This is a genomic window from Streptomyces yangpuensis, assembly GCF_024666385.1.
GTDB classification, from domain to species: Bacteria; Actinomycetota; Actinomycetes; order Streptomycetales; family Streptomycetaceae; genus Streptomyces; species Streptomyces yangpuensis.
This window is the reverse complement of record NZ_CP102514.1, coordinates 6,961,927-7,015,819: the sequence shown is the minus strand read 5'-3', so window position 1 is coordinate 7,015,819 and position 53,893 is coordinate 6,961,927. Positions and strand designations below refer to the sequence as shown.

The 53,893-nt window shown below is 73.7% G+C and carries 61 protein-coding genes (2 of these 61 running past the window's edge); 28 read left to right on the top strand and 33 right to left on the bottom strand.

From position 1 onward, the window contains the following. The 5 genes from NRK68_RS31840 to NRK68_RS31820 form a co-directional block, all read right to left on the bottom strand. On the bottom strand, positions 1-443 hold the 5' portion of the coding sequence (locus NRK68_RS31840; RefSeq protein ID WP_183064635.1) for a serine/threonine-protein kinase. Its footprint begins 1,294 nt before the window's first position; 443 of the gene's 1,737 nt are visible here — the first part of the coding sequence; it begins with the start codon at positions 441-443; the stop codon falls past the left edge of the window. 25 nt (positions 444-468) lie between these two features. After that, positions 469-2,094, bottom strand: a complete 1,626-nt coding sequence (locus NRK68_RS31835; RefSeq protein WP_257857477.1) for a peptide-N4-asparagine amidase — start codon at positions 2,092-2,094, stop codon at positions 469-471. Between the two features lie 111 nt (positions 2,095-2,205). Next, a complete protein-coding gene (gene rraA / locus NRK68_RS31830) occupies positions 2,206-2,685 on the bottom strand; it encodes a ribonuclease E activity regulator RraA (protein WP_183064633.1) in 480 nt (159 codons plus the stop codon). 223 nt (positions 2,686-2,908) lie between these two features. Beyond that, positions 2,909-3,805 carry a DMT family transporter gene (locus NRK68_RS31825; RefSeq protein ID WP_257857476.1) on the bottom strand — a complete coding sequence of 299 codons (897 nt, stop codon included), beginning with the start codon at positions 3,803-3,805 and terminating at the stop codon, positions 2,909-2,911. Continuing rightward, entirely contained in the window at positions 3,802-4,713 is a 912-nt protein-coding gene (locus NRK68_RS31820) for a phosphatase PAP2 family protein (RefSeq protein WP_257857475.1), read from the bottom strand. The genes NRK68_RS31825 and NRK68_RS31820 overlap by 4 nt, the downstream gene beginning before the upstream one ends. A gap of 151 nt (positions 4,714-4,864) precedes the next feature. Between NRK68_RS31820 and NRK68_RS31815 the strand changes: the two genes are divergently transcribed. Continuing rightward, entirely contained in the window at positions 4,865-5,545 is a 681-nt protein-coding gene (locus NRK68_RS31815) for a TetR/AcrR family transcriptional regulator (protein ID WP_257857474.1), read from the top strand. A gap of 151 nt (positions 5,546-5,696) precedes the next feature. Here NRK68_RS31815 and NRK68_RS31810 read toward each other — a convergent pair whose 3' ends face one another. Both NRK68_RS31810 and NRK68_RS31805 read right to left on the bottom strand, forming a co-directional pair. After that, a complete protein-coding gene (locus NRK68_RS31810) occupies positions 5,697-6,248 on the bottom strand; it encodes a TerD family protein (RefSeq protein WP_183064629.1) in 552 nt (183 codons plus the stop codon). A 124-nt stretch (positions 6,249-6,372) separates the two neighbouring features. Continuing rightward, positions 6,373-7,485 carry a hypothetical protein gene (locus tag NRK68_RS31805; protein WP_183064628.1) on the bottom strand — a complete coding sequence of 371 codons (1,113 nt, stop codon included), beginning with the start codon at positions 7,483-7,485 and terminating at the stop codon, positions 6,373-6,375. 217 nt (positions 7,486-7,702) lie between these two features. Between NRK68_RS31805 and NRK68_RS31800 the strand changes: the two genes are divergently transcribed. Next, positions 7,703-8,515, top strand: coding sequence for a glutamate ABC transporter substrate-binding protein (locus NRK68_RS31800; RefSeq protein WP_183064627.1), 813 nt, complete (start codon positions 7,703-7,705; stop codon positions 8,513-8,515). Between the two features lie 88 nt (positions 8,516-8,603). Here NRK68_RS31800 and NRK68_RS31795 read toward each other — a convergent pair whose 3' ends face one another. Further along, complete coding sequence (locus NRK68_RS31795) at positions 8,604-9,170, bottom strand: DJ-1/PfpI family protein (protein WP_046775862.1); 567 nt, start codon at positions 9,168-9,170, stop codon at positions 8,604-8,606. A 219-nt stretch (positions 9,171-9,389) separates the two neighbouring features. Between NRK68_RS31795 and NRK68_RS31790 the strand changes: the two genes are divergently transcribed. Next, entirely contained in the window at positions 9,390-10,214 is an 825-nt protein-coding gene (locus NRK68_RS31790) for an endonuclease I family protein (protein ID WP_257857473.1), read from the top strand. Between the two features lie 118 nt (positions 10,215-10,332). Then, the gene (locus NRK68_RS31785; protein WP_183064625.1) at positions 10,333-10,635 is read left to right on the top strand and encodes a DUF3040 domain-containing protein; all 303 of its coding nucleotides are present in this window, start codon (positions 10,333-10,335) and stop codon (positions 10,633-10,635) included. Between the two features lie 87 nt (positions 10,636-10,722). Here the strand turns inward: NRK68_RS31785 and NRK68_RS31780 are convergent, their stop codons facing one another. From NRK68_RS31780 to NRK68_RS31770, 3 genes are all read right to left on the bottom strand, one after another. Beyond that, a complete protein-coding gene (locus tag NRK68_RS31780) occupies positions 10,723-12,348 on the bottom strand; it encodes a beta-N-acetylhexosaminidase (RefSeq protein ID WP_373024204.1) in 1,626 nt (541 codons plus the stop codon). A gap of 61 nt (positions 12,349-12,409) precedes the next feature. Continuing rightward, positions 12,410-12,838 carry a GlcG/HbpS family heme-binding protein gene (locus NRK68_RS31775; RefSeq protein WP_183064624.1) on the bottom strand — a complete coding sequence of 143 codons (429 nt, stop codon included), beginning with the start codon at positions 12,836-12,838 and terminating at the stop codon, positions 12,410-12,412. A gap of 42 nt (positions 12,839-12,880) precedes the next feature. Further along, a complete protein-coding gene (locus NRK68_RS31770; protein WP_183064623.1) occupies positions 12,881-14,110 on the bottom strand; it encodes an MFS transporter in 1,230 nt (409 codons plus the stop codon). 195 nt (positions 14,111-14,305) lie between these two features. Here NRK68_RS31770 and NRK68_RS31765 point away from each other — a divergent pair, with 195 nt between their 5' ends. Then, the gene (locus NRK68_RS31765; RefSeq protein WP_183064622.1) at positions 14,306-14,761 is read left to right on the top strand and encodes a MarR family winged helix-turn-helix transcriptional regulator; all 456 of its coding nucleotides are present in this window, start codon (positions 14,306-14,308) and stop codon (positions 14,759-14,761) included. Positions 14,762-14,817: 56 nt separating this feature from the next. On the opposite strand, the gene NRK68_RS31760 is transcribed toward NRK68_RS31765, so the two are convergent. The 3 genes from NRK68_RS31760 to NRK68_RS31750 are packed head-to-tail and all read right to left on the bottom strand — an operon-like array spanning position 14,818 to position 16,471. Continuing rightward, positions 14,818-15,336 carry a hypothetical protein gene (locus NRK68_RS31760; RefSeq protein WP_257857472.1) on the bottom strand — a complete coding sequence of 173 codons (519 nt, stop codon included), beginning with the start codon at positions 15,334-15,336 and terminating at the stop codon, positions 14,818-14,820. Further along, complete coding sequence (locus NRK68_RS31755) at positions 15,333-16,010, bottom strand: RNA polymerase sigma factor (RefSeq protein WP_257857471.1); 678 nt, start codon at positions 16,008-16,010, stop codon at positions 15,333-15,335. The genes NRK68_RS31760 and NRK68_RS31755 overlap by 4 nt, the downstream gene beginning before the upstream one ends. Positions 16,011-16,018: 8 nt before the next feature. Next, positions 16,019-16,471: an LPXTG cell wall anchor domain-containing protein gene (locus tag NRK68_RS31750; RefSeq protein WP_257857470.1), complete on the bottom strand. Its 453-nt coding sequence runs from the start codon at positions 16,469-16,471 to the stop codon at positions 16,019-16,021. A gap of 310 nt (positions 16,472-16,781) precedes the next feature. On the opposite strand from NRK68_RS31750, the gene NRK68_RS31745 reads away from it, so the two are divergent. Then, positions 16,782-17,168: a hypothetical protein gene (locus NRK68_RS31745; protein WP_183064619.1), complete on the top strand. Its 387-nt coding sequence runs from the start codon at positions 16,782-16,784 to the stop codon at positions 17,166-17,168. 58 nt (positions 17,169-17,226) lie between these two features. Here NRK68_RS31745 and NRK68_RS31740 read toward each other — a convergent pair whose 3' ends face one another. After that, complete coding sequence (locus tag NRK68_RS31740; RefSeq protein WP_183064618.1) at positions 17,227-17,856, bottom strand: class I SAM-dependent methyltransferase; 630 nt, start codon at positions 17,854-17,856, stop codon at positions 17,227-17,229. Positions 17,857-17,901: 45 nt separating this feature from the next. After that, complete coding sequence (locus NRK68_RS31735; RefSeq protein WP_183064617.1) at positions 17,902-18,276, bottom strand: YbjQ family protein; 375 nt, start codon at positions 18,274-18,276, stop codon at positions 17,902-17,904. A 258-nt stretch (positions 18,277-18,534) separates the two neighbouring features. Between NRK68_RS31735 and NRK68_RS31730 the strand changes: the two genes are divergently transcribed. Beyond that, positions 18,535-18,999 carry an SH3 domain-containing protein gene (locus NRK68_RS31730; protein WP_183064616.1) on the top strand — a complete coding sequence of 155 codons (465 nt, stop codon included), beginning with the start codon at positions 18,535-18,537 and terminating at the stop codon, positions 18,997-18,999. On the opposite strand, the gene NRK68_RS31725 is transcribed toward NRK68_RS31730, so the two are convergent. The 5 genes from NRK68_RS31725 to NRK68_RS31705 all read right to left on the bottom strand — a co-directional run bounded on the left by NRK68_RS31725 (position 18,965) and on the right by NRK68_RS31705 (position 23,969). Next, entirely contained in the window at positions 18,965-19,387 is a 423-nt protein-coding gene (locus NRK68_RS31725) for an NYN domain-containing protein (RefSeq protein ID WP_183064615.1), read from the bottom strand. The genes NRK68_RS31730 and NRK68_RS31725 overlap by 35 nt on opposite strands. A 9-nt stretch (positions 19,388-19,396) precedes the next feature. Then, entirely contained in the window at positions 19,397-21,691 is a 2,295-nt protein-coding gene (locus NRK68_RS31720; protein ID WP_257857469.1) for a phosphatase domain-containing protein, read from the bottom strand. A gap of 57 nt (positions 21,692-21,748) precedes the next feature. Then, on the bottom strand, positions 21,749-22,435 hold the full coding sequence (locus NRK68_RS31715; RefSeq protein WP_183064614.1) for a Rossmann-fold NAD(P)-binding domain-containing protein: 687 nt from the start codon (positions 22,433-22,435) through the stop codon (positions 21,749-21,751). Between the two features lie 82 nt (positions 22,436-22,517). Further along, complete coding sequence (locus NRK68_RS31710; protein ID WP_046775851.1) at positions 22,518-22,952, bottom strand: VOC family protein; 435 nt, start codon at positions 22,950-22,952, stop codon at positions 22,518-22,520. Positions 22,953-23,000: 48 nt separating this feature from the next. Continuing rightward, entirely contained in the window at positions 23,001-23,969 is a 969-nt protein-coding gene (locus NRK68_RS31705) for a tellurite resistance/C4-dicarboxylate transporter family protein (RefSeq protein WP_257857468.1), read from the bottom strand. Between the two features lie 205 nt (positions 23,970-24,174). Here NRK68_RS31705 and NRK68_RS31700 point away from each other — a divergent pair, with 205 nt between their 5' ends. Both NRK68_RS31700 and NRK68_RS31695 read left to right on the top strand, forming a co-directional pair. Beyond that, positions 24,175-24,630, top strand: a complete 456-nt coding sequence (locus NRK68_RS31700; RefSeq protein ID WP_183064613.1) for a DoxX family protein — start codon at positions 24,175-24,177, stop codon at positions 24,628-24,630. 43 nt (positions 24,631-24,673) lie between these two features. Then, on the top strand, positions 24,674-25,249 hold the full coding sequence (locus NRK68_RS31695; RefSeq protein WP_183064612.1) for a YdeI/OmpD-associated family protein: 576 nt from the start codon (positions 24,674-24,676) through the stop codon (positions 25,247-25,249). Between the two features lie 112 nt (positions 25,250-25,361). Here NRK68_RS31695 and NRK68_RS31690 read toward each other — a convergent pair whose 3' ends face one another. Then, positions 25,362-25,766, bottom strand: coding sequence for a DUF5997 family protein (locus NRK68_RS31690; protein ID WP_183064611.1), 405 nt, complete (start codon positions 25,764-25,766; stop codon positions 25,362-25,364). Between the two features lie 58 nt (positions 25,767-25,824). On the opposite strand from NRK68_RS31690, the gene NRK68_RS31685 reads away from it, so the two are divergent. From NRK68_RS31685 to NRK68_RS31675, 3 genes are all read left to right on the top strand, one after another. Then, positions 25,825-26,649 carry a LysR family transcriptional regulator substrate-binding protein gene (locus NRK68_RS31685; RefSeq protein WP_257857467.1) on the top strand — a complete coding sequence of 275 codons (825 nt, stop codon included), beginning with the start codon at positions 25,825-25,827 and terminating at the stop codon, positions 26,647-26,649. Between the two features lie 168 nt (positions 26,650-26,817). Continuing rightward, positions 26,818-27,924, top strand: a complete 1,107-nt coding sequence (locus tag NRK68_RS31680) for a PP2C family protein-serine/threonine phosphatase (protein WP_183064609.1) — start codon at positions 26,818-26,820, stop codon at positions 27,922-27,924. Positions 27,925-27,972: 48 nt separating this feature from the next. Further along, complete coding sequence (locus tag NRK68_RS31675; RefSeq protein ID WP_183064608.1) at positions 27,973-28,344, top strand: VOC family protein; 372 nt, start codon at positions 27,973-27,975, stop codon at positions 28,342-28,344. An 84-nt stretch (positions 28,345-28,428) separates the two neighbouring features. Here NRK68_RS31675 and NRK68_RS31670 read toward each other — a convergent pair whose 3' ends face one another. Further along, positions 28,429-28,704 (bottom strand): hypothetical protein, encoded by a 276-nt coding sequence (locus tag NRK68_RS31670; RefSeq protein ID WP_183064607.1) that lies wholly within the window; start codon positions 28,702-28,704, stop codon positions 28,429-28,431. A 224-nt stretch (positions 28,705-28,928) separates the two neighbouring features. On the opposite strand from NRK68_RS31670, the gene NRK68_RS31665 reads away from it, so the two are divergent. Beyond that, complete coding sequence (locus NRK68_RS31665) at positions 28,929-30,413, top strand: glycoside hydrolase family 18 protein (RefSeq protein ID WP_183064584.1); 1,485 nt, start codon at positions 28,929-28,931, stop codon at positions 30,411-30,413. A gap of 27 nt (positions 30,414-30,440) precedes the next feature. Here the strand turns inward: NRK68_RS31665 and NRK68_RS31660 are convergent, their stop codons facing one another. Then, positions 30,441-31,109, bottom strand: coding sequence for a hypothetical protein (locus tag NRK68_RS31660; protein ID WP_257857464.1), 669 nt, complete (start codon positions 31,107-31,109; stop codon positions 30,441-30,443). 407 nt (positions 31,110-31,516) lie between these two features. On the opposite strand from NRK68_RS31660, the gene NRK68_RS36975 reads away from it, so the two are divergent. Next, entirely contained in the window at positions 31,517-31,810 is a 294-nt protein-coding gene (locus NRK68_RS36975; protein ID WP_183064582.1) for a hypothetical protein, read from the top strand. Between the two features lie 66 nt (positions 31,811-31,876). Here the strand turns inward: NRK68_RS36975 and NRK68_RS31650 are convergent, their stop codons facing one another. Beyond that, complete coding sequence (locus NRK68_RS31650; protein WP_030843411.1) at positions 31,877-32,116, bottom strand: chaplin; 240 nt, start codon at positions 32,114-32,116, stop codon at positions 31,877-31,879. Between the two features lie 795 nt (positions 32,117-32,911). Between NRK68_RS31650 and NRK68_RS31645 the strand changes: the two genes are divergently transcribed. From NRK68_RS31645 to NRK68_RS31630, 4 genes are read left to right on the top strand one after another with little or no spacing between them, the layout of a single operon-like run. Next, the gene (locus NRK68_RS31645) at positions 32,912-34,342 is read left to right on the top strand and encodes a hypothetical protein (protein WP_183064581.1); all 1,431 of its coding nucleotides are present in this window, start codon (positions 32,912-32,914) and stop codon (positions 34,340-34,342) included. Continuing rightward, positions 34,339-35,778 carry a radical SAM/SPASM domain-containing protein gene (locus NRK68_RS31640; RefSeq protein WP_183064580.1) on the top strand — a complete coding sequence of 480 codons (1,440 nt, stop codon included), beginning with the start codon at positions 34,339-34,341 and terminating at the stop codon, positions 35,776-35,778. The genes NRK68_RS31645 and NRK68_RS31640 overlap by 4 nt, the downstream gene beginning before the upstream one ends. A gap of 11 nt (positions 35,779-35,789) precedes the next feature. Continuing rightward, the gene (locus NRK68_RS31635) at positions 35,790-37,796 is read left to right on the top strand and encodes a ferritin-like domain-containing protein (protein WP_257857463.1); all 2,007 of its coding nucleotides are present in this window, start codon (positions 35,790-35,792) and stop codon (positions 37,794-37,796) included. Further along, complete coding sequence (locus tag NRK68_RS31630) at positions 37,793-38,860, top strand: hypothetical protein (RefSeq protein WP_257857462.1); 1,068 nt, start codon at positions 37,793-37,795, stop codon at positions 38,858-38,860. The genes NRK68_RS31635 and NRK68_RS31630 overlap by 4 nt, the downstream gene beginning before the upstream one ends. 99 nt (positions 38,861-38,959) lie before the next feature. On the opposite strand, the gene NRK68_RS31625 is transcribed toward NRK68_RS31630, so the two are convergent. The 4 genes from NRK68_RS31625 to NRK68_RS31610 all read right to left on the bottom strand — a co-directional run bounded on the left by NRK68_RS31625 (position 38,960) and on the right by NRK68_RS31610 (position 43,545). Next, entirely contained in the window at positions 38,960-39,418 is a 459-nt protein-coding gene (locus NRK68_RS31625; RefSeq protein ID WP_183064577.1) for a DUF7144 family membrane protein, read from the bottom strand. Between the two features lie 123 nt (positions 39,419-39,541). Further along, the gene (locus NRK68_RS31620) at positions 39,542-39,739 is read right to left on the bottom strand and encodes a DUF8691 family protein (protein ID WP_030662027.1); all 198 of its coding nucleotides are present in this window, start codon (positions 39,737-39,739) and stop codon (positions 39,542-39,544) included. 113 nt (positions 39,740-39,852) lie between these two features. Next, positions 39,853-42,570 (bottom strand): winged helix-turn-helix domain-containing protein, encoded by a 2,718-nt coding sequence (locus NRK68_RS31615; protein ID WP_257857461.1) that lies wholly within the window; start codon positions 42,568-42,570, stop codon positions 39,853-39,855. 90 nt (positions 42,571-42,660) lie between these two features. Next, the gene (locus tag NRK68_RS31610) at positions 42,661-43,545 is read right to left on the bottom strand and encodes a YhjD/YihY/BrkB family envelope integrity protein (RefSeq protein WP_257857459.1); all 885 of its coding nucleotides are present in this window, start codon (positions 43,543-43,545) and stop codon (positions 42,661-42,663) included. A 158-nt stretch (positions 43,546-43,703) separates the two neighbouring features. On the opposite strand from NRK68_RS31610, the gene NRK68_RS31605 reads away from it, so the two are divergent. Then, positions 43,704-44,177 carry a hypothetical protein gene (locus NRK68_RS31605; RefSeq protein WP_257857458.1) on the top strand — a complete coding sequence of 158 codons (474 nt, stop codon included), beginning with the start codon at positions 43,704-43,706 and terminating at the stop codon, positions 44,175-44,177. 71 nt (positions 44,178-44,248) lie between these two features. Here the strand turns inward: NRK68_RS31605 and NRK68_RS31600 are convergent, their stop codons facing one another. Together NRK68_RS31600 and NRK68_RS31595 are read right to left on the bottom strand one after the other, a co-directional pair. Beyond that, positions 44,249-44,695, bottom strand: coding sequence for a hypothetical protein (locus NRK68_RS31600; protein ID WP_183064575.1), 447 nt, complete (start codon positions 44,693-44,695; stop codon positions 44,249-44,251). Positions 44,696-44,835: 140 nt separating this feature from the next. Beyond that, a complete protein-coding gene (locus tag NRK68_RS31595; RefSeq protein ID WP_183064574.1) occupies positions 44,836-45,261 on the bottom strand; it encodes a secondary thiamine-phosphate synthase enzyme YjbQ in 426 nt (141 codons plus the stop codon). A 128-nt stretch (positions 45,262-45,389) separates the two neighbouring features. Between NRK68_RS31595 and NRK68_RS31590 the strand changes: the two genes are divergently transcribed. Then, complete coding sequence (locus NRK68_RS31590; protein ID WP_257857456.1) at positions 45,390-46,316, top strand: NsdA family TPR-like regulatory protein; 927 nt, start codon at positions 45,390-45,392, stop codon at positions 46,314-46,316. A 55-nt stretch (positions 46,317-46,371) separates the two neighbouring features. On the opposite strand, the gene NRK68_RS31585 is transcribed toward NRK68_RS31590, so the two are convergent. Then, a complete protein-coding gene (locus tag NRK68_RS31585; RefSeq protein WP_183064572.1) occupies positions 46,372-47,274 on the bottom strand; it encodes a YwqG family protein in 903 nt (300 codons plus the stop codon). A gap of 209 nt (positions 47,275-47,483) precedes the next feature. On the opposite strand from NRK68_RS31585, the gene NRK68_RS31580 reads away from it, so the two are divergent. Next, positions 47,484-47,903, top strand: coding sequence for a DUF5133 domain-containing protein (locus NRK68_RS31580; protein ID WP_257857455.1), 420 nt, complete (start codon positions 47,484-47,486; stop codon positions 47,901-47,903). 26 nt (positions 47,904-47,929) lie between these two features. Here NRK68_RS31580 and NRK68_RS31575 read toward each other — a convergent pair whose 3' ends face one another. Beyond that, positions 47,930-48,169, bottom strand: a complete 240-nt coding sequence (locus NRK68_RS31575) for a DUF6213 family protein (protein ID WP_183064571.1) — start codon at positions 48,167-48,169, stop codon at positions 47,930-47,932. 155 nt (positions 48,170-48,324) lie between these two features. Here NRK68_RS31575 and NRK68_RS31570 point away from each other — a divergent pair, with 155 nt between their 5' ends. The 7 genes from NRK68_RS31570 to NRK68_RS31540 all read left to right on the top strand — a co-directional run. Further along, the gene (locus tag NRK68_RS31570; protein WP_046777109.1) at positions 48,325-48,648 is read left to right on the top strand and encodes a hypothetical protein; all 324 of its coding nucleotides are present in this window, start codon (positions 48,325-48,327) and stop codon (positions 48,646-48,648) included. A 17-nt stretch (positions 48,649-48,665) separates the two neighbouring features. Continuing rightward, the gene (locus tag NRK68_RS31565) at positions 48,666-48,914 is read left to right on the top strand and encodes a hypothetical protein (RefSeq protein WP_183064570.1); all 249 of its coding nucleotides are present in this window, start codon (positions 48,666-48,668) and stop codon (positions 48,912-48,914) included. Positions 48,915-49,013: 99 nt separating this feature from the next. Next, a complete protein-coding gene (locus NRK68_RS31560) occupies positions 49,014-50,108 on the top strand; it encodes a carboxylate-amine ligase (protein WP_183064569.1) in 1,095 nt (364 codons plus the stop codon). An 89-nt stretch (positions 50,109-50,197) separates the two neighbouring features. Next, on the top strand, positions 50,198-50,713 hold the full coding sequence (locus tag NRK68_RS31555) for a helix-turn-helix domain-containing protein (RefSeq protein WP_257857454.1): 516 nt from the start codon (positions 50,198-50,200) through the stop codon (positions 50,711-50,713). Positions 50,714-50,723: 10 nt separating this feature from the next. Beyond that, the gene (locus NRK68_RS31550; RefSeq protein ID WP_030027260.1) at positions 50,724-51,137 is read left to right on the top strand and encodes a VOC family protein; all 414 of its coding nucleotides are present in this window, start codon (positions 50,724-50,726) and stop codon (positions 51,135-51,137) included. Between the two features lie 92 nt (positions 51,138-51,229). Further along, entirely contained in the window at positions 51,230-53,614 is a 2,385-nt protein-coding gene (locus tag NRK68_RS31545) for an ATP-binding cassette domain-containing protein (protein WP_183064567.1), read from the top strand. 164 nt (positions 53,615-53,778) lie between these two features. Continuing rightward, positions 53,779-53,893, top strand: partial view of a carboxylesterase/lipase family protein gene (locus tag NRK68_RS31540; protein WP_257857452.1) — the start only. It continues 1,511 nt past the right edge of the window; the window shows 115 of its 1,626 coding nt (coding positions 1-115); the start codon lies at positions 53,779-53,781; the stop codon falls past the right edge of the window.

Below are 53,893 nucleotides of genomic sequence, written 5' to 3'. Positions count from 1 at the left end.
CGGTGCAGGACGCCCTCGGCGTGGGCGGCGCGCAGCGCGGACAGGACGTCGAGGCCGAGCCGCACCGCTTCCGCGGGCGGCATCGGGCCCGACTCCAGCCGGTCGTGCAGGGATCCGCCCTTGACCATCTCCATGACGATCCAGGGGTGGCCCTCCGCGCCGTCCGCCGGTTCGACGATGTGGTGGATGGTCACGACGTGGGGGTGGGCGAGGCGGGCGAGCGCGCGGGCCTCGCGGACGGCGCGCTCGCGCATCTGATCGGCCAGCCCGGGCTGGGCGGCGGCGGTCGCCGGGTCGGGCGGGCGCACTTCCTTGAGCGCGACCTCTCGGTGCAGGGCGATGTCGCGCGCCCGCCAAACGGTACCCATGCCGCCGCTGCCCAGGGGCGCAACCAGTTCGAAGCGCCCGTCGATCAGCTGTCTGCCGGCCTCACTCGTGTCCATGGCGGAATCGTAGGGGGCGCCGGTGTCAGCAGCGGCGGCGGTCCACCGTCACGGTGCCCTGGACGGTGTCCACGGTGCGGTCGTAGCACCCGCCGGGTGCCTGTGACCCGTACACCCGGTGGCGGGCGGAGGTGGTGGCGACCGCGTGGCGCTGGTCGCGCGGGACGTTCGCGGTGTAGGTGGCGTCGCCCGTGTACCGGTCGTCGAGCCGGGAGACGTCGACGGTCCGGCCGCCGCGCAGGGTGACGGTGTCCGCGCGGTCGCCCAGGGACAGTACGGTGCGCAGGCGGTCGCCGGCGCCGAGGGTGGTCTCGCCGTCCATCGTGTAGGTGCGGTCGGTCCGGACGGTCGTCGGGCCGTGCGTCACGCTCTCCCGGTCGGTCCAGGTCGCGTTCAGCGCGTCATGGCTCTCGCCCTCGGTCCATCGGTGGGCGGATGTGAGGTGCACGGAGCGGGTGACGGTGGTGGCCACCCGGCCGCGGGAGGTGTTCAGGTACCCGGCGACGGTCAGCCGGTGGTCGCCCCCGGTGTCCACCCGGTGCTGTTCGCCGGGTCCGGCGGGCGTCCAGCGGGAGTGACCCGCCGGGGCGTTCTCCTCGTGCCGGGTCAGGGCGCCCGTGACGACCTGCCGGGCCTCGTCCTGCCACAGCAGCAGGTTGGTGGGGGTGCTCCAGCCGCTCTGTCCGGCGGGCAGCCCGGCGACGGTCACCTCGATGCGGTGCGGGCGGCCGTCGTTGAGGAGGGCGGCGAAGGGTGTGAGGTCGTAGCGGACCGGCTGGACGTCGAAGGCCCGCGGGCCGGGCGTGACGTACCAGAGGAAGGGGTTGGACCAGCCACCGGTCCAGACGGTGGGGAAGGGCGCGGCGATGCCGGCGAGCCGGCCGTCGACCGAGATGCGGACCTCGCGGTGCGGGCCGCCGTCCGCCGTGCAGGAGTACGGGGCTCCGGCGGGGGTGGTCAGGTACCAGTACTCCTCGCAGCCGCCGCCGGAGCCGGTGGCGTACACCTCGGCCAGCAGCCGTTCGGTGTTGCGGGGGGTGGTGATCGTGGGGGCGGTGAGGGGCAGGACGCGGTCGGGGGTGTCGGGCACGGGAGTGCGGGGATCGGCGGCGTGGAAGGTGAGGGTCACCGTGACGTCGATGACGCCGGTGTAGGTGTCGTCGACGACGTTGCCGATGAGCATCTCGACGGGCTGCGGGCGGGCGAGGGTGTCGCGGTACCGGGTGACGTCCTTCTCGACGGACCAGGTGATGCCGTCGGGCGAGGGCTGGGGCGTGGAGGTGCGCAGGATCTCCACGCCGCCCAGGGAGAGGTGGCCGAGGCGGTCGTACTGGCGGCCCTTGACCTTGCCCTCGAGGCGGAGCACCACCACGGACCAGTCGGCCGCGCCGCAGCCGGTGGGGGGCGTGTACGTGCCGCGGTAGGGGGTGAAGTCGCGGAACTGCGCCTGCGCGAGCGTCACCTGGCAGGAGCGGGTCGCGGGCCGGGCGACGGGTGGCGCGGCGGTGAGGGGGTCGTGCCAGTCGGTGCCGAACTCGGCGGGCGGCGGCGGGTCGGCGCGGGGCAGGCCGTGCGCGGGTCCCGTGGCGGCCAGGGCGCCGGCGGCCAGCACGAGCGCGCCGAGCAGGCCCGTGATCCTGTGTCGTCTCATGGACCGGCAGTGAAACCCGGGGCGCCGGGCTGCGGCCAGGGCGGGTGGGCCGGACCTGGCCGGTTCCGGCCGGTTCCGGCCGTCGGCCGCGGCAGGACGCCGGGGCCGACGTCAGCCGCGCAGCACGACCACGCCGTCGTCGTCCGCGTGGACGGTGTCGCCGGCCCGGAAGGTGACCCCGCCGATGGTGACGGGCTCGTCCACGGCGCCGGCGCCGGTCTTGCCGCTCTTGCGGGGGACCGTGCCCAGGGCCTTCACCCCGAGGTCGAGGCCGCCGAGGGCGACACTGTCGCGCACCGAGCCGTTGATGATCAGGCCCGCCCAGCCGTTGCGTTCGGCCGCGCCGGCGATGAGGTCGCCGACCAGCGCGGTGCGCGGCGAACCGCCGCCGTCCACGACGAGGACCGCGCCCGCGCCCGGCGTGTGCAGGAGCTCGCGGAGCAGGGCGTTGTCCTCGTCGCAGCGGACGGTCCGCACGGGGCCGGCGAAGAGCCTGCGGCCGCCGAACTGCCGGAAGTCGGTGGTGCAGATGTCGAGGGCTTCGCCGTGCTCGTCGTACAGGTCGGCGGTGGGGACGGGGGTGATGCTCATCTCGGTACCGGTTCCTCGCTGTTCGTTTTTCTCGTACGTCGCGCCGTGCGGCCAGGGTAGTGGGCCCGGTTCCGGGGGGCGGCGGGGGCGGGGGCCGGCCCGGACAACGGCCGGATCCCGACGGGCCGGTGCCGCGCGGAAGCGGTGGCGGTGGCCGTGGCGGAAGCCGTGGCGGTGGCGGTGGCGGTGGAACGTTTCCGTACGGTGCCGCGTGCTCCCCGGCTCAGACGGGCACCCGGCCACTGGGCACGGCCAGTTCGGCGGCGGCCGGTACGCGGGCCGGCGCGGCGCCCGTCGGCGCGGCAGGCGCCCGGGTCAGCAGGACCACGCCGCGCGCCGCCACGAGCGCCCCGGCTCCCGCCAGCACCAGCCCCGCCGGCCCGCCCTGGAGGCGTTCGCCGAGCAGGACCGCGCCGATGGCGGCCGCGGCGAGGGGGTTGGCCAGGTTGACCACGGCGAGCGGGGCGCCGAGCCCGCCGCCCCGGTAGGCGCGCTGCGACAGGAGCATCCCGCCGACCGCGAACACCACGACGAGCAGGGCCACGGCGACGACCCGGACGCTGAGCAGGGATCCTCCGCGGCCGCCCGCGACGGCCACGGTCTGGGTCAGCGCGGAGGCCACCGCGGACGCCAGCCCGGAGGCCGTGGCGTGCCGCAGCCCCGAGCCCGGGTCCCGGACCGCGGTCAGGAAGAGGATCACCGCGGCGGTCGCCCCGGAGACGGCGAGCGCCTCGGTCAGCGTGAGGGTGTCGTCGGGAGCGGGCCCGGAGGCCGGGAGCAGCAGGAGGCCGAGCCCCGCGACGGTGGCGAGGGTGCCGCGCCACTCGGTGGCCGCCACGCGCCGCCCGGCCCGGCGCGCCCCCATCGGGACGGCGGCCACCAGGGTGAGCGCGCCGAGCGGCTGCACCAGGGTGAGGGGCCCGTAGCGCAGGGCCGCCGCGTGCAGCAGGGCCGCGGCCGCGTTCAGCCCGGCCGACCACCACCAGACGCCGGAACCCAGCAGCGCCCCGGCACTGCGCGCGACGCCGGCGCGGGCGAGCCGTTCCTGGGCGACGGCGCCGGCCGCGTAGGCCACGGCCGATGCGAGGCAGAGGCCGACGGCCAGGACGGTGTCGTTCACTTCCCGGCTCCCACGGCCGCGGCGGCGCTCTTCGGGCGCGGGAACGCGGGTACGGCCCCCTCCGCGTTCTCTCCGCCCTTCGCGCCGCCATCCGCGTCCGCGCCGAGGTCCCTGCCGGCGTCCGTCCCGTCCGGGTCGCTCGCAGCGCGCGGCCGCGGGACCAGCAGCAGGGCGATCCCGAGCAGGGCGGCGGCGACGATCGCGTCGAGCCAGTAGTGGTTGGCCGTGCCGACTATCACCAGGAGGGTCACCACCGGGTGCAGCAGCCACAGCAGCCGCCAGGGCGAACCCTTCCCGCCCTTGCCGCCCTTGCCGCCCTTGCTCCCGCGGGTCGCGACGATCATGCCGACGGCGAGCATCAGCGCCCAGCCGAAGTGCAGGGAGGGCATCGCGGCGAACTGGTTGGCCAGGGTGTCGGTGTCCGGCGCGGCCCGGTACACGGTGGGCCCGTAGACCTGTCCGGTGTCGACGAGCCGGGCGACGGGCAGCATCCGCGGGGGCGCGAGGGGATGGGCGAGGTGCAGGACGAGCGCGGCTCCGGTCAGCACCGCGAGCACCCGGCGGGTCCACAGGTAATGGGCGGGGCGGCGGATGTAGAGCCAGATCAGGAAAAGTGCGGTGGCCGGGAAGTGGACGCCCGCGTAGTAGGTGTTCGCGGTGGTCACGAGCACGTCCCCGTGCAGCAGCAGCCGCTGGACCGCGCCCTCGCCGGGCAGGTGCAGGGCGCGCTCGGCGTCCCAGATCCGGTCCGCGTTGCGGAAGGCCTCTGCGGTGCGGTCGGTCGAGAGCAGCCGGCCCGCCTTGTAGACGGCGAAGAAGCCCACGACGAGCAGCAGCTCGCGTATGAGGCGCCGGCGAGCGGCTCTCGGTCCGCCCGCCGGCCCGGCAGGCGTGGTGTGGGAGGTCATCCCCCGGTCTCTCTTCCTGTTGCGCGCACAGCGACACGCCAGTGTATCGATACATTGGCGTATCGATACGCTGGTGTACCGATACGGTAGCGTTCCCGTACACTTCGAAGCGGAACCCCGCACCGAGGCGCCCCGAGGAGAGCCGCAACCCATGACGTCGACGCCGACCCCCGCGCGCCGCTCCAAGATCACCCCGGAGCGGGAGCAGGAGTTCTACGACGCCGTCCTGGAGCAGCTCCGTGAGCACGGCTACGAGGCCCTGACCATGGAGGGCATCGCCGCTCGGGCCAGCTGCGGGAAGTCCACGCTCTACCGGCAGTGGCGGACCAAGCCCCAGCTGGTGGCCGCCGCGCTGCGCTCCGGCCGTCGGGGCACCCTGGCCGCCGTGGACACCGGGAGCCTGGCGGGCGACCTGCGCGAGGCGGCCCGGATCGCGGCCGGCACCTCCGGCCGGGACACCCGGCTGACGCAGGCCCTCGGACATGCCGTCCTGAGCGACGAGGCACTCCAGTCCGCCCTGCGCGAGGCACTGGTCGAACCCGAACTGGCCGCCTTCGACGCGATGGTCGGGCGGGCCGTGGCACGCGGCGAGATCGCCGCGGACCATCCCGCCGTGGAGTTCCTGCCGGCCCAGCTGATGGGCGTGCTCCGCATCCGGCCCGTACTGGAGGGGCGGTACGCGGACGCCGACTACCTGATCCGGTTCGTGGAGGCGGTCATGCTCCCGTCCCTGGGTCTCGCACCCGACCGTCCCGCCCGCCCGGCACCCGACCGTCCCGCCCGCCCGGCACCCGACCGTCCCGCCCGCCCGGCGGCGGGCCGGACCCCCTGAACCGGCGGCCCGTCGTCCCGGTGACCTGACGGCGGCCCGCCCGCGCTGCCTCGTGGGGACGGCGGCAGCGCGCCACCCGGACCGGGCGGCGGCCACTCACCCGAGTGACCGCCGCCCGCTCTGAGCGGCCCGCCGGCGAAGTCCGCCGCATTCAGCGGACCCCGCCCATGGCCCGGGTGAACTCCTCCGGGTCCGCGTCGAAGCCCTCCAGCCGCAGGTCGAACGACCAGGCGCCCGAGGCGTCCCTGGTGAACTCGGCGACGGTGGCGGCGCTGGCGCCGGACACGCCCGCGAAGTCGCCCTGGGCGAGGTCGGTGTACCCCTCCCGGATCCGGAACCCCGTGCCCGCGACATCGGCGAAGGTCTTCACGCCCTCCGCGCCCCGGCCCGTTCCCGCGCCGGAGTCCTGGATGACCACGCCGATCACCACACGGCCCTTGTCCGCCGCCATCCGGTGCAGTTCGACGGTCATCACCTCGTCGAAGCCGAAGCCCTGACCGGTGTGGCTGTCCCGGTTGAGGGTGATGGTCCCGTCCGGCGAGCGGCTGCCGAAGTGGACGAGCTGGACGGGAGCACCATGCGGATCGGCGGCCGCGTACACCGCGGCGACGATGTCGAGGTCGTTCGCGGGGGTGCCGGCCGGGCTGGGGTCCCACCGCAGCGCGACCTCCACCTTGGCCAGTCCCTTGCGTACACCGGTCACCGAACTCCCCCTTCGTCTGCGGGTATTGCCCGCCCATGATCCCATGGACGCCCCCTCCCGGCCCGAACGACCGTACGTTCCCGGCCAGTCGGGCCGATCCGGCCGCGTCGGCGCCTCGCGTCGGCTACCAGTCCCCGTCCTGTACGGGCCTGCCCGGCCTCGGGGCGTTCCCGAGCGGCTTGACCTGGCCGGGAGCGGGCTCCACCCACGGGTCGTGGTCGTCACCGAGCCACTCCCCCACCGGCTTGACCCCGCTCAGGGCGTCGGTCGGGGCCAGATCGGTGGCCGACTCGTCGTAGTAGTCGAACCAGGGCAGCCCCGCCTTGGTGTAGGCGGCCCGGTCCACCGGCGAGGGCGGAGCCTCCTCCCCGGTGATCTGGCGCCACGCGGGCGGCGGCACCAGGTGTACGAAGACCCGGGCGGCGGGCTCGTCGGCCCAGTCGGAGAGCGGGCGCTCGTCCCGGTAAACCTCCTGGTGCATGCTGCCGCCGACGCCGAGCCCCATCGCGGGAGCCGCGGGCGGGCCCGACCTGCTGCCCGGTCGGGCCGAGCGGGGCGCCCCCGCGGGCGCGGGCGGAGCCATCATCGGCGCCGGGACCGGGCCGCCGAAGGCCCCGCCCGTGGGGGCCTGCACGGGCGGGCCCCCGTAGAGCCCCGTGCCGCCGGCCGGCGCCGGGGGCGGCGTCAGGCGCGCCCGTTCGGCACGGTGCCACTGCGCCAGCGCCTCGCGGCCCAGCTCGAACGCCTGGAGTTGCACGCCGCCGGTGGTCTCCTCCCCCGTGACCTGTCCCTCGACCGTGGCACCGAGCCCCAGGGGCACGGCGACGAACTGGCGCACCGTCCCGTCCCCGGAATTGATCCCGTCCAGCCAGGGCTGCCGGGGCAGCACCACGTAGTTCTGCGGGCTGCGCGCCAGACGACCGCTCCAGCGCTCGCCGGAGACGGCGCACACCTTGCCGACGCCGACCTGGAGCGCGGCGGGCGTCCGGGTCCCGCCGAAGCTCAGCCACATCGCCTCTCGCAGGTACACCGGCAGCATCACGCCGCCCTTCGCCAGCCACTCCGGGGGAACCGTGTCCGGGTGGTCCTCGACCCTGCGCAGGGGGAATTCCCCCAGCCCGGGCGGCAGCGCATGCGTTCCGGATTCGGGCAGACGCAGGGTCCGTATGAATCGGATCTGCACCCCTTCTCCCAAAAGCAGCGCATTTCCGTCCACCCGTACCGAACCTGTTCCCACACCCGCCCCTTTCTGCTGGTCAGACCCGGTTTCCCCGAAGAATTTACGGTCGTGCCGGATCGTTATCCTCAAGTTTCGCTCAAATGTAGTGACGCTAAGGGCGCCCTCTTCCTAGCTTCCTCGTACACATGTCTCGACGTGTCGTACGTTCCCGCGGTTCCACACGCCCGGCGATCCCGGTGACGCGTCCCGCGTTCCCCCAGGAAAGAGTGCAAGCATGAAGGTTCCCCAGGCCGGCGCGGTCGCCGCAGTGATCGCCCTCGCCCTGACCGCCACCGGGTGCGGCGGTGGAGAAGAGGACCAGGGGACCCTTCCCATCGGTATCAAGTTCGACCAGCCGGGTATCGGTATGCGGGAGACCGGCGGCGTTTTCTCCGGTTTCGACGTGGATGTCGCCACCTACGTGGCCAAGGAGCTCGGCTACAAGCCGGAGCAGATCGAGTTCAAGCAGGTCCTCAGCAACGACCGCGAACTGCTGCTGCAGTACAACGAGGTCGAATTCGTCGTCGCGAGCTACTCGATCAACGAGAAGCGCAAGGAGAAGGTCGACTTCGCCGGCCCGTATTTCGTGGCCCACCAGGACCTGCTGACCCGCGCCGACGACACCTCCATCACCAAGGCCGAGGACCTCAACTCCAAGACGATGTGCTCGGTCTCGGGTTCCACGTCCGCCGAGAACCTCAAGAAGAACCTCGCCCCCAAGGCGGCCCTGCTCGAGCTCGGCGCGTACTCGGACTGCGTCGTCGCCCTTCAGGAGGGCCGCGTCGACGCCATGACCACGGACAACGCGATCCTGGCCGGGTACGCCGCCCGCAAGGGGAACGAGGGCAAGTTCAAGCTGACCGGCCAGAGCCTCAGCAACGAGAACTACGGCATCGGCGTCAAGAAGGGCGAGAAGGAACTCCAGCGCAAGATCAACGACGCGCTGAAGAAGATGGTCCAGGACGGGTCCTGGGAAGCGGCCGTGAAGAAGAACTTCGGCCCGAACTACAAGTACGACCCGGCGCCGGCGATCACCACCGGCAGCTGACGCGCCCGGGACGGGTGGCCGTGACCCCTCGGGAAGGGTCACGGCCACCCGCGCGTTCCCGCCCGGCGGAGGACCCGGGGCGCGCCGGTCAGACCACGGGGGCCTTGCCGCGCAGTACGGTCAGGAACTCCCGCATCCAGCGCGAGTGGTCGGGCCACGCCCTGGCCGAGACCAGGGTGCCGTCGACCACCGTCTCGGAGTCCTCGAACTCGGCGCCCGCGGCCTTCATGTCCAGCTCCAGCGCCGGGTACGCGGTCACCTTGCGCCCGGCCAGGCTCCCGGCCGCGGCGGTGATCAGCGGGCCGTGGCAGATCTGCGCGATCGGCTTGTCCGCTTCGGCGAAGGCGGCCAGGATCCGCCGCACCTCGGGGTCGTTGCGCAGGTACTCCGGCGCCCGGCCGCCCGGGACGACGAGGGCCGCGTAGTCCTCCGTGACCACGTCCGTGAAGGCCAGATCGGCCGGCCAGGTGTAGCCCGGCTTCTCGGTGTAGGTGTCGAATCCCTCCTCGAAGTCGTGGACCACGAACCGCAGCTTCTTCACCTGCGGCGCCGCGATGTGGACCTCGTACCCCTCCTCGCGCAGACGCTGGTACGGATACAGCACCTCCAGCGACTCGGCCGCGTCACCGGTCACGATGAGGATCTTCACTGCCATGGGCTGCTCCAGACAAGGCCGTTCACGGTCGGGGCGGCCCCCTCGGGGGGCCATCGCTACCCTGCCCGCGGCCATCGGGTCGCACACCCTGGCTTCCACGTCCCCGACACATGTTTTTTGCCTGATGGGCACATGACAATGTAATCCTCGTTCCGCCACCTGATCCCCCGCCAATTCCCCGGGCGGGGACGGTGCGTACGGAGAGGTACCCCCCACCCGATGAGAATCTCGCGCCTGACCCCCTGGGCGGCCGGACTCGCCGCCGTCTCCCTGTTCGCCGTGCCGGCGGCCGCGTCCGCCGCCCGGCAGGACACGGCGGCGCCCCGGCTCCCCGCGGCTGCCCCGGCCGCGGCCGCCTCGTACGACGCGTACTACGCGCCCGCCGAGGGCAAGACCGGGGCCGCGCTGAAGACGGCCCTGCACGACATCATCAAGTCGCAGTCCAAGGTGTCCTACGACGGCGTCTGGAACGCCCTGAAGGTGACCGACCAGGACCCCGCGAACCCGAACAACGTCATCCTCGTCTACTCCGGCCGCTCGCAGTCGAAGGCGACGAACGGCGGCGGGGCCAACGACTGGAACCGTGAGCACGTCTGGGCCAAGAGCCACGGCGACTTCGGTACCGCCACCGGCCCGGGCACCGACCTGCACCACCTGCGGCCCGAGGACGTCACCGTCAACAGCACCCGCGGCAACAAGGACTTCGACCTGGGCGGCAGCCCCGTTTCCGAGGCACCGGGCAGCCGGACCGACGCCGACTCCTTCGAGCCGCGGGACGCGGTCAAGGGCGACGTCGCGCGCATGCTGCTCTACATGGCCGTCCGCTACGACGGCGGCGACGGCTTCGCGGACCTGGAGATGAACGACAAGGTCAACAACGGCTCGGCCCCGCTGTTCGGCAGGATCAGCCTCCTGAAGCAGTGGAACCGGACGGACCCGCCGGACGCCTTCGAGCAGCGCCGCAACCAGGTCATATTCGACACGTACCAGCACAACCGCAACCCGTTCATCGACCACCCGGAGTGGGTCGACGCCATCTGGTGACGCCGGACGGCGGCCCTGGTCGGGCTCCGGGGGTTGACGCGCGTCAGGCCGGGTATTTCGCAGGCCACAGGCTGCGCGGTCCGCGCCCGGCGGCGGCAGCCCGCGGAGGTGTCCCGTGATGGACGGAGCCGGCCTTTCCGATCGCGAGCAGCGCGTCCTCTCCGCGATCGAGGCAGAGCTGAGGACCGACCGCGCCCTCGACCGCATGCTGCGGTCGGGGCGCCGGCGTCGGCGCGCCGCCTGGGCCTGGGTGTGGGGCGTGGTGACGGTGGGGCTGTTCACCGCGGCTTCGGCCACCGTCTCCGAGCCCCTGCTCTGGGGCTGCGCGGCCGCCTTGACGCTGACGGTGGCCACGGCGCTCCCGCAGGCCGTCCGGTGGGCCGCCGGCCTCGGACGGCCCGGGCGGCACCGGGAGGGCTGAGCGCAGGAGCGCGGAGGGCTGGGCGGGAGTCAGAGCTCAGAACCGGGAGTTCAGAACCGGCAGAACCGTGGGCTCAGAACCGTGGGCTCAGAGACGTCCGGCCAGGGCCTGGAAGTCGGCCCAGGACATCTGGGGCGTCCGCGCGTCCCAGACCTTCTGCGAGAGCGCGGCCAGCGGCATCCGAATGCCGGCCGCCACCTGGTCCTGGGTCTGTGCGCCGGACAGGTCGGCCCAGACGGCGAGGCGGCCGCCGAGGATCTGGCCGTCGTAGGAGGCGGGCACGGGGGTGGTGCCGCGCAGGACCAGCGGGGTCCACTGCTCGTAGATCCGCCGGCCGGTGGGGTAGGTGAACTGGTTCGGCTCGCCGAGCACGTAGTACAGGTACTCGTCGTTGAGGTTCACGAGCCTGCGGCCTTCGCGCAGGTACTCCAGCGGCGGACGGGCGCCTATCTCCTTGCCGGTCCAGTACTCGACCTGGATGTCCTTGGCCGCGTCGGTCACCCCGCCGGCGAAGAAGCCGTCGTTCCACGCCTTGAGCGCCTTCCCCGAAGGGCGGACCACGTCGGCTCGGTCGTTCAGCCAGCCCGTGGCCAGATCCTGCACGCGCGCGGAGGGTCCGTAGCGCTCCTGGGCCGCCCGGGCGAGCTGGGGGAAGGAGGCCTGCGGGTCGCGGACGACCAGTGCCTGGTACTCGTCGGCGCCGAGGTGCCAGGCCCCGCCGGGGAAGAGCGGCCGGTACTCGCGCAGCAGGTCGTCGATCAGCTTGGCCGAGGCCGGCTTGGATATGTCCACCGCGCCCTTGACGGCCCTGCCGTTCACGTCCCGCAGTTGCAGGTCGGGGTGGGCGCGCAGCACGGCGCCGAGGTGCCCGGGCGAGTCGATCTCCGGGACCACGGTGATGTGCAGCCGGGAGGCGAGCGCCGTGATGTCGCGTACCTGCGCCTTGGTGAGGTGCGGTGTGGAGACGATCTCGGGGTGGCTGTCGGACTGGATCCGGAAGGCCTGGTCGTCGGAGAAGTGCAGGCCGAGCTGGTTGAGCTTGAGGTCGGCCATCTCGCGCAGCCGGTTCTTGATCCAGTCGGGTGTGAAGTGCTTGCGCGCTATGTCGAGGTTGAGGCCGCGCTGGGGTTTGGCCGGGGCGTCGCGCACGGTGCCCTCGGGGGCCGAGCCGGAGGCGCGTACGGCCTGTTTGAGGGTGCGGGTGCCGTAGAAGACGCCGGCCTCGTCGGGGCCGTTGATGCGGACGCGGCCGTCCTTGATGGTGAGGGTGTACGACTCGGGCTTGCCCGTGCCCTCCACCGAGAGCTCCACGTCGCCCGCGCGGGGGGCCGCAGCCTCGCCGTACTGGAGGCCCAGTTCCCCGGCGAGCAGCCGGGCCTCGTCGGAGAGGGCGGCGGTGTCGTCCTTGGCGACGACCACCCGTGCCTGGGGGGCGGGCTTCCAGCCGGGGCCGCGGGCCGGTTCGTGTTCCCGTACGGCCGGGATGGTGCGCGGGGCGGTGGACAGGGCGTGGCTGGGGGACGGCGCCGGCGGGGTGGGGGCCGCCGCGGCCGGGGCGGTGGTGGGGCCGGAGGCGGCCGGGGTCGTGGGGGCGGGGGCGCGCACCTCGTCGGAGGCGGCCGTGCAGCCGGGTAGGGCAAGGGTGACCAGCGCGGCGACACCTGCCGTCGCGATGGTGTGGACCCTCCTGTGCCGCTTCGTTTTCCGCATCATGTGCCCGTGTCCCCCGTACCCAACGTGGCACGGGGGACACGGGCGCGCGACCCGGCGGGGCTCAGACCAGGGCGTCGAGGGCGGCGGTGGCAAACGCGTGGTCCTGCTCGGGGGCGCCGCCGCCGACGCCCACGGCGCCGATGAGGCGGCCGTCGCGGTGGACGGGGAGGCCGCCCGCGATGAACAGCAGGGGGCGGTCGAGGGCCGTGGGCAGGGTGTGGAAGGGCCCCTCGGGCCGGACCGCGTCGACCAGGTCGGCGGTGGGCGCGTTCAGCTGCAGGGCCGTGTAGGCCTTGCGGGTGCTGGTCTCGCCGGAGATGAGTACGGCCCGGTCGTCACGGCGGAAGGCCAGCAGGTGGCCGCCGGCGTCGAGGACGGTGACGCTGACGGTGGCTCCGGCCGCCTCGGCGGCGGACGTGGCGACGGCGACGAGCAGCTCGGCGTCCTCGGTGTTCAGGGGGACGACGGCGGTGCGGATGGCGGTGGACATACGGGTTTCTCCTGGCGTGGGGGGTGTACGGGGAGGAGGAGGTCAGTGGTGGGCGGGTGCGGCGGCGGTCGTCGCGCGGGCTCCGGCGGCGGCGACCACCCGGCCGGCGGGGGCGGCGCGTCCGGCCGTACGGCGTTCCAGCGCGCCGGAGACGAGGGCCAGCACCAGGGCCGAGGCGGCGAGCGCGGCGCCGACCCAGTTGGGGGCGGTCCAGCCGAGGCCGGCGGCGATCACGAGGCCGCCGAGCCAGGCGGCGAGGGCGTTGCCGAGGTTGAAGGCGCCGATGTTGACGGCGGAGGCCAGGGTGGGCGCCCCGGCGGCCTGGTCGAGGACGCGCTTCTGGAGCGGGGGCACGGTCGCGAAGCCGAGGGCGCCGATCAGGACGACGGTGACGGCGGCGCCGGCCTTGCTGTGGGCGGTGAGGGTGAAGACGGCGAGGGTGACCGCGAGGGCGGCCAGGGACACGTAGAGCATGGGCATCAGGGCGCGGTCGGCGTAGCGGCCGCCGATGAGGTTGCCGGCGACCATGCCGAGGCCGAAGAGGACGAGCAGCCAGGTGACGGAGGAGTCCGCGAATCCGGCGACGTCGGTCATCATCGGCGTGATGTAGGTGATCGCCGCGAAGACGCCGCCGAAGCCGAGGACGGTCATCGCCATCGCGAGCAGCACCTGGACGTTGCGGAAGGCGGCGAGTTCGCTGCGGATGCGCACGCCGCCCGCGGGCCGGGGCAGCTCGGGGACGAGGCGGGCGATGCCGAGGAGGCCGGCGACGCCGAGCGCGGCGACGATCAGGAAGGTGACGCGCCAGCCGAGGGTCTGTCCGACGAGGGTGCCGAGGGGGACGCCGACGACGTTGGCCACGGTCAGGCCGGTGAACATCATGGCGATGGCGCCGGCCTTCTTCTCCGGGGCGACGAGCTCTGCGGCGACGACCGCGCCGATGCCGAAGAAGGCGCCGTGGGCGAGCGAGGCGACGACGCGGCCGGCGAGCATGACGCCGAAGGCGGGGGCGAGCGCGGAGAGCACGTTGCCGGCGATGAAGAGGCCCATGAGCAGCATCAGCATGCGCTTGCGGGGGATGCGGGTGCCGAGCACGGTCATCAGGGGCGCGCCGAGAACGACGCCGAGGGCGTAGCCGGTGACCAGGAAGCCGGCGGTGGGGATCGAGACGCCGTAGTCGGCGGCGACCTCGGGCAGCAGGCCCATGATCACGAATTCGGTGGTGCCGATCCCGAAAGCCCCGACGGCGAGGGCGAGAAGTGCGAGAGGCATGGGGGGGTGCCCTTCAGGGAGGTGGTGGTACGGGGGCCGCGGCCCGAGCTCATCGATGCTGCCGCCGCTTACGTGCGTCCACATTAATTGCAGACGCGGGATATTTGCAAACGCTGGCTATTGCGGGCGTGGCATATCCTGGTGGTGGTCACACGCCGCGCGGCGCCATGCCGCGACGCTTCGACGGAGGAGCCCATGACGGCCACGGACAGCGCGCTCACCGCCCTCTCCCAGGGCTGGTGCGCCCTCTCGCTCCTGCACGGCCGGATCGAGGCCCACATCGAACGGGCCCTGCAGGCCGGGCACGGCCTCAGCGTGCGCGAGTACTCCCTGCTCGACGTTCTGAGCCGCCAGCACGACGGGCCGGGCGGGCACCTGCGGATGCACCAGGTCGCCGACTCGGTGGTGCTGAGCCAGAGCGCGACGACCCGGCTCGTCAGCCGGCTGGAGGACCGCGGCCTGCTCAACCGCTACATCTGCGACACCGACCGGCGCGGCATCTACACCGACGTGAGCGAGGCCGGCCTGGCCCTGCTGGGCGCCGCCCGCCCCACCAACGACGCCGCCCTGCGCGAGGCCCTCGACGAGGCCGCGGGCAATCCGGAACTGGCTCCCCTGGTCGTGGCCGTGGAGAACCTGCGCAGGCCCTGAGCCCCAGGGGCGGCGCCGTGCGGACCGGTCGGACCCGGTCCGCACGACGGCGTCCGCTACCGGCCGGTGGGCGGCGGGGACGACATGACCGCCGCGCCCGGGGTGACGGACGAACTGCGTGACGGCGTCACCGATCCCGGCCGCGAGGGAGAGGCCTGCGCCGACGGGCTCGCCGACCGGTTGGGCGTCGGAAACCCGGACGGGCTCGACGACGGATCCACGCTCGGGGTCGGGCCGGGCCGCCCCGGCGAGGGCGACGGCGGTGAGCCGGTGGCCGGGCCCGGGGCCGTGACCTGCGGCGGAGTGGCGGGCAGCTGGGGACCGGGCTCCGCGTCCGCGGCGAACAGCAGGTATCCGATCCCGGCGGCCGTGGCCGCCACCAGACCGGCGAGGGGCAGCGCGAACCGCCGCAGCCTCTCCACCGGCCGCCGTCCGGCCCGTGCTCCCGGCGGGCTCGCCGGGCGCAGCCGGCGCACGTCGATGCTGTCGGCCCGCGCGTCGAGCGCCCGGCGCAGCCTGCGCTCCACGGGGCGCTCGCCCGGGTGGTCACCGAGGCGTTCGCCGTCGGGCGTCATATCCGTCCCTCCAGATTCCGTTCCAGCGCGTCCAGGCCGCGGCTCGCGTTGGACTTCACCGCTCCCCTGCTGATCCCCAGGGTGGCCGCGATCTCCGCCTCGCTGAGGTCGGCCCAGTAGCGCAGTACGAGGACCTGCCGGCGGCGGGGTGTGAGCCGGGCGAGTGCGGCGAGCACCTCGCGGTGCGCCTCGTCCAGGACCACGTGGTCCTCGGCGGACGGCAGGTCGACCGCGGGGGGCGGGGTCCAGGCGCGCATGGTGCGCCTGCGGCGCAGGACGGAGCGCGCGGTGTTGACGACCGAGGTGCGCAGGTAGCCGAGGGCGTTGTCGACCTCGGTGATCCGCTCCCCGTGGCGCCGGTACAGGGCGGTGAAGGCGTCCTGGACCACGTCCTCGGCGGTGGCCAGGTCGTCGACGAGCAGCACCGCCAGCCGGACCATGCCCAGCCGGTGCGCGTGGTACAGCTCGGTGACGGTGGGCGGCTGCGGGTCGTCGCCGTCCGGGTGGCCGGGGGCGTGCGGGGTCCCGTACGAGGAGGCGTACGCCGGACCGTACGGCCGCGGCGACACCCGCGGGGCGGCGGAACGTTCGCGGCGCAGCAACGACCACAGGCCCCGCCACGCCCGGACGGGACCGGGCGTGAGGGGGCCGACAGGTGAAGCGAGGTGGAGCACGGGGTTCCTCAGCTGTTCGCGCGGCGCCGCACGGCGTAGAGGGCTCCGGCGCCGGCCAGGATCAGACCGGTGGCCCCCGCCCCCATCGCGACGGTCGTCGCCGAGGAGCCAGTATGCGCGAGCTCGGCCGCTTCGCCCGCGGCGGGTGCCGCGGCGGGCGACGAGGGCGACGCGCTGGGCGCGGTACCGCCGCCCGCGCTGCTCGGGGAGGCGCTGGGGGCGGCGCTGGGGGACGCGCTGTGCGTGTCCTTGCCGGTCGGCGGGGTGCTGACCGAAGCGGAGGGCCGGGGGCCGCCCTGGCTGGGGGAGACGCTCGCCGGGACGCTGACCGACGGGGAGGGGGCGGCCGGGCCGCCGCCCGCGGCGTGGGCCGGGCCGGCCAGGGCGACGGCCGCCCCGGCGGCGGCAGCGGCAGCGGCCGTGCGGCGGACGGCCAGGGGGACACGCTTCAGGTTCTTCACGGTGGTTCTCCACGGTCGGGTCGGGGCGCGGGACTGCGCCCCTTCACCCCCGCACGACGCGCGACCCCGCGGGAGGTTGCCGCGGTTCCCGAAGAATTTTCCGCCCGCCGGTGCGTTGTCCGCGGACAACCGGTGTTGTCCGCCTTCTCCGCACGGGCGGGCCTGCGGCTGCCGTTCGCCCCCGGTCCGGACAATGCCTCCCCCGGACAGAGTGGTGACCGCTTCAGGAGGCCCCGCCTCCGCCGCCCGGCCGGTGCTCGACCGGCCTCGGGCGTTCGAAATCCACTCATCGGGAGCCACGTTGACCGGCATGAACAGCATGAAGACCGGCGGTCGCCTCGCCGGCCGCGCACTGGCGACACTCGCCCTCGGACTGTCCGCGGTCGCGATCGCGGCCGCCCCGGCACCGGCCGCAGCGGGCGGCGACAGCAGCGCCCTGGGGTGCACGCCCTGGCGGGAGTGGCGCGGCGAGGGCGGCGGCAGCGGCGAGATCTGCGACGGCGCGCGGGCCACCGGGAACATCTACGACGCGAAGGCCGACGGCCGGTGCCCGTTCATCAAGTTCTACTACGCGAAGGGCGGCCACAAGTCCAGCCCGAGCGTCGGCCCGGCCGGCACCATCATGCGGATCGACGTCTCGGCGGACCCCGGCAAGTACTTCAACGGGGACGCGTCGGTGGAGTGGCGCAGCTGCTGACCTCCGGCGCCGGCGGGGCAGGGGGTGTCGCGCCCCCTCCCCCGCCGGCGCGTACCGGTCAGGGCCTGCGGCGCGCGTAGCAGAACAGATGTTCCTCGGGGCCCGCCAGGTCGTCCGCGGGCCGGAACGTCGCGGTGTGGTGGTGCAGTACCTCCAGGCCCCGGTCGGCGAGCCGGGCCAGGTGGTCATCCGTGGAGAGGCTGCTGACCGTGACCGCGTGCCCCATCCACTCGATGTCCAGGCCCCGGATGTCCCCGGGCACCGTGGCCATCACGAAGTACCCGCCGGGTGCCGTCCAGGAGGCCATCCGGTCGAGTGCCGCGGCGACCTCCGGCTGGTCCATGACCAGCAGCGGGAAGAAGGAGCACACGGCGTCGAAGCCGCCGGGCGGGGGCGTGTAGGTGCGCACGTCGGCCTGTTCGAAGCGGGCGCCCGGGACCCGGGCGCGGGCCAGGGCGACCATGGCCGCCGAGACGTCGATGCCGGTCACGTCGCAGCCGGCCCGGACCAGGGTCTCGGCGGTGGGCCGTCCGGTGCCGCTGCCCACGTCCAGGACGCGGGCTCCGGCGGGCAGCCGGGCGGTGAGCCAGTCGAGGGCCTCGATCTGGCCGGGCACCTGCCCGAACACCTCCTCGTAGCGCTCCCCCAGCGCGTCGAACACCTCTGCCGCTGACTTGCGTCGGCTCATCGGGCCTCCCCCGTCGTCGTCGGAGGAACCACCGTACAAGCGCGGTCAGCCGGAGGCGGGGACGAGGACGACGGCCGTCCCGTAGGCGCACACCTCGGTCCCGACGTCGGCGGCGTCGGTGACGTCGAACCGCATCATCAGCACGGCGTTCGCGCCGCGCGCCTTCGCCTGCTCGACGAGCCGGTCCATGGCCTGGTTGCGGGTCTGGACCAGGGTCTTGGTGAGGCCCCTCAGCTCTCCGCCGATCATCGACTTGAGCCCGGCGCCGATCTGGCTGCCCAGGTGGCGGGAGCGCACGGTGAGGCCGAAGACCTCGCCGATCACCCGCTCGACGCGGTAGCCGGGGACGTCGTTCGTCGTCACGACGAGGACGCCGCTCTCGTGCGCGCCGGCTCCACCGCCGTAGTCATCGATACCCATGGCACCCACTCTTGCCCCGCCCGCCCCCCACCGCATCCGGGAACCCCCGCATCCGGCTCATCCGGCCGGCCTGCCGCCGCGCAGGGGGCGGAGCCGCACTCCGGTGGACAGATTGGTTATATCGGGCTAAAAGCCGGTGGGGCAACGGGGTTGTGGGGTGCGGCCTCGTCATAGTCGTCCGTGGCAACCGCCCGTTGCCATTCCGCGCCGCGTGCCGCGGCCGGTCGGACGTCTTCACAGAGGAGTCGGCTCATGCTGATGCCCACCAGAACCATCCTCGCTCTCGCCACCGGAAGCCTGGTTCTCGGTCTGGTCGGGGTGGGCGCCGCCGTCGCGGACGAGGGCCCGCGGGAGATCGTCGTCGGCGAGGTGCCCGCGTCCGCGCAGCCCGGCCAGTACCCGTACGACAAGTACGCCACCGGCAAGGTCGTCTCCAAGGGCCCGCTGAAGGTCCGCAGCAAGCCGACCACCGACTCCCGCGCCATCGGCCACGTGCAGCCGAACAGCAAGGTCGAGATCGAGTGCAAGAAGTACGGCCAGAAGGTCGACGGGAACCGCATCTGGTACCGCCTGCACGAGGACCGCGAGGACTGGGAGAACGGTTCCGGCCGCGAGGACCGTGAGGACCGCCAGGACCCCGACCGCGCGAAGGCCTACGAGAAGGAGCGCTGGGTCTCCGCCCGCTACGTCAAGAACCTCTCCGAGGTGAAGTACTGCCGCTGACCCCTGGTCCGTCCACCGGGCGTACGATACGCGGTCCCACGCACCGCGCACCGTGCGCCCGGACCCGTTCCCGCAGTTCGCGGTCGGCCGTGACCACGACCACGGAGCAGCCGGCCGCGGCCCGGGCCGCGGCCAGCTCCACGATCAGGTCGTCACCGCTGCCGGGCGCCGCCTCGACCCGTACACCGGGCACGGAGGCGACGCCCCGGGCGGCGCCTTCGACGACCAGGATGATCTCCTCGTCGTCCTCCCGGCCGGCCTCCTGGAATCCCTCCCGGGAAGCCAGCCGGTCGCGGAGCCGTTCGGCCGCGCCGCGCCGGTCGCGCCACCAGCCGTCCGGCACCGACCCGACGACGTTCGCCGCGTCGACGATCAGGACGTTGCTCACACGGGCACTCTAGAAGTCGCCGTAGTTGACCTGCCAGGTGGGCAGGCCCATCCGGCGCCAGACCGCGACGACCCGGTCCCTGTCGTCGAGCGACACCCGCACCGCGTAGCGGTGGCGCACGTGCGCGTCGAACAGCTCGGCCTTGACCACGTCGTCGCGGCGCGTGTCACCCGCCGCGCGCATCCACAGCTCGTCGTACGGCACCCGGTACCGGCGCAGCCAGGCCTCGGTCTGCGGCCGGTACTCCTCGCTGCGGCCCGACAGCAGCACGATCGTGTCGCCGTCCGCGCGCCGGAAGACGTCCAGGGCGTGCCGTACGGGCTCGTTGAGCAGGTCGAGCTCGCAGCGCGTGAAGTCGTACGGACCCCGGTCGCCGGTCAGGGCGAGCGTGCCGTCGATGTCGCACATCACCGCCGTCGGCAGCGCCGGGTCGGGGACGTAGGCCGTCACGGGCGGTGCGGCCACCGCACCGGAGCCGTTCATCCACTCCGACGTCAGCCGCCAGCCGCCCTTGCGGGCGTTGCGGTGCTTCTCGGCCAGGATCCGGATGATCTCTCCGCCGACCTGGCGTTCGCGGGCGGCGTCCCGGCGCAGGCACTCCTCCAGCGGGACATCGGTGAAATCGTGCACGACGAAGGTCGCGAGGCCGCCGACCGCCGCCTTGAGCCGCTTCGGGATGTTCTTGGTCAGGTGCGTGTTGTCGACGACCACGTCGAAACCGCCGTCGACGGCCGCGCGGACGGCCGCGTCCTGGACGGCCAGCACGGTCTGCTCGTGGGCGAAGCTGCGGCCCCGCTCAGGGTCCGGCAGGTCGAGCATGGCCCGCAGGTCGTCGAGGTTGACGCGCCGCATACGGCCGCCGGCCTCGGCCTGGAGGGCGCGCGCGGCCGTCGTCTTGCCGGAGGCGGGCAGACCCGTCATGACGTGGACGACGGGCAGCCGGGCCTCCCGCTCCGCGGGGCGCTCGGGCCGGTCGGCCGCCGGCGCCGGGATCCGCGGCGCCGCCTCCGGCGCGCGGGTGGGCGCCGCGGCGGGCGTCGTCCGCTCCCGCGCGGGCACGGACGTCGGCGCGGTCCGGTTCTCCTCGGTCACGGTCCTGCTCTCCTCGTCGGCGATGTACGGGTCGGCGGCCTCCGGCCGCACCTGGCGCCAGGTCGTGAGCTCGGTCGACCGGCCGTCGAGCCGCATGAACATCGCGGGCCGCACGGTGCGGTCGGGCAGCTGCGCGACCGCCCGGGCGAAGGCTCCCCGGTCGGCGGTCAGGTGCGTGAGGCCCGCGTAGGCCTCGTCGATCGCGCGCTCGTGGCGGGCCGCCGCCTCCTCCAGGCCGGCGATGACCTCGCGCACCCAGTGGTCGAACTCGTCGGGCACCTGCTCCAGCAGGGCGTCCAGCGGCTTTCCGCCGGACGCCTCGATGTCGGCGACGGTGCAGTTCAGGCCCTGCGCGAGCTGCTTGGCGGGCAGGCCGGCGAAGCGCTGGACGCCGTGGCCGCGCCAGATGTCCCGCGCGGTCACACCGGTGAGCACCTTGTGGAGCCGTACGTATTCGGACAGCTTGGCCTTGGCGCGCACGCCCGAGGCGAAGCGCAGGACGAAGCCCTCGGCGTCCATGCCGCTCGCGGCGGAACCGCCGGGCAGGGTGTTGGACTCGGCCAGCGCGAGCAGTTCGTCGAGGGGCATGGCGGGCCACACCGTGACGACGGAACCGATGCCCTCCCAGTGGGGCGCGGCCTCGGCGAGCGGGACCTCGGTGCCGTCCGGGCCGAAGGCCGCGAGGAGCACGAGGTCGCGCCGGTCGCCGTAGTCGACGACGATGCGGTTCTGCGGGTACAGGATCTCCGCGAGGTAGGTGGTGCCCGGGTGCAGGGCCGAGGTGTCCGCGCCGTCGAGCCGGCGCTGTGCCCAGACGGCCTGGGCGCTGATGAAGGAGCCCTTGGAGGCGACCCGCCAGCGGCCCGCGTAGTGGAAGACGATCGCGAGGCTGCCGTCGACCTTGTCGTAGACCTCGAACGGCTCGTCGGGGAGGGCCGGGGCGTACGGCTGTCCCGACTCGTGCTCGCCGACGTTGAAGAACTTCGGCAGCGGCAGGGCGACGATCGCGCCGGTCTCGTCGTCGGCGACGAGTCCGCGGCAGCGCGTGGTGACCTGGTTCCAGACGCGCTCGTACTGGGCCGTCCGCGTGTACGTGTAGATGGACAGCGGCAGCTCCGGGTGCGACTTGCGGGTCACGTACCCGGCGTCGATCGAGTCAGCCAGCGCCTGTGCGGGCAGCAGGTCATGCAGAGTCAGGGTCTCCTGGCTCATGGGGTCCTCCCGGTTTGAGATGGCTCATTCTCGCCTGCGGGAGGGTGTGCTCGGTAGTCAATTCTTCCTGGTCGGGGCACCTCCCAGGCGGTTGATGTCCGCGGGCCGCAGGATGTGGCCGGGGACCTCGGTGCCGGGAGTGGCGACGGCGATCATGGCGCGGCCGAAGGCCTCGGAGGTGATGACGAGGTCCGGCGCGAACCGCCGCAGCAGCGGGACCAGCGGTGCGGTGACTGCGTAGAGGACGCGGTAGAGCCGGGTCCTGGAGGGGACGCCGCGCACCGGCTGGACGATGCCGGGACGGAACATGTAGGCGCGGAAGGGGAGTTCCAGCAGATCGTTCTCGGTCCGCCCCTTGACGCGGGCCCACATGGAACGGCCCCGTCCGGTGCTGTCCGTGCCCTGCCCGGAGACGTACACGAAGGTCATGCCGGGGTTGGCGGCGGCGAGCGGCCGGGCCACGGCGAGGGTCAGGTCGTGGGTGACGTGCCGGTAGTCCTCCTCCGTCATGCCGACGGAGGAGACGCCCAGGCAGAAGAAGCAGGCGTCGTACGCGGCCGGGTCGACCCCGGCGGCGGCCAGGTCGGAGGGGTCGTCCTGCACCCGCTCGCGCAGTTTGGGGTGGGTGACGCCGAGCGGTGACCGGCCGACGGCCAGGACTCCGGTGACCGAGTCGTCACGCAGGCACTCGCGCAGGACGGCCCGGCCGAGCATCCCGGTCGCGCCGAAGAGGATGACGTTCACCCGTGGAAGCGTAGAGCGTGCCGGGGTCCGGCGCGCGGGGGCGGCGGGCTCGGCGGGGCCCACCGGGGCTCGGCGGTGGCGGTCAATGGGAGACGCAGAGCTCGTTGCCCTGCGGGTCGGCGAGGGTGGTCCACGTGCTGGGGCCCTGGCGGCCCTCGTGGAGGTGCTTCGCCCCCTTGGCGACGAGGCGCTCGACCAGTTCCTTCGGGTCGTCGTCACCGGTGCGCACGTCCAGGTGCACCCGGTTCTTGACGGTCTTGGCCTCGGGGACGAGCTGGAAGAGGATGCGCGGAGCGCCTTCCAGGCCGTCGGGGTGGCGGATCGCCGCGCCCGCCTTCCAGACAAGGGTGCCGCGGTGGGTGGTGGTGTCGTCGTCGGTCGCGTGCCCGGCGGCGATCAGGCCGCGGATGAACTGCTCGTCGCTGGGTTCCACTTCCCAGCCGAGGGCGTCGGCCCACCAGTCGGCGAGGGGGTGCGGGTCGGGCGAGTCGATGGTCACCTGGAACGTGTAGGCCATGCCGGGACCCTACTGACCGGGCGTCGGCTCCGCCACAGGAAGGCGCCGTCACCGCGGCGGGCTCTCCCGGCGGGCCGGGTGCCGGGCGGCCACGAGGGAGGTGGCCAGTACGGCGACGGTGAACAGCCAGGCGGCCACGGCGATCCAGAGCAGGATCTCCCCCAGCGGCATCAGCCAGGCGATGCCGGCCGGACCCGCGACGGAGAGGCAGGCGGTGGCCGTCATGCCGAGGGGGAAGACGGTGGCCCACCGCCGGATGTCGTAGCGCGGCCGGGGGTGGCGCAGTTCGGCGGTGAGGAGGACGGCGTACCAGGCGAGGGACAGGGCGAGCGTGACGAGGGTGACGGTACGCAGGGCCATGTGCGCCGAACCCGACCACAGGGGTGACGCCGTGAGCTTGGAGCCGGCCAGGGCGGAGATGGAGAGTGCCCCGCCGGCCACCCAGTGGTCGCCCGCGCCGCCGGCCACCTCTCGCAGGTCGAACCTGACGAGCGCGGCGACATACAGCAGCAGGCCGAGGCAGAAGGCGGCCAGCGCCGCCCGGTCCAGCCAGGCCGGCCCGCCGGCGGCGGCGAGGACCGCCGCGAGGACGGCGAGCCCCTGCGTGGCCACGCAGCCGAGGAAGGCACCTCCGGGCATGCGACTGCGCCAGTGCGCGACGACGTTGAACAGCAGGCCCGGCCAGAGCAGCGCGGCCAGCGCGAGCAGGGCGGCGGCCACGGTCTGCGGGCCGAGCAGGGAGATGCCGGTGCCGATGACGGTGGTGGCGGCGACGGCCGTCAGGGCGGCCGGGGTGTCGGCCTCGGCATGGAACCGCCCGCGGTCGCCCACCAGCCGGGCCGTGAAGTCGAAGGCGAGGGCCAGCCACAGGGCGACGGCGATGACCAGGGCGATCAGCGACGACGTCGCGTGGCCCGTCAGGTGCAGCGCGACGGAGATGATGCCCGTGGCCATGACGGCGGCTCCCGCCGCCGGCGGGAGCCCGGCCCACCAGCCCGCGCCGGGGAGGATGCTCACCTCTCCAGCGGACCCCACGGGCCGGCGGACCGCCAGCGGGCTCGTCCGACCGGGCAGCGCCGCCGTTTCCGCGGGCGGTTGGCCGGAACTCGCGCTTGTCACGCCTGTTAGGTCTACCTAACCTTTGGCTCGCTCGGACTCGATCACGTTCGCTCGCGTCCGGCACCACTTCGGGACCCGTCCCCCACCGAAGGAGCCTCCCCCCATGAACGCACGACTCGACCACGCCCAGCCCTACGCCGTCGGCCTGTTCCGCATCGTCACGGGCCTGCTCTTCGCCTCGCACGGGGCGGCCTCCCTCTTCGGCGTCCTCGGTGGCGCCCACGGCGGCGGCACCGTCGCGGCCGGCACCTGGCCCGGCTGGTACGCGGCCGCCATCCAGCTGGTGGCCGGCGGCCTGGTCCTCCTGGGTCTGGGCACCCGGGCGGCCGCCTTCCTCGCCTCCGGTTCCATGGCGTACGCGTACTTCACGGTGCATCAGCCCGATGCGCTCTGGCCGCTGCAGAACGGCGGCGAGGCCTCCGCGATGTTCTGCTGGGCCTTCCTGCTGCTGGTGTTCACCGGGCCCGGCGCGCTGGCGCTGGACTCGCTGTTCACCTCGCGCACTCCGGCCTCCCCCGGGCGCCGGGACGACGCCCGCCCGGAGACCGTGACCGCCTGAGAAATCCCTCCTCCGCCGGGTGGACGGCCGCTAGCCTGGGCCGATGGACGACATCGACGGGGTGGAGATCGTCGGCTTCCCGGACGCCGCGGCGTTCGAGAGCTGGCTCGCCGAGCACCACACACGCCAGGAGGGCGTGTGGATCAGGCTCGCGAAGAAGAAGTCCGGCATTCCGTCGGTCACCGCTGACGAGCTCGTCGACGTCGGGCTCTGCTACGGCTGGATCTCCGGGCAGCGGCGTTCCCTCGACGAGCTCCACTACCTGCAGAAGTACGTGCCCCGGCGGCCCCGGAGTCTGTGGTCGCAGGTGAATGTGGACAAGGTCGCGGAGCTGACCGCGGCGGGCCGGATGCGCGAGCCCGGACTCGCGGAGGTCCGCCGGGCGCAGGCCGACGGCCGCTGGGTCGGCGCCTACGCCTCGCAGCGGACCGCGGGGGTGCCGGAGGATCTCGCGGCGGCGCTCGCGGCGCGCCCCGAGGCCCGCGCGGCCTTCGAGTCGCTGGACCGGACCGGGCGCTACCTGGTGGCCCTGCCGCTGCTCCAGGCGCTCACGCCGGAGACCAGGCGGGCCCGGCTGGACCGGGCCGTACGGCTGCTGGCGGGCGACTCCCCGCAGTGATCCGGGCGCGGCACCGCTGATCCGCGCTGATCGGCCGGACCTGGAAGAAGGCGTCGGGCCCGGCCTCCCCGCGAGGGGAGGCCGGGCCCGACGGAATGCGGACCGCGGCGGGTCAGGATTCCTGGTTGCGCGCCTTCTCGGCCCGCTCCGCGTTCCGCTCCTTGATCCGCACCGCTTCCTTGCGGACCTCGGCCTGGGTGGCCCGCTCCCGCTGGAGCCACTCGGGGGACTCCTGCTTCAGCGCTTCGATCTGTTCGGTGGTGAGGGGCTCGGTGACCCCGCCGCGCGCGAGGCCGGCGATGGAGACGCCCAGCTTGGAGGCGACCACCGGGCGGGGGTGGGGACCGTTGCGGCGCAGCTCCTGGAGCCACTGGGGCGGGTCGGCCTGGAGCGCACTCAATTCACTGCGCGAGACGACACCCTCCTGGAACTCTGCGGGGGTGGCCTCGAGGTACACGCCCAGCTTCTTCGCCGCGGTCGCGGGCTTCATCGTCTGGGTGTTCTGGTGCGACGTCATGAGGTCAAGGGTATCGAGCGTGTGCACGGGTTCCGACCACGCCCGGTAACCTTGCGGGGTGACAGGCTCGGAAGTACCCCAAGCGTTCCGGCTCGCCTATGTTCCCGGCGTGACCCCAGCCAAGTGGGTGCGGATCTGGAACGAGCGGCTGCCCGACGTCCCGCTGACCCTCGCCCAGGTCTCCTCCGCCGAGGTGTTCGGCGTCCTGCGCGCCGGTGACGCCGACGCGGGTTTCGTCCGGCTCCCGGTCGACCGTACGGACCTCAGCGCGATCCCCCTCTACACCGAGACCACGGTCGTCGTCGTCCCCAAGGACCACGTCGTGGCGGCCGCGGAGGAGATCACCACCGAGGACCTCGCCGACGAGGTCGTGTGGCAGCCCCTCGACGACACCCTCGACTGGGAGAAGCTGCCGGGACAGCCCGCGATCGAGCGGCCCGCCACGACGGCGGACGCGATCGAGCTGGTGGCGGCGGGCGTCGGCGTACTCGTCGTGCCCCAGTCCCTGGCCCGTCTGCACCACCGCAGGGACCTCACCTACCGGACGGTCACGGACGCTCCTACGTCGCGGGTCGCGCTGTCGTGGCCGCAGGCGGAGCCGACGCCCGATCTGGTGGAGGAGTTCATCGGGATCGTCCGCGGCCGGACCGTGAACAGCACGCGGGGCCGTCAGCCCACCCCCGCGCAGCCGAAGGCGAAGCGGGGGCGCCCCGAGGCGGGCGCCGGCAAGGGCGGCGCCGCCGGTGCGCGGCGCGGGACCGGGACCGGTGGCGGGGCCGGAAAGTCCGCCTCCGGGAAGTCCGGGGGGAAGAACCAGCGCGGCGGCGGCGGAGCCAAGGGCACCGGCGGAGCCAGGAGCGGCAAGCCCCGCCGACGCCCGTAGCCCCGCGAAGCGGCGGTCCCGGGCCGGCGGGCCGGGCCCCATGGGGGCCGGGCCGCGCCGGGGCGGCTCGTCGGCCCGTGGCGCCGGGCTGAACCGTCGGGGGACCGGACGGTCCGCCGACGGCCTGGCCTCGGGGATCCCGATCGTCTCCCGGTGTATGCAGGAGGGATGGATCTCCGGCCGCCCCTCACGCGTCCCCACCGGTCCCGGCAGGCGAGCCACGCGCAGCTGGTGGCCCCGTTCGTGCTCATCGCCGTCGTGACGGTGGTCGACGTCCTGGCCCCGCCCGAGGTGCACCTGGGGCCGTTCCTGGCCGCCGCACCGGCCATGACGGCCTCGTTCGCGGGACCGCGGATGACGGCCTTCGTGGGTCTGGTGGCCGTCTTGGCCCAGGTGGTGGTCTCCACGGCGCGCACCAGCCTGACCGATCTGAACCACACCTTCCAGATCATCGCGCTCATCATGATCTCGGTCTTCGTGACCTTCTTCGCCCACCTGCGGGAAGTGCACGAGAAGGAGATGGTGCAGCTGCGCACGGTGGCGGAGACCGCCCAGCAGGTGGTCCTGCGGCCGCTGCACGACCGGATCGGCCCGCTGGGCGTCGCCTCGGTGTACCTGGCCGCGGCGGCGGAGGCCCAGATCGGCGGCGACCTGTACGCGGCCGCCCGTACGGACACCGGGACGCGGCTGATCATCGGCGACGTCCGCGGGAAGGGCCTGGCGGCGGTGGGGGACGCGGCGCTGGTCCTCGGCGCCTTCCGGGCCTCCGCCCACCAGGAGACCGAGCTGACCGGACTGGTGGACTATCTGGAGGCGGCGGTCTCCGCGGACCTGGACGGCGGGGACCAAGGCGGTGAGAGCTTCGTGACCGCGGCCGTCCTGGAGATCCCCGACGACGAACCGGTGCTGCGCCTGGTCAGCTGCGGGCATCCGCCGCCGCTGGTCCTGCGCGGCTCCGGCGGGGCCGTGAGCCTCGATGTGGCCCGGCCCGCGCCGCCGCTGGGCCTCGCCGGGCTGGTGACGTCGACGGTCACCGCCCAGACCTTCCCCTTCGGGCCGGGCGACGTCCTGCTCCTGTACACGGACGGTGTTCTGGAGGCGCGCGACCGGGCGGGCACCTTCTACCCCCTCACGGAACGGGTCGCCGCGTGGGGCGGCATGCCACCGCAGGCACTGCTGGACCACCTGTGCGGCGATCTGCTCGCGCATGCGGCCGGGAACACCCTGGACGACGACGCCGCGATGGTCGCGGTCCGGCGGCCCGCGCCGCGCTGATCCGCTCCCGGCCGTGGGCTGCCGTCCGGGGTTTGCCAGAATCGGATCATGCTGACCCTCGGGACGATCGTCATGGGCGCCGCGGACGTGCGGCGGGCCGCGGAATTCTGGTCCGGGGCGCTGGGCTACGTGCCCCGCGACGGCGAGGTGGACGAGGGCTGGACGGTCCTCGTCCCGGCCGACGGCCGCGGGCCCGGGCTGGCGCTCGGGCGCAGCACCACGCCGGTTCAGGAGCGCCCCCGAGTCCACCTCGACCTCTACGCGGCGGACGCGGCCGAGCAGGCGGCGGAGGTGGCCCGGCTGGTGGCGCTGGGGGCCCGGCACGTCGACTGGGACTCCTACCCGGAGGACCCGGACTTCGTGGTCCTGGCGGACCCGGAGGGCAACCGCTTCTGCGTGATCGACGCCACCCACGGCTGACGCCCCTGGCCCCGCCCCCGCGACCCAGCACCCCCAGCACCCCTTCCCCAGGGACCTGTTGCCCCTCGGCAGGCCCGACAGGGCCTACCGGGGTTCCAGGGCGGCCTGGCGGCAGGCGCCGGCGGCGGCGCCGCCGGGAACTCCGGCTTCGGTGAGGCCGTCCACGCAGCCCTGGAGGTCCCCGACCACACCGCGACCGCAGGCCGCCGTGACGGCGTCGGTGGTTTCCGTTCCGGCCTGGGCGGCCATCTGCGTGCAGGCGGGAATGTCCGCCGTGGCGGTCGGAGCCGCGGCGCCGATGCCGCCGAGCGTCAGGATCAGGCCGGTGAGCACCCCGGCGGTTCGGATGGACCTTCGCATGGAACACACCTCGCCCGCGGTCGGTTTCCCCCCTCCACCGTACGACCGGCACCCCCGCCCCACACCGCGAGCGGCCCGGCGCTACCTGATCCCCCGCTTTCCCCTTCCTTAAGCGGAACCTAAGGCTCACCGGGAGCGCGCCGAAACGAACGAATGTCCGTTTCGGTGCGGCTAGCGTGCTGCCGCAACCCCAACTCCCCAGTAACACAGAGGCAGGCACGCACATGGGCAGCACAGTCGGTCACCGGCGCAGGACGGGTCGTACGGCGAGGGTCACGGGCGCGATCGTGGCGGCGGGGGTGATCGGCGGTGCGGCCTTCGCGCTCACCGGGACCGCCCACGCCGGTTCCGTCGGGGCCGTCTATACGAAGTCCAGCTCCTGGAGCGGTGGTTACACCGGGCAGTACGTCATCACCAACAGCTCCGGCCAGGCCCAGTCCGGCTGGACCCTGGAATTCGACCTGCCGGCCGGCACGAAGATCGACTCGCTCTGGAACGGCACCCACACCGTCGCGGACCGGCGCGTCACCGTGAAGCCCGCCGGCTGGAACGGGCAGTTGGCGGCCGGCGCCTCCGTCACCGTCGGCTTCGTCGCGAGCGGCTCCGGCGCCCCGGGTGACCCCACGGGCTGCCGGATCAACGGGGTGAAGTGCTCCGTGGACCAGGGCGCGACGGCCCAGCCCAGCGGGCGCCCCACCGCCCGTCCCACCGCCACCGCGGCCCCGACCACGGCTCCGACCGCGGCGCCCACCTCCGCCGCGCCGACCCGGACCGCGTCGCCCTCCCCCACGGCGACCGCACCCGCCCCGGTCGGCGGTGGCGCGCGCTTCGCCCCGTACGTGGACACCTCGCTCTACCCCGCGTACGACCTGCTCGACACCGCTGCGCAGACCGGCGTGAAGGAGTTCCACCTCGCCTTCATCACCTCCGGCGGCGGCTGCGTACCGCTGTGGGGCGGCGTCACCGACCTGGCGAGCGACAGGGTCGCCTCCCAGATCGGTGCGCTGCGCGCCAAGGGCGGTGACGTCCGGGTGTCCTTCGGCGGTGCCGCAGGGCACGAACTGGCCCTGAACTGCGCCACCGTGGACGAACTGGCCGCCGCCTACGGCAAGGTCGTCGACCACTACAAGCTCACCAAGGTGGACTTCGACATCGAGGGCGCGGCCCTGCCGGACACCGCCGCCAACGCGCGCCGTGCGCAGGCCATCGCCAAGCTGCAGAAGTCCCACCCCGGTCTGGACGTGGCCTTCACGCTGCCCGTGATGCCCGAGGGCCTCACCCAGCCAGGCGTGGCGCTGCTGGCCGACGCCAAGAAGAACGGCGTGCGCGTCGACGCCGTCAACATCATGGCGATGGACTACGGCCCGGCGTACAGCGGGGACATGGGGCAGTACGCGATCCAGGCCGCGACGGCCACCCAGGCCCAGATCAAGGGGGTGCTCGGGCTCTCCGACGCGGCGGCGTGGAAGGCCGTGGCCGTCACACCGATGATCGGCGTCAACGACGTGACCAGCGAGATCTTCACCGTGGCGGATGCGACGCAGCTGGTGGAGTTCGCGGCGTCGAAGGGCATCGGCAGGCTGGCCATGTGGTCCTCGACACGCGACAAGCAGTGCGCGGCCGGAGCGGTCAACCACGCGGACGCCACCTGCAGTTCGATCCTCCAGCAGCCGCTCGCCTTCACCAGGGCGTTCGCCGCCCTCAAGTAGCGGACGCCCTGGCCGGCTTCGGCCGGATCAGGCCAGGATGCCCGCGCGGGCGGCGATGTCGAGTGCCACGTCGACGCGCGGTGCGGGGCGGCCCTCGGCGGTGCCGATACCGGGGGCGGTGCCGGGGGCGGTCAGCAGGGCCGTCACCGCGTCGGCGTCGGCCCTGCCCTCCCGTACGAGCCCCTCGAACCGGTCGACGAGTTCGGTGAGGGCCCGCACGTGGACGTGGGGGACGTCGAAGGAGGAGGCCGTGAGCCCGAGGAACTCCTCGTGCGAGCCGACCCAGGGCGCGGCTCCCTCCAGCCCGTCCTCGACCACCTCCTCCGGGTAGGGGATGCGGTGCCAGGCGTCGTCCTCCCACCAGTAGACGAAGCCGAAGAGGTTGCCGTCGGCGTCGTCCCGCAGCAGGTCCCAGGGCAGCCAGTCGGGCCCGCCCGCCAGGAAGTCGATCTGCTCGCCGCCGACATGGGTGTGGCTGCCGTCGGGGTCCTGGCCGCAGAACACCGCGCGGCCCCCGTCGAAGACGCTGAGGCGCCACCAGCCACCGGCGCCGGTGCCGTGACACCACAGGCCGTCCTCGTCGAGGGCGAATTCGGTGTCGGTGGAGCAGGCGGCGTCGACCATGGCCATGATGGCGGCTCTGGCCCACAACCGCTCAGGGTGGTCGAGGTCTTCGGGCCGGCTCGGGGTGTGCATCGTGTGATCTCCTTCCGGGTGCCGGGCAAGCCTCGCACGCCGTGGGAGGCGCGGCCGGACGGGGGTCCACAGCGGGCCGTCCGGCCGCCGGGGCCGTTCGCCGCACGCGCCGTCCGGCCACGGGGCCCGTTCGATCACCGAGGCCGCCCGACCGGTCCTGTCGCCGCGGGGGCCGTCCGGCAGGCGCGTTGTCCGCGGGGGGCCGTTCGTTCGGCCGCCCGCGTTCGGCCGAAATGCCGATGCCTCGCGGACCCGTACGCCGGGACTCTGCCGACGGGACCCCTCGTCCCGCCAGCAGACCGTTTCGCCTGAGAAGGAGTTGCTCCCCTGCTGGTCCTCGGCTCCTGCCGCACGGACACCGCACCGGCGCGGCGTGCCGCCGTGCGCTTCCTCCGGGCGCGGTGTCCGTGGGCCGACGCGAACGGGTCCTGCTCGTGGTCAGGGAGCTGCTGGGCGATGCCGTGCGGAACACGGTGGGCCAGTCCGTCCGGGCCTCCGGCACCCGACGCACCTGCGGGTCGCCTGACCGGTGCCGGCACGGCGAGGCACGGATCGACGCGACGATCAACGCACACGTGCGCGGCGTACGCCGGCGCCTGGCCGCCGAGCCCGATCTCGCGGGAAGGGTGGCGACGGGTGAACCGGCCGGGGTCGCGGCCCGCTACGAGCTGTGCGACCAGCAGGTACGCACCCTGTCCTGACTGGGGCCGGGCGTACGGCCCGTCCCGGCCGGGGGTCCGGCCGGGACGGGCGCTGCACTACGACCTTCAGGTGTTGATGCAGGTGTTGCCGGCGGCCGGGTTGAGCGCGCCGATCAGGTTGATGCTGTTTCCGCACACGTTGATCGGAATGTGGATCGGGATCTGGACGACGTTGCCCGAGAGGACGCCCGGCGAGCCGACCGCGTAGCCCTCCGCGACGGAGTCCGCCGAGGCCGAGGACGCACCGCCGATGACCGCCAGGCCCATCACCAGGGCGAGGCCCGCACTCTTCCAAACACGCGACACGTGGAATCTCCTTGTCGTGCAGGACGGTGCCGGAGCACCGCACGGCCCCGAGGGGGGCCGCCCCTCCTTCTTCGGCAGCAGAACACCGCCGGCCGAAGTCCGGACGGCCCCGTTCCCTCGAAGAGGTGTCCCCCGCGCCCTCCGTTTGGGGGTATCCGAGCCCGCCACCCTCCCGGACCGACCGGGAAGTCGACGTTCCGACGCTCGGTGCGGGGCCGGTGCATCCGGCACGCGCAGGGGCCATCGAGGGGACCTCGCCACCCTCCGCAACCCCACCGGCAAGAGGCCCCGACGGTGCGGACGTTGGTGATCACTCCCGGCCGGACCGCCAACGGCGAATGGGAGTTGGGCCGGAGGTACTGCGCCCCCGCCGCCGGCACCGAACCAGCCGGGTCGGTCCGCTTCGGCGACCGGTACGCCGAGATGGTGCGGCACTGCTTCGAACGGCTGCGCCGCAGGGACGAACTCCGGCTGCGAGAGGTGCCGTTGCCGGTCGGGGGCGGCTGTTCCGGTGCCGTGGCCGGCGCCGGCCGGCAACATGCTGCCCGGGCGCTCGGTCAGGAACGCGTTCTACGAGCTGGACCATGACAAGTTCTCCACGAGCCGCGGCCATGGCGTCCACTCCCGTCCCGGGGTCCCGGCGGGCGGCGGGGGCCCGGGGCGGCACCTCGGCCGGCGCGCTCGCAGACGCGCCGGTCGGTGACTCATTGTCACCAATGCTGTAGTTTCGATCACGCAGCGCTGTCATGTCGCGCCGTGCACCTTCCCCTCCGTACCGATCACGAGGAGATGCCGGTGATCGAACGACTCTGGCTCCAGCCACCCCTCGCCTTCGCCCGTCTGGGCCCCTCCCCCGTACCCTGCGACAACTACCGCTACGGACCGAGCGACCTCACACCGCGCGGCACGGGCAGGACCACCGTCCTGCCGGACCTGACGCTGGACCTCGACGAGGACGGCAACCTCAGCGAGCGCCCGTCGGAACGGGTGCAGTTCAAGGACGACGTCGGCTGGCGGCCGGTGTGCCCCTACTTCGAGGTGCACGGCGCCTGGACCATCGACGGGGAGTCCGGCACGGGCCCGGTGACCGAGCAGGTGCTGACGCGCTCCGGGCTGCGTCCGGAGGACGTCCGGTGGGAGGTCTCCGTCGCGAACCTCAAGGCGCACCACATCACCGGGCAGGACGGCGACCGGGTCGAGGCCCTGGTGTCGCTGAGCGGCGACGACCACCGGCGGCACGTCCTCGAAGGGCGGTCGCCGCAGGACGCCGAGCGGCCACTCGTCCCGGCCGGGGAGGTCCTGCCGCTCGGCTCCGTGCAGCTCCCCGCGCCCAATACCGAGCTGCCCGAGCTGCGGCTGCGGTTCACCCCGGGAGTGGGTGCCGTCTACGGCCCCCGGGGGCTCGACCCCGCCAGTGGCTACGAGCCTCCGGCGGAGCGGCTGATCCTCAACCCCGACGCCGCCTGGTGCGGCTTCCGGGTCGGCAGCGCCGACTTCCGGACCACCCCCGGGCTGCTCTTCGCCGGGGCCGAGAACGGATGGCGCAGCGTCGGCCTCGTGGACGACGTCTGCGACGGCACCGTGACCGTGTCGCTCCCGGCCGCCGGGCTGACGGCCACCGCACGGATCGTGGCCGCCCCGCCCCGTTTCTCCCCGGACCGCCGGCCCTTCGTGTCCCTGGCCGACGGGCTGGCCGACCGCGTCCAGCGCGCGGACGTGCACCGGCCCGACTACGTGGAGGACGAGAAGCAGACCGCCCAGGAGGTGCGCGACCTGTTCGAGCGGGTCCTGGAAACGATGGGCGCGGTCAACGTGGACGTCCAGAACGAGCGGTCGGCCGCGGAGAACGCGGGCCTGGCCGGCTATCTGGGCCTGGCGCCGGCCGACGCCCGCGCCATGACCTTCGATCCCCCCGAGCCGCTGCTCGGACTGCTGCTCGGGCTGACCGAGCGGGGCCGGCGCCGCCATCGCCGGTTCGTGGCACTGGAGGTGCTGGAGGACATGATCCGGGAACAGCCCGACCTGATCCGCAGACAGGTCCGCGCCCCCGCCCGGGCGGGCGGCGAGGGCGGCATGACCCTGGACTCCCCCCGGTTCTACAACCGGCAGATGCCCAGCAACATGCGCGGCTCCGACGCCTATCCCATGCACCTGACACGCCGGCAGTACGACCTCCTGGTGCGCTGGGCGGAGAAGCTGCGCGAAGACACGGAGCCGCAGTCGTGACCGTACTGCTCCAGATCGGCCGGCGGCCCCCGGACCCCCCACCGCAGGGCCTCCCCGCGCCCTCACCCGCGCCGGCACCCGGGCCGCCCCCGGCCTCCGCCGAGGCCAAGGTCTTCCGCAGCGCCCACGGCGCCCACCTGTTCGTGGCGGACGGCAGCCGCGTGTACGACCTGCCCGAGCCACTGGCGGACCGGCTGGAACGGTGGACGGCCGCACCGGACGCCGCGCTGCCGGACCTCGCCCGGGACCTGGGCCTTCCGTTGTGGTCGCGGCCCCGGATCGACGGCACACCCGCCGAGCCTCCCCCGCTGGCCTCGCTCTCCCTCAACGTGATGCAGGCGTGCAACCTGAGCTGCGGGCACTGCTACGCCGACGAGGGGCGCTTCGGCGGATCCGCCCGCTCCATGCCGCGGCACACCGCGTACGCGGCGGTCGACCGGCTGCTGGCGGAGGCGGCTCCCGGGGCGGACGTGGTGGTCGGCTTCATGGGCGGCGAGCCGCTCCTCGCCCGCGACCTGGTGCACGACGTGGTGCGGTACGCGACGCGGGCCGCCGCCGACGCCGGCAACCCGGTCCGGTTCTCCCTCACCACCAATCTCACCACCGTGCGCCCGCAGGACGCCCGGCTGTTCGCCGCGCACCCGTTCACCGTCACCGTCAGCCTCGACGGCGACCGGGCCGGGCACGACGCGCTGCGGCGCGCACCGGGCGGCGCCAGCGCGTACGACCGGCTGCGCGCCGGCCTGGACGTACTGGCCCGGCACGGCCGCCCGCGCCACCTGTCCGCCCGGGTCAGCGTCACCCCGCGGACCGGACGGCTGGTCGACGTACTGGACCACGGCATCGGTCTCGGCTTCGACGAGGTCGGCTTCGCCGCCGTGGTCAGCGCCCCCGACCCGGCGTACGAGATCACCGCGCGGGCCTTCGACGGCTTCCTGGACCAGATGGTGGAATGCGGGGAGCGCGCGCTGCGCAAGCTGTCGGCCGGACGGGACTACCCCTTCGGGAACTTCCTTACCGCCATGCGGGAACTGCACCGGGGCACCCACCGGCCGTACCCGTGCGGCGCCGGCGCCGGCTATCTCAGCGCCTCGGCCGAGGGCGGCCTGTACGCCTGCCACCGGCTCGTCGACGATCCGGCCTTCGCGATGGGGTCGGTCGCCGAAGGACCGGACGGGGAGGCCCGGCGGCGCCATCTGGCCACCGGGCACGTCGACCGGGCGGAGCCGTGCCGCTCCTGCTGGGCCCGGTACCTGTGCGGGGGCGGCTGCTACCACGAGGTGAGCCGGCGCGGCCGCCCCGGCTGCGACTACATCCGCGGCTGGCTGGCCTTCTGCCTGCGGGCCTACGTCGAACTGTCGCAGGCCGCGCCCGAGTTCTTCCGGCTGCCCCCCGAGCCCGCCGCCACCACCGCCGGGGCCACCGGCCTCGTCTGAAGGAGCCGTCCATGCCCGACCTCCCACCCCCCGCGGGGAAGTTCTTCCCCCGCAACCTCACCGCCCGCGCGGACTACCAGGTACGCGGCAATCCGTCCGGCAGCCGGCCGGAGAGCGGCGTCGACAACTGCTTCCCGGGTCTGGAATTCGACCAGCGCAACCTGGACACCGCGTTCTTCCCCGGCCTGCGGGTCGACTTCCACCGCGCCGAGGGCGCCCGGGTCCTGTCCGCGGCCGCCGGCCCCCCGTACCCGGACGGCCTGGTCGACGCCGACGTGAGCGACGACCTCCGTCCGCTGTACGTACGGGCCCTGTGCGGGCGCACCACCGTGGACCAGACCGAGGAACGGGCCGTCACCGTGGACTGCACCGGCATGGACGGCCTGGACGTGTGGCGGCGCGTCCACGACCTGCTGCCGGGGCGGATCGCGGTACTGGTCGGGCCGCTGCCCGACCGCAACTACCCCGGCCCGCCCCTCGACGAGGTGCGCGAACTCAACGACCTGCGGCTGCGCAGCCGGGGCTACGTGCGGCGCGGCGCCAACGACGAGGTGGAGGTCGCCCTGCTCGTGGCGGACAGGGCCCGCTATCTGGACGACGACGGGGTCATCGAGCCCTCGGCCTACCGGCCCGGTGAGCTGACCCGCAGCCTGTGCGCACCGTGGCAGTACGACTTCCGCGACTGCGGCTGCTACTACTGGGCGGCCTCCAAGCCGGACGTGACCAGCAACGCGGACGGGTCCGTCCCCGAGGTCAACTTCCTGCGCAGGGACCGCAGCGAGCCGCCCGCCCCCGACAAGTCGAGCGACATCGGTTCGCAGCGAACGGACCTGGAGCTGACCTACGGGGACCTCGTCCGTGACTGGAACGTCCTCCCCGTCGTCCTCGACGACCGCGAACAGCCCGAGCCGGACGTCGAGGCACACGCGCCTGCTCCGAGACCGGCCCGTGCCGGCCGCAGCGGCGACTCCGACGGGATGACACCAGGTCAGGTCGCCGACAGGCTGACGGAACTGGCCGGTGTGGAGCACGCGCTGTGCGTCGAGTACCTGTACGCGCACTATTCGCTGAACGCTCCGATGCGGCTGCCGGCCGGCGCCGACGAGCTCACCCGCCGCGCCCACGCCGCAGGCCAGGAGGTGTTCTCGGTCGCCGTGGACGAGATGCGGCACCTGCGGTGGGTCAACGAGGCCCTCGACATGCTCGGCCGGCGGCCGGTTCTGGACCGTGCGCGGGAGATCAAGCGCGAGACGGTGCACCTGTTCGGCCTGGAGCCCCTCACGCTCCAGCGGCTGCAGTGGTTCGTCGACGTGGAGGCCCCCAGCCAGAGCTCCAGCGCCGACCCGGACGATCCGAGCACCGTCGACGGGATGTACGTCGAACTGCACGCGGCCCTGGTCAAGCACGGGGACCGGTTCCACGACGCCGACCGGCTCACCCATCTGATCAAGCTGATCATCGACGAGGGCAACGACCACTGGAAGCGGTTCCGTGCCGTCCAGCGCCACTTGGCGGGCCTCACCGAGGAGCAGTTCCTGCGTCCGCTGGCCACCGCGACCACGGACGAGACGGACCTGGAGCTGCTCAACCGCAGCGACGAGGACTACGCGCTGCTGATGGGGACGCTGCGGGAGTCCTTCGCCCGCCGCGACACGGCGGGCGGTGAGCTGATGCGGCGCAGCCGTCTGGTGATGCAGAACATGCACGAGACCAACCACGAGCTCGCGGCGCGCGGGGTGGGGCCCCGGTTCACCCTGCCGCCCATGCTCAGGCCGCAGCCGGTCTCGCTCGCGAGCACCGAAGTCCCCTGGGCCGACGGGCAGTTCGTACGGGAGGCGGCGGCGGCCGCGGAGCGGGCGCGGGAGGCGATCGGGGTGCTCGGGAACCGGTCGGTCCGGGAGATGGCGATCCGCCACCAGACGGACACCGAATCGCTGATCGCCCTCCTCGCCCGGCTCGACGGGGGCACGCCGCAGCGCACCGCCACCCCGTCCGGCCTGCCCGGTGGCGGCGGGTGACCCTCGTCGAGATCGCCGGCTCCGGGCTCGCGGAACTCACCTGCGCACGGCTGCTCGCCGCCCGGGGGCACCGGGTCCGGCTGGCTCCGCCCCAGCCGCCCCGGCCGCCCGCGCAGCCCACGGGGGCGGCCGGGGCAGGGGCCGGGGCGCGGCCCCTCCTGCTGACGGGGCCCACGCTGGAGCTCGTGGCTCAGCTCTGGGGCGACGGACTGCTCGACGGCGGCTGGCCGCTCACCCACCGCCACGCGCGGTGGGGCGCGGAGCCGTCACCGGCCCGGTTCCCGCAGCCCGGACGGGCGGTGGACGGGTCGGTGCTGGCCGCCCGGATGCGCGAGCGGCTGGGCGCCGGGGACCTTTCCGGGGAACCGCCGTCGTGGACGGTGACGGCCGCCCACGGCGAGCGCGCCGCGCACGAACAGACCGGGCGCCGACGGCTGCTGGCCGGAACCGCTCCCGTGCGGCGCCCGCGCGACCAGGACACGGCCCGGCTGGACTGCACCGGGCTGGGCTGGCTCCACCTGACGCCGCTCGGCCAAGACGCGTGCCTCGTACAGGCGATGGTGCCCGGGCCGGCCGCGGATCCGGCCGGGCTGCTCGCACGGCTGCTGGCCGAGTCCGCCCTCGGGAGCCGGCTGCGCCGACCGCCCCGTACCGCGGTGGCCCTGGCCGCGGCGCCCCGGGTCCGGCTCGCCCCGGCGGTGCCGCCCGTGGCGGGCCGCGGCGGCCTGCTGGTCGTCGGAGCGGGCGCCCTGCGGCAGGACCCGATCAGCGGCACGGGCACCGCGCAGGCCCTGCGTACGGCGATCCTGGCCGCGGCGGTGATCGACGCGGCCGCGGCCGGCACGTCCGCGCGTGCGCTGTGCGCCCACTACGCGAACCGCCTGCGCGCGGCCTTCCACGACCATCTGGCCACCTGTCTGCGGCTGTACCCGACGGCCTTCGGTTCCGGGGCCTGGCGGGACGAGATCGACGCGATGCGCCGCGCCCTGCGGGGCGGCGCGGCGGGTGGCCGCGGTCACCCGGGACCACCCCCGCGTCCTGGTGCGCACGGCGCCGGCCGATGACGAGATGCGCCGCGCCCCGGCCCGAGCAGCGGCCGAGGCCGTGCGCGGCGGCACCCGGTCCGGGTCGGCCGGACCGGGTGCCGCTGTGCCTCCGTCGCGTCACGCGGGCTTCTGCGACCAGCTCGTGCACAGGGACCAGATGATGAACACGTCGATCGCGATGATGATGATCGACCACCAGGGCTGGTAGGGCAGCCACAGGAAGTTCACGATGATGCTGAGGCCGGCGAGGGCGATGCCCGCGCCCCTGGCCACGTTCGAGCCGAGGAACAGGCCCACTCCGGTCAGGACGACGATGAGTCCGACGATGAGGTGGATCCAGCCCCAGGCCGTCAGGTCGAATTCGAAGACGTAGCTGCCGAGGCGGGCGTACACGTCGTCCTCGGCGATGGCCGCGATGCCCTGGAAGATCGCGAGGCATCCGGTCACGACGAGGAGCACCGCGGCGAAGAACGTGCCGACCGCCCCTCCTGTTCCGTCGCCACCGCTGGACAGCGGTGTGGTGCCCGGCGCGGGGCCGGTATTCCAAGTTCCCCCGGTCGGTGTCGACTGGCCCATCGAACTCACCTCACAGTTGGCGGTACCGCGCCGGGCACACTTCGCAGTGTCGTCCGGCCGACGGCTTCTCGTGATCACCCGAAGCGGGTGGTCCTCCCTTCCGGGTCGGGGAGGGGTGCGGCGTCAGGCGGGTACCTGGCGCATTTCGAGCACCCGCAGGCCCAGGGACTGGAAGCGCGTGAGGAGCCCGTACAGGTGTGCCTCGTCCGCCACGATGCCGAGGAGGAGCGTCTGCTCCCGGACCGGGATCCGGTCGAGCTCGGGGAAGTTCGCGGCGAGTGTGTCCGGCACGACGCCCGAGATGCGGAACTCGTAGCGCATGAGAGCACTCACTTCTCTCCGAAGGAAGACTTCAGGTGCCTTGCGCTGCCATCGTCGGTCCGGGTCCCGGCGCACCGCATCGCCCGGTACGGGCGAGAGGACCACGCGTCGGATCAGAGCAGACCGAGGTCCTGGGCCCGGTGGACGGCGTCGCTGCGCCGGGTGACGCCGAGCTTGCGGTAGATGCTCTTCAGATGGGTCTTGACCGTGTTGGCCGACACGTACAGCTCGGCCGCGATCTCCTCGGTGGAGAGCATCCGGGCCGCCTGGCGCAGTACGTCGGTCTCCCGCGCGCTGAGCGCCTCCACCACGGGCGGCGGCCCCTCGGCCTGGCTGCCGGTCCGGCTGACGGGCCCCCGCTCCCGGCCGGCCGGGCTGCCGGGGGGCGGTACCGGCCGGGTGGCCTCCCGCAGGCTCCGGCGCACCCAGGGCCCGCCCTCGGCGAACGGCCGGCGCAGTTCCTCCGGCCGGGCGAGCTCCACGGCCTCGGCCAGCCTCCGGTGCGCCTCCGCGGTGTCGCCGTCGGCCGCGGTGATCCGGGCCCTGAGCAGGCACGCACCGACCCTGACCGGCAGCGTGAGGCCGTCGTCCGCGGGCAGGGCCGCCAGCTCCCGCGCGGCGGGCTCGGCACGACCGGCCGCCATGAGGGCGCGGGCCCGGGCCAGCGCGTGCTCGGGCCGCCCGGACGGCACGGTGTCCAGCGCCCGCAGGGCCGCGGCGGCGTCACCGCGGGCCAGGTGTGCGGCCGATGCGGCCACCGCCAGCTCGTCCGCCGCCCACGCCCCGGCCGGCGCGGTCCCCGCCGGCCACGGCCGGGTGAGGACGGCGAGCGCGACCTCGCCGTCGCCCTCGGCGGCCGCGATCCGGGCGCCGATGACGGCGGCCGCCACCGCGACGGCGGGTTCGGGGCGGGGCCCGGCGGCCGCCGTCGCGGTCGCCAGGTCCAGGTGGGAGCGGGCGGCCGGCAGGTCGTCCTGCTCCAGGGCGACGCCCGCCAGGACGAGGTGACCGGTACCGGACCGGCGCTCGGGCGGGAGGGCGGACTGCTCGGCGACGGCGAGGGACGCCCGGGCGTGTGCGACGGCCTGCCGCAGCCGGCCGCGCATCAGTTCCGTGAGGGCCAGCGAGCCGAGGGCGTCGCAGAGCGGCGGGTACAGCGCCGCGAGCTCCGTTCCCGATGCCGCTCCCGATGCCGTGTCCGGCGCCGGTCCCGGCTCCGTTCCCGGCCGCGTTCCGGGTTCTCCGCAGGCCTCGACCGCGGCCGTGAGGGCGCTGTGCGCGCCGTCGAGCCGTCCGGCGCCGAGCCGCACCGCGCCGAGGGCCGCCAGCAGCAGGGCCCGGATCTCCGGGTGCGCGCCGACCAGCGGGGCCGGCAGTTCGCCGAGTACGCGCTCGGCGTCGGCCGCCGCCCGCTCGGTGGCCGCCGGGTCGCCGGTCGCACGGCCGGCGAGCACCCCGAGGAAGGACCGGCTGACCCGGGCGGCCGGGCCGGATCCGGGGCCCAGGTGGGAGTCCGCGCGCCGCACCGCTTCCTCGTACCCGGGGAGGTCCTGTACGACGAGCCGGGCGGCCGCGCCGACCAGTGCCGGGGCCGCCCCCTCCGTCTCGGCCGGCAGCGGGGCGAACGCCCGGTTGAGCTGCTCCGCCTCCAGGCCGGTGAACAGCCGCCCGATCGCCAGGGCGTCGACGAGCTGCCCGGCGGCGAACGGCCAGTCACCGGCGGCCGCCCCCTGGACGACGGCTTCGGTGAGCCGGCCGGTGCCGGCGAGCCAGCGTGCCGCCCGCCCGTGCAACTGCTGTTCGAGGCCCGGGTGACGCTGGCGCAGGTGGGCGCGCAGCACCTCGGCGAACAGGGGATGCAGCCGGTACCAGGCCGATGCGTCGACCTGTTCCAGGAACGCGTTGTCGCGGGCCAGGCCGGCGAGCGTGCGGGCGGCGTCGTCGCGGCCGGTCAGCGCGTCCGCGAGGTCGGGGTGGACACGGTCCGTCACACAGACGCGCAGCAGCAGGTCCTGGGTGTCCGGCGGCTGCGCGTCGAGGACCTCCCCCAGCAGGTAGTCGGCGATCGTGGTGCGGTCGGCCGCGAACTGGCGGACGAAGGCCTCCGGGTCGGGGCTGCGCTGCATCGCGAGGGCGCACAGCCGCACCCCCGCGGCCCATCCCTCCGTACGCTGCATGAGGAGCCGGATGCCGTCCGGTGAGAGGTCCAGCCGGTGCTCGCCCAGCAGGGCCTCGGCGTCCGCGTGGGTGAACCGGAGGTCGGCGTGCCGGATCTCCGCGATCTCCCCGGCGGCCCGGTAGCGGTGGAGCGGGAGCAGGGAGTCCGTCCGGCTGGTGAGCACGATGCGCAGCCCCCCGGCGGCGTGCCGCAGGACGAAGTCCAGCCCTTCCGTCATGGCGGGCGGCTGGGCCGTGTCGAACTGGTCGAGCACGAGGACCACGGGCTGAGCGGACTCGGCCAGTCCCGCCGCCAGACGCACCAGGAAGGACTGGGTCACCCCCTCGGCGCGGGTCGGCCTGCCCACCGCGGCGGGTATCTCGACGCCGCCGCGGTGCAGGGCCTCCAGGACGTACGCCCAGAAGACGCCGGGGGCGTCGTCGGGTTCGACGGTCAGCCACACGGGGGGCCGCGGAGCGCGACGGCCGGCCGCGGCCCAGTGAGCGGTGAGCACCGTCTTGCCGGAGCCGGCCGGACCGTTGATCAGGGTGAGCGGGCCCCGTACCCCGGCCGTCAGGCGTCTGAGCAGCTCGGGCCGGTGGACGAGAGTCTTCGGCACGGCCGGTGCGGTGAATCGGGCCGTGAGCATCGGATCGCTCTGCGGTCGGGCCACGTCCTCCACTCAAGCCGCGATCGGTCGTGATCACCACTCGGGTCACCCGGTCCGGGTGAGGCGCGGGCTGATTGCGGGGGTGGTGGCAGCTCACTGCGGGGTGGCGGGGGGCTCGCTGCGGGGCGGGGGCGGGTCGTCGGGGGTGCGCAGGTGGTGGGCCGGCAGGGACTCGTGGGCCAGTACGTAGCCCAGGGCGACGCCCATGGTGACGACGACGAAGAACATGATCAGCCAGGACAGGACGACGAAGACCAGCCCGAGGCCGCCGAACTGCTCCAGGCTGTGGTTCAGGGCACGGGGCATGTAGAACCTGGAGCCCCAGCTGATCAGGCCGGCCCCCACCGCGGTCAGTACCGCGCCGGGCAGCAGCGGCAGCCACGCCACCCGGCCGCCGAGCAGGAGGTGCTGCGTCCACCACCACAGCAGGATGCCGCTGATCAGCGAGACGACCGCGCCGAGGACGGGGCCCGCCCCGAACGCCTGCTGGATGGGCCCCTGGAACAACAGGGCCGTCAGCCAGACCAGCAGCCAGACCACCCAGCGCCAGGCCGCGAGCCGGGCGCCCGCCTTCGGCAGGTGCCACGCGCGCTCGCAGGTCCGCTGGAGTGCGCGGCTGCAGGCGGTCGCGGACAGCAGCGTGACCACGACACCCACGACCCCGGTACTCGCGATGGTCGTCGTGTCCTCGCCGCTGTTGTGCACCACCGCGCGAATCTGGTCCAGGGCCGGGCCGGTCAGGCCCAGGGTCCCGCTGACGGTGGCCACGAGCTGTTTGCGCATCCAGTCGGGTGCGAGGGCCCCGATGACGAAGATGGCGGGGATCGCGCCGAGGAAGGCCTGCGCGGCCAGCCGGGTCGCGCAGTCCAGCAGGTTGACGCGGGCGAACTGTTCGAGGATCCGGCCCAGGAACGGCGTGTACTTGCGCATCCATCCCGGCACGGTGAAACGGGGCGGCTTGTCACGCGGTTCCGACACGGTGACGGCTCCTTCCGCGGACGGCGCCTGTCGGCTGCGGTTGCCCTGCATGAGCAGGATGGGTCAGCGCCGGACGTCCGGCACGTCGACAGGGCCGCCCGCACGAAAAAAGGAGCGCCGTCGCAGGGGCTCCGCGCCTACCATCCAGGCCGAGCCCCATGAGAGAAGGACCGATGGAGATCATCTTCCGGAAGCTCCCGGACAACCGGCACGACCTCGAGGTCCGCGACCGGCGAGGCCCGGACGTACGGCTGATGTCCCAGGCGACGGGCCCGACCATGCCGCACGACCTCGTGCACGCGGCGGTCGAGAGCGCGCTCTCGATCACCGACGGGTTCTGGGGAGCCATGGCGCGGGGCGCCACCTTCGAGGGCTTCGAGATGGCGGCCCCGACCCGCCACCGCCGGTCGGGGATGAAGATCCTGCGACGCGGCGGTGACGCGGTGCTGCGGGTCGAGCTCTCCGTCAACTGGGCCTACCGTGTGTGGTCCGGCCTGAGTACGGACGGCAGGGGCGTGGGCCGGAGCCCGCTGGACGACCGTCAGGTCGCCCTGGCCCGCGCGGCGCTCGACCGTGCCGCCGAGCGCTGGGCTGGGGTGGCGGAGGGCGGAACCCTCACCTGGCGCTGGTGAGGACCGGGCCGCGGCCGGCCGGCGTACCCACCCGGCCCCTGCCCCGCTCCCCCGCCTTCCGCCGTACCCCGCTACAGACCCTGGATGCCGGTGTACAGGCGGGCGATCCCGTGCTCCAGCGGGCCGAGTTCCCTCCCGCGGTCCGTGTCCAGGACGGCGATCTCCGCTTCCACCGCCGCGAGTTCCTCCGGGCTGCCCGTGATCGTCAACTGGTGCCGATAGGCCCTGAGTACGACCACGAGCAACTGCACCCTCCCGGCTTCCAGGGCGTGCATCCGGCGTGCGGCCGCGACCGCCTCGGCCCGCAGGGCGAGGGCCGTACCGGGCTGACCGGCGAACTCCTGGTGGCTGTAGGCGCACAGCGCCCGGGCCAGCAGGGGGAGGTACGCGAGCGGGCTCACCTGTGCGAGCACGCGGTATGCGGCGACCTCCTGTCGGACGGTCAGGGTCTGGGAACCGAGGAGGGCCACTCGTGCTCGGAGTATCGCGTCGTGACTGATGTGCGCCGTGTGAGTCATGACGATGATTCTGAAAGCCGCACAGGGGCCCGAACAAGGACAATCGGCTGTGCCCTTGGTCCTACGAAAACCCGCTCTGACCTGTCATGATGGATACGTCTTCACCCCTGCGCCCACCCGGAGCCCGCTCGGCGGTCGAGTCAGCCGGCGAGGAAGGACAGCCGGACCTGACGGCGGGGGTTGTCCCGGTTGGTGTCCACGAGGGTGACGGACTGCCAGGTTCCGAGTTCCAGCGCCCCGTCGATCACCGGCAGCGTCGCGTGCGGCGGGACGATCGCGGGCAGGACGTGGTCGCGGCCGTGGCCCGGGGAGCCGTGCCGGTGCCGCCACCGGTCGTCGGCCGGCAGCAGGTGCTTCAGGGCGGTGAGCAGGTCGTCGTCACTGCCCGCTCCCGTCTCGATGACGGCGAGCCCGGCGGTCGCGTGCGGCGTGAAGATGTTCAGCAGTCCGCTCCGGCCGCGCGCCACCTCCCCGAGGAAGGCCGCGCAGGCGGAGGTCAGGTCGTGGACGGTCTCCCGGTCGCCGGTCGTCACGTCGATGGTGCGCGATACGAAGGTGTCGGCCATGGCGCCATCCTCCCGCCGCACCGCTGCGCGGCGGCGCAACCGGGCCGGTGCCGGCGGCAGCAGGCAGGCAGCGGGCCGGGACACTTACGATGATCACGGGGACGTGATCACGGACGGGGGGCGGACCGGTGACGGAGGATGCGCGAACTCCGGGCAGCCTGCCGGTGGCGGAGCTGAGGGCCCTGAAGGAGCGGCTCGTCGCACTCGACGTGACCGCCGGGGCGCGGTGGGCGGCGGCCGGGGCACTGGAGGCGGTGCGCACCGCCGGCCGGGGCGGCCCGGTGCGGGACGCCGGGGAGCGGGCCGCGCTCGCCGAGCTGTTGCAGGTCGCCGCATGGATCGCCTTTGACGCCGAACAGCAGCCCCTCTCACGGCGGTTGCACCTGCGCGCGCTGCAACTGGCCGCCGGTGAACGTGAGTCCGGACCGGCGGAGGTGGAACCCCTCATCCTCGCGGTGCTGTCGATGCAGGAGGAACACCTGGGCCGGCCGGCGAGTTCGCTGCGCATCGCCGGGTCCGTACTGGCCCGCGGGGACCTTCCGGGCCGGGTGGCGGCAATCTTCCATGTGCGCGCGGGGCGTGCCCTGGCCCGTCTGGGGCAGGGCCCGCGGGCCGAACGGGCCCTGCGCACCGCCGGTGAACTCCTCGCGGAGGGACCCTCGGACCGGGATCCCGCGTGGGCCTGGTGGTTCGACCGGGCCGAACTCGACGGTCACGCGGGGCTGGCACGGGCCGCCCTGGGGGACCCGGAGGGCGCCGCGGGCCTGCTGCACGGTGCCGCGTACGCCGGTGGCGACGGCCCCGCCTACCGGGTGCTGTTCGCGGCGGAGCTCGCCCGCGTCCTGGCCCGGGGCGGGGACTGGCACGAGGCCGAGGCGGTGATGTCCGGCCTGGTCGGCGCCGTGCCGGGCATCGGGTCCGTACGTGCGTTACGGGTGATGGTCGATGCCGTCCGGCTCGTCGGGCAGGGGCACCGGGTGCCGCGCCCCGTCCGGGCCACCGCCCGCGACCTGGGCCACGTCCTGCGCGGCGTGGGCGGCGTGCGCGACAGGTGAGCCGTCCCGGACCGCCGACGGGACGGCCGGCGGGACGATCGGCCGGGCGCCCGGCTCACTGCACGCTGAGGCGGTGCGGGTGGGCCGGGTCGTGGGGGCAGGCGAAGACGTTGAGCTTGCCGAAGTTGCCGACGGCCACCCCGGTCGGCCGGTTCGCGTCGCCTCCTGTATCGGCCCTTGCCCGGGCCGCGGCTCCGGCGGGCAGCGGGCGCCAGCTCTCGCTGTCGGAGCGCCACTCGTACGAGTCGACGGTCAGCAGCAACCGCATGCCGTGACCGCAGTCGTGGCAGTCCATGCGCCCGGGTCCGGTGACGTTCCACGCCGCGTGCCCGCCGGCCTTCCAGCCGGGTGCGACCGACAGGTCGCTCTGGTAGCTCGGCAGGGCGAGGTCCTCGTCCTCGTCCTCGTCCTCCACCTCGTACGCGGCCTCCTCCCGCGCGTCCTCCCACTCCTCGACGCGCTCGCCGAGTTCGCCGGTCAGCGACTCGATGTACGGGTACTCGGTGACCTGCTCCGGGTGGAGCACGCAGGGCGCGGGCAGGTAGCCCTCGAAGCCGGCACGGGCCGGTTCCGGCTGCGGGGCGAGGATTGCGCGGACCTCCGCGGACCGCCGCCACCTCAGCCGCACGTGCATGCCGGACCCCGTGGGCCCGTGGAGGTCGAAAGGGCACCAGAACACCTGGAGCAGATCGCAGCCGTCGGGGCCGGCGGCCAGGTCCGGGACGTCCCCGGAGTAGAGCTGGGCCAGCGCCAGCAGCGGCCCGCTGTGCCGGTGCTCCTCGTCGCACGCCGGCCATGGCTCGTCCGCGGGCCAGAGCAGCGGGCCGCCGACGTGGCTGTCGCGGGCCGTCGGACGTCCGGCACGCGGGTGCAGCCGGGTCGCCGTCGCGCGATGGGCGGCCAGTCCGGGGAACAGTGCCTCGATGTCGAGCGGCCTCGGCGGGGTGGTGAAGATCATGCGGCCGAACCTACAAGGCGGCGACGCGGGGGTGCGCTCTGCGGGTGTGGGAAGGCAACTGCAGCGGGCATACCTTTCATACTTCCCCCCACCGCTCGCACAACCTTCGGTTGAAAGGATGATCGGTGACCTCTCAAAGCATTCATCAGTCCTCTACAGGGCATGGACCGGTCCTCCGTGGCGAGCCGGCGGTGGAGTGGGCGACGGGCATGGTGATGGCCCTGGCACCCTGCGGGGCCCGTGAGGCACGGCTCGTGCTGGCGGCCGCCGCCGAACTCGTCCAGGTCCCGGTGGCGGACCTCGCGGCCGCGGTGGTCGCGGGCGCGCGCGGGGAACCTGTACCCGCCCGGTGGGAACGGGCGCTGCGGCGGGCGGTGGAGGCTCTGCGGAGCCCCCTGCCGGGGACGGAGGGCGGGCGGGGGGTCGGCCTGTTGCCCAGCCGGGCCCGCACCGAGGACGCCCTGGCCCGGTTCCGCGCGTCCCGCGAGCGGCTCGCCGCCGCCCCCGGCGACCCTCCGGCCCGCAGCGCCATGGACGACGCGGCCTACACCCTGTGCGTACTCATGGGCCGGTCGACCGTCCACGAGGCCGTCGCGGCCGCCGAACGGCACCTGGCGGGACCCGACTGACCCCGCCCCCGCCCGGCACCGAGTCCTCAGGTGTCCTCGTCGAGTGCGGAGGCGAAGCCGATGCACTCGACGTCGATCTGGTCGGCTAGCTCCGTCAGCACTCCGGACAGGTCCCGGGCGGTCTGGAGGTCTCCGCGCAGCTCGCCGGATTCGGCCGAACGCTCCCAGTCCGCGGCGAGGCGGCGCAGGAGGGTGGTCACGTGATCGGCGGGGATCAGCATCGCGCCGTCGACGGCGGGGATCAGCGGTATCGACACATGGATCATGGCTAGCCCTCCCGGAGAACCCTTGTCCGCGGCGGCTACCCGGTCGGCGGCGGGCCAATCACCCGGCCGCGGCCCGGAGCCAATCGTGTGCGGGGGCGGGCACCGGGTAGGCGCCGGGCGTACCGGAACGTCCGCACACCGCCCAGGGAGTGATCATGCCTCGTGGTTCCAGCCCCAAGCGTGAACGCCAGTACGAGCACATCAAGGAGAGCGCCGAGGAGCGCGGCGAGAGCCCGGAGAGGGCGAAGGAGATCGCCGCGCGGACGGTGAACAAGGAACGGGCCAGGGCCGGTGAGTCCGAGACGGCGAGCAGGACATCGCTGGAGGACATCTCCTCCGGCCGGCGCGGCGGACTGCGCTCGCACAAGGGAGCCGGCGGCCCGACCTACGACCAGCTCTACGAGGAGGCCAAGCGGAAGAACATCCACGGCCGTTCCTCGATGGACAAGGCCGAGCTCAAGCGGAAGCTGGGCCACTGACGACGAAGGAGGACGCGATGACACGGCACGGGCAGGACCACGGCCGGCGGCCGACCACCCCGTCGCGGGCCCCGGGCGAGAGCGGGGATCCGGAGGCCCGCCGGGAAGCGGACCGGGCCGTCCTGCGGGACGCGGGCGGCGGGGACGACGACGGCGCGGGCGCGCACACCGCGAAGCGGCAGCGGCCGGGCACGGGACGGGAGGAACAGGTCCGCCCGCACCACCCGCAGGGCGGGCGTCCCGAGCCGGAGAGCGGCGACGGCTGAACCACTGCCGGACCGTCCGGCCCTGGTCCGCCGGACACCCCCTAGGCCGGTCGGCTCAGGCGACGGATGATCGGGCCGTTCCCGGGGTAACCGCACGGCGTGATCACATTCGGCGTCGAAGAGGAATACCTGCTGGTGGACCCGGTGACGGTGCTGCCGGTGCCCGGGGCCGAGTACGTCCGCAGGGCGGCCGGGCTGGGTCCGCTCGCGGAGGACGACGAGGTCCAGGACGAGCTGCTGCAGGCCCAGGTCGAGGTCGCCACGCCCGTCTGCACGGAGCTGGAGGAGGTGGGGGGCCACCTCCTGCGGCTGCGGCACGCGGTCGCCTCCGCCGCCGAGGAGCACGGCTGCCGGGTCGCCATGGCCGCAACCGCACCGCTCAGGAACGCCTCGGCGGTACCGGTCACCCGCAAGCCGCGGTATCTGAGGATGGAGGGCCAGGCCCGGCAGCTGGTGGACGAGCAGCTGATCAACGGCATGCACGTGCACGTGGGGGTGCCCGATCCGGAGACCGGCGTCGCGGTACTCAACCGCATCCGGGTCTGGCTGCCGGCACTGCTGGCCATGTCGGCGAACTCTCCCCTGTGGGACGGCAAGGACACCGGCTTCGCGAGCTGGCGCACGATCGTCTTCGGCCGCTGGCCGGTGAGCGGCCCGCCCCCGTACTTCGACGGCCTGGCCGACTACGAGCAGCGGATCGACGCCCTGGTGGCGTCGGGGGTGATCGCCGACCGGGGCCAGCTGTACTGGCAGGCACGGCTCTCCGACCGGTTCCCGACCGTGGAGATCCGCTGCCTGGACGTGCAGCTGCGGGCCGACGACGCGGTGATGCTGGCCGGTCTGGTGCGTGCGCTGGTCGCGGTCGCCCTCGCCGAGGAGAAGGCCGGGGTCGCACCGGTCCGGTGCCGGCCGGAGCTGCTGCAGGCCGCCAACTGGCACGCGGCCCGGCACGGCCTGAACTCCACGCTGGTCGACCCCGACGGCCGCTGTCGCAGCAGCGGCGACGTGCTGTCCTTGCTGCTGGCCCACGTCACTCCGGCCCTGGTGGAGTCCGGCGACGAACGCGAGGTGTCGTCGCTCGTCCACCGGCTGCTGCAGGAGGGGACGCCGGCCGACCGGCAGCGCCGGGCCCTGCGGGAGGGCGGTATGCCGGCTCTGCGGAGCCTGATCGTGGGCGACTCCCCGTCCGGTTGAACCGGGCCCGCCTCGGGGCCGGGGCAGGGTCCGGAGCCGCGTCGTGAGGACGGCCGGTCGGCGGACGGCGCCGTGGGATGCTGGTACCCATGACCCTGGAAGACCTGGTGAGGCTGCGCCGCGCCCGGGACGTGATCGACCGCGACTACGCGGAGCCCCTGGACGTGCCGGCGCTCGCGAAGGTCGCTCTGATGTCGCCGGGGCATTTCTCCCGCAGTTTCCGGGCCGCCTTCGGGGAGACCCCGTACAGCTATCTGATGACCCGCCGCGTCGAGCGCGCGAAGGCGCTGCTGCGGCGCGGCGACCTGAGCGTGACGGAGGTCTGCTTCGCCGTGGGGAGCACGTCGCTGGGGTCCTTCAGCTCGCGCTTCACCAAGCTGGTCGGCGAGAGCCCCAGCGCGTACCGGGCCCGCGCGCACGAGGCGGGTGAGGCGATCCCGGCGTGCGTCGCCAAGTACATGACGCGACCGGTGAGGGGCGGTGACCCGAACAGGGGCGGTGAACCGGTCGGGGATCCGGTCGGGGATCCGGTCGGGGATCCGGTCGGGGATCCGGTCGGGGATCCGGTCAGGAATGGAGAAGCGAAATCGGCGGGCGCCTCGTAGCGTCGGAGCCATGAACATCAACCTCTCGCAGTGCTTCATCGCAGTCGACGACCACGACAAGGCGATCGCGTTCTACCGCGACGTCCTCGGCCTGGAGGTGCGCAACGACGTCGGGTTCGAGGGGATGCGCTGGGTGACCGTGGGGTCGCCCTCGCAGGACGTCGAGATCGTCCTCGAACCGCCGCTCGCCGACCCCGGCGCACCCGCCGCGGACCGGCAGGCGATGGCCGAGCTGCTGGCCAAGGGCATGCTGCGCGGCGTGATCTTCTCCACGGACGACGTCGACGCCACCTTCGAACGCATCCGGGCGGCGGGCGGCGAGGTCATGCAGGAGCCGATCGACCAGCCTTACGGTGTCCGCGACTGTGCCTTCCGCGACCCGGCCGGCAACATGCTCCGCTTCAACCAGCCCCGCAAGCAGTAGCAGCGCCCCGCCCACCACGGCCGCGGTCACCTTCGCGTCACCCGGCGTGAACCGGGCCGCGGCCCGCCCTCACGGATGGAGAAACGCCCAGCATGGCCACGAGGAAGAGCACGCAGCCGCCCGCCCCGCACGCTGCCGACAGTCACGACCTGATCCGCGTGCACGGCGCCCGCGTGAACAACCTCAAGGACGTGAGCATAGAGATTCCCAAACGCCGGCTGACGGTGTTCACCGGGGTCTCCGGCTCGGGCAAGAGTTCGCTGGTCTTCGACACGATCGCCGCGGAGTCGCAGCGGCTGATCAACGAGACGTACAGCGCCTTCGTGCAGGGCTTCATGCCGACACTGGCGCGGCCCGAGGTCGACGTGCTCGACGGGCTGACCACCGCGATCATCGTCGACCAGCAGCGGATGGGCGGCGACCCGCGCTCCACGGTGGGCACCGCGACCGACGCCAACGCGATGCTGCGCATTCTGTTCAGCCGCCTCGGCAAGCCCTACATCGGCTCGCCCAAGGCGTTCTCCTTCAACGTCGCCTCCATCAGCGGCGCGGGGGCGGTCACGGTGGAGCGAGGCGGCCAGACGGTGAAGGAGCGCCGCTCCTTCAGCATCACCGGTGGCATGTGCCCCCGCTGCGAGGGCCGCGGCTCGGTCACCGATCTCGACCTCACCCAGCTCTACGACGACTCCAAGTCGCTGAACGACGGCGCCCTGACCGTCCCCGGCTACAAGCCGGGCGGCTGGAGCTACCGGCTCTACAGCGAGTCGGGGCTCTACGACGCCGACAAGCCGATCCGCAAGTACACCAAGCGGGAGCTGCACGACTTCCTTCACCGCGAGCCGGTCCGGATGAAGATCGCGGGCATCAACATGACGTACGAGGGCCTGATCCCCCGGATCCAGAAGTCGATGCTCGCCAAGGACCGGGAGTCGATGCAGCCGCACATCCGGGAGTTCGTGGACCGGGCGGTCACCTTCACGACCTGCCCCGACTGCGACGGCACCCGGCTCACCGAGGCGGCCCGCTCGTCGAAGATCAAGAAGGTGAGCATCGCCGACGCGTGCGCGATGCAGATCAGCGACCTCGCCGCATGGGTCGACTCTCTCGACGAGCCCTCGGTGGCGCCGCTGCTCGCCACGCTCCACCACACCCTCGCATCGTTCGTCGAGATCGGTCTCGGCTACCTCTCCCTCGACCGTCCCGCGGGTACGCTCTCCGGCGGCGAGGCGCAGCGCGTCAAGATGATCCGCCACCTCGGTTCCTCGCTCACCGACACCACCTACGTCTTCGACGAGCCCACCACCGGCCTGCACCCGCACGACATCCAGCGGATGAACGGCCTGCTGCTGCGGCTGCGCGACAAGGGCAACACGGTGCTCGTCGTGGAGCACAAGCCGGAGACGATCGCGATCGCCGACCACGTCGTCGACCTCGGCCCCGGCGCCGGCACGGCGGGCGGCACCGTCTGCTTCGAGGGCAGCGTGGAGGGGCTGCGCAAGGGCGGCACCATCACGGGCCGGCACTTCGACGACCGGGCGGCCCTGAAGGAGACGGTGAGGACGCCCACCGGCATGCTCCCGATCCGCGGCGCCACCACGCACAACCTGCGTGACGTCGACGTCGACATCCCGCTGGGCGTCCTCACCGTCATCACCGGGGTCGCGGGCTCCGGGAAGAGTTCGCTGATCCACGGTTCGATCCCGGCCGGCGAGGGCGTCGTGTCGATCGACCAGGGTGCGATCCGCGGTTCCCGGCGCAGCAACCCGGCGACGTACACCGGTCTGCTCGACCCGATCCGCAAGGCCTTCGCGAAGGCCCACGGGGTCAAGCCGGCGCTGTTCAGCGCCAACTCCGAGGGCGCCTGCCCCACCTGCAACGGCGCGGGAGTGGTGTACACCGACCTGGCGATGATGGCGGGTGTCGCGACCACCTGCGAGGACTGCGAGGGCAAGCGGTTCCAGGCGTCGGTGCTGGACTACCACCTGGGGGGCCGCGACATCAGCGAGGTGCTCGCGATGCCGGTGACCGAGGCCCTGGAGTTCTTCGGTTCCGGTGAGGCGGCCACGCCCGCCGCGCACCGCATCCTGGACCGGCTCGCCGATGTCGGGCTGGGCTACGTCAGCCTCGGGCAGCCGCTCACCACGCTGTCCGGCGGCGAGCGGCAGCGGCTGAAGCTGGCCACGCACATGTCCGACAAGGGCGGCGTCTACGTCCTCGACGAGCCGACCACCGGACTCCACCTCGCCGACGTCGAACAGCTGCTCGGCCTGCTCGACCGGCTCGTCGACTCGGGCAAGTCGGTCATCGTCATCGAGCACCACCAGGCGGTCATGGCGCACGCCGACTGGATCGTCGACCTCGGCCCCGGCGCGGGCCACGACGGCGGCCTGATCGTCTTCGAGGGCACTCCCGCCGATCTCGTCGCCGACCGGTCCACCCTGACCGGGGAGCACCTCGCGGCCTACGTGGGCGCCTGACCGGCGGATGCGGCTTCCGCGGCCCCGTACCGGTCGCGGAGCCGGGGAAGCCGCGGAGGCCGGGGAAGCCGCGGAGGCCGCGGAGGCCACGGAGGCCGCGTCCGATCAGGTCGCGCACGGCGCGTACGCGCGATGGTCCGCGCACCGCGCGGAAGGCTTGACGGGTGACACGTCGCCTATCCCCCCGCCGTTCCCTCGTGGCGGCGGCCTGCGCCCTGGCCCTCGCCGCCGCGCTGTCCGCGCCGCTCGGCTGCGCGCCGGGACCGGCGCCGGTCGGCG

Excerpts from the sequence above, each read along its gene's own strand:
- NRK68_RS31835 (WP_257857477.1), bottom strand. The coding sequence starts at position 2,094 with ATGAGACGACACAGGATCACGGGCCTGCTCGGCGCGCTCGTGCTGGCC.
- rraA (WP_183064633.1), bottom strand. The coding sequence starts at position 2,685 with ATGAGCATCACCCCCGTCCCCACCGCCGACCTGTACGACGAGCACGGC.
- NRK68_RS31820 (WP_257857475.1), bottom strand. The coding sequence starts at position 4,713 with ATGACCTCCCACACCACGCCTGCCGGGCCGGCGGGCGGACCGAGAGCC.
- NRK68_RS31815 (WP_257857474.1), top strand. The coding sequence starts at position 4,865 with ATGACGTCGACGCCGACCCCCGCGCGCCGCTCCAAGATCACCCCGGAG.
- NRK68_RS31800 (WP_183064627.1), top strand. The coding sequence starts at position 7,703 with ATGAAGGTTCCCCAGGCCGGCGCGGTCGCCGCAGTGATCGCCCTCGCC.
- NRK68_RS31795 (WP_046775862.1), bottom strand. The coding sequence starts at position 9,170 with ATGGCAGTGAAGATCCTCATCGTGACCGGTGACGCGGCCGAGTCGCTG.
- NRK68_RS31790 (WP_257857473.1), top strand. The coding sequence starts at position 9,390 with ATGAGAATCTCGCGCCTGACCCCCTGGGCGGCCGGACTCGCCGCCGTC.
- NRK68_RS31785 (WP_183064625.1), top strand. The coding sequence starts at position 10,333 with ATGGACGGAGCCGGCCTTTCCGATCGCGAGCAGCGCGTCCTCTCCGCG.
- NRK68_RS31780 (WP_373024204.1), bottom strand. The coding sequence starts at position 12,348 with ATGATGCGGAAAACGAAGCGGCACAGGAGGGTCCACACCATCGCGACG.
- NRK68_RS31775 (WP_183064624.1), bottom strand. The coding sequence starts at position 12,838 with ATGTCCACCGCCATCCGCACCGCCGTCGTCCCCCTGAACACCGAGGAC.
- NRK68_RS31770 (WP_183064623.1), bottom strand. The coding sequence starts at position 14,110 with ATGCCTCTCGCACTTCTCGCCCTCGCCGTCGGGGCTTTCGGGATCGGC.
- NRK68_RS31765 (WP_183064622.1), top strand. The coding sequence starts at position 14,306 with ATGACGGCCACGGACAGCGCGCTCACCGCCCTCTCCCAGGGCTGGTGC.
- NRK68_RS31760 (WP_257857472.1), bottom strand. The coding sequence starts at position 15,336 with ATGACGCCCGACGGCGAACGCCTCGGTGACCACCCGGGCGAGCGCCCC.
- NRK68_RS31745 (WP_183064619.1), top strand. The coding sequence starts at position 16,782 with ATGAACAGCATGAAGACCGGCGGTCGCCTCGCCGGCCGCGCACTGGCG.
- NRK68_RS31740 (WP_183064618.1), bottom strand. The coding sequence starts at position 17,856 with ATGAGCCGACGCAAGTCAGCGGCAGAGGTGTTCGACGCGCTGGGGGAG.
- NRK68_RS31735 (WP_183064617.1), bottom strand. The coding sequence starts at position 18,276 with ATGGGTATCGATGACTACGGCGGTGGAGCCGGCGCGCACGAGAGCGGC.
- NRK68_RS31730 (WP_183064616.1), top strand. The coding sequence starts at position 18,535 with ATGCCCACCAGAACCATCCTCGCTCTCGCCACCGGAAGCCTGGTTCTC.
- NRK68_RS31720 (WP_257857469.1), bottom strand. The coding sequence starts at position 21,691 with ATGAGCCAGGAGACCCTGACTCTGCATGACCTGCTGCCCGCACAGGCG.
- NRK68_RS31710 (WP_046775851.1), bottom strand. The coding sequence starts at position 22,952 with ATGGCCTACACGTTCCAGGTGACCATCGACTCGCCCGACCCGCACCCC.
- NRK68_RS31700 (WP_183064613.1), top strand. The coding sequence starts at position 24,175 with ATGAACGCACGACTCGACCACGCCCAGCCCTACGCCGTCGGCCTGTTC.
- NRK68_RS31695 (WP_183064612.1), top strand. The coding sequence starts at position 24,674 with ATGGACGACATCGACGGGGTGGAGATCGTCGGCTTCCCGGACGCCGCG.
- NRK68_RS31690 (WP_183064611.1), bottom strand. The coding sequence starts at position 25,766 with ATGACGTCGCACCAGAACACCCAGACGATGAAGCCCGCGACCGCGGCG.
- NRK68_RS31680 (WP_183064609.1), top strand. The coding sequence starts at position 26,818 with ATGGATCTCCGGCCGCCCCTCACGCGTCCCCACCGGTCCCGGCAGGCG.
- NRK68_RS31675 (WP_183064608.1), top strand. The coding sequence starts at position 27,973 with ATGCTGACCCTCGGGACGATCGTCATGGGCGCCGCGGACGTGCGGCGG.
- NRK68_RS31670 (WP_183064607.1), bottom strand. The coding sequence starts at position 28,704 with ATGCGAAGGTCCATCCGAACCGCCGGGGTGCTCACCGGCCTGATCCTG.
- NRK68_RS31665 (WP_183064584.1), top strand. The coding sequence starts at position 28,929 with ATGGGCAGCACAGTCGGTCACCGGCGCAGGACGGGTCGTACGGCGAGG.
- NRK68_RS31660 (WP_257857464.1), bottom strand. The coding sequence starts at position 31,109 with ATGCACACCCCGAGCCGGCCCGAAGACCTCGACCACCCTGAGCGGTTG.
- NRK68_RS31635 (WP_257857463.1), top strand. The coding sequence starts at position 35,790 with ATGCCCGACCTCCCACCCCCCGCGGGGAAGTTCTTCCCCCGCAACCTC.
- NRK68_RS31625 (WP_183064577.1), bottom strand. The coding sequence starts at position 39,418 with ATGGGCCAGTCGACACCGACCGGGGGAACTTGGAATACCGGCCCCGCG.
- NRK68_RS31620 (WP_030662027.1), bottom strand. The coding sequence starts at position 39,739 with ATGCGCTACGAGTTCCGCATCTCGGGCGTCGTGCCGGACACACTCGCC.
- NRK68_RS31605 (WP_257857458.1), top strand. The coding sequence starts at position 43,704 with ATGAGAGAAGGACCGATGGAGATCATCTTCCGGAAGCTCCCGGACAAC.
- NRK68_RS31600 (WP_183064575.1), bottom strand. The coding sequence starts at position 44,695 with ATGACTCACACGGCGCACATCAGTCACGACGCGATACTCCGAGCACGA.
- NRK68_RS31595 (WP_183064574.1), bottom strand. The coding sequence starts at position 45,261 with ATGGCCGACACCTTCGTATCGCGCACCATCGACGTGACGACCGGCGAC.
- NRK68_RS31585 (WP_183064572.1), bottom strand. The coding sequence starts at position 47,274 with ATGATCTTCACCACCCCGCCGAGGCCGCTCGACATCGAGGCACTGTTC.
- NRK68_RS31580 (WP_257857455.1), top strand. The coding sequence starts at position 47,484 with ATGGTGATGGCCCTGGCACCCTGCGGGGCCCGTGAGGCACGGCTCGTG.
- NRK68_RS31575 (WP_183064571.1), bottom strand. The coding sequence starts at position 48,169 with ATGATCCATGTGTCGATACCGCTGATCCCCGCCGTCGACGGCGCGATG.
- NRK68_RS31570 (WP_046777109.1), top strand. The coding sequence starts at position 48,325 with ATGCCTCGTGGTTCCAGCCCCAAGCGTGAACGCCAGTACGAGCACATC.
- NRK68_RS31565 (WP_183064570.1), top strand. The coding sequence starts at position 48,666 with ATGACACGGCACGGGCAGGACCACGGCCGGCGGCCGACCACCCCGTCG.
- NRK68_RS31555 (WP_257857454.1), top strand. The coding sequence starts at position 50,198 with ATGACCCTGGAAGACCTGGTGAGGCTGCGCCGCGCCCGGGACGTGATC.
- NRK68_RS31550 (WP_030027260.1), top strand. The coding sequence starts at position 50,724 with ATGAACATCAACCTCTCGCAGTGCTTCATCGCAGTCGACGACCACGAC.
- NRK68_RS31545 (WP_183064567.1), top strand. The coding sequence starts at position 51,230 with ATGGCCACGAGGAAGAGCACGCAGCCGCCCGCCCCGCACGCTGCCGAC.